The sequence below is a fragment of the Chryseobacterium oryzae genome (assembly GCF_022811665.1).
Classification (GTDB): Bacteria; Bacteroidota; Bacteroidia; order Flavobacteriales; family Weeksellaceae; genus Chryseobacterium; species Chryseobacterium oryzae.
Genome location: NZ_CP094529.1, coordinates 980,418 through 1,038,088 on the forward strand (window position 1 = coordinate 980,418; position 57,671 = coordinate 1,038,088).

The window sequence follows — 57,671 nt, forward strand, 5'->3', positions numbered from 1 at the left end:
AATAATCCATTTATTTCTAAAAAAATAGATTCCAGTTTTTTGTAGATTTCAGGTTGGTCGGTATCTAATTTAAGAATTACATTTCCGGCAAGACCGTGTCTTCTCGTAATTTTACCTAATAAGTAGCATTCTTCTTTTTTCATTGTAAAAATTTAAGTGGTGGTGTACAAATATCAATATTTATGAAACAATAAAGACACGATAAAAACCGTGCCTTTACTTTGTATTTTCTTAAAGATTAAGCCTGAGCCTCTTCAGTTCCTTCTGCCTCAGCAGCTGGAGCATCACCTTCAGCAGCAGTTTCTTCAGCTGGAGCATTCGCAGCCTCTTCAGCAGCTTTTGCATCTGCTTCAGCCTTTGCAGCTGCAGCAATTCTAGCTTCATTTACTTTTTGCTCAGCATCCAAAGCAGCTTTCTTAGCATCTGCTTTAGCTGTTGCTAAACCATCAACTTTACCTTGAACTTTAGCATCTTTAGCTTCTAACCAAGCATTGAATCTTTTTTCTGCTTCAGCCTCATCAAAAGCACCTTTAGAAACACCACCTTGTAAGTGTTTTTTGTAAAGAGCACCTTTGTAAGAAAGAATAGCTCTTGCCGTATCAGTTGGCTGAGCTCCGTTGTTTAACCACTTTACAGCAGCATCAACGTTCAAATCAATAGTAGCAGGGTTAGTAATTGGATTGTAAGTACCCAATTTTTCGATGAATCTACCATCTCTTCTAGCTCTTGAATCTGCAACTACGATGTGAAAGAAAGGCTTACCTTTTTTACCGTGTCTCTGTAATCTGATTTTTACTGACATATTGTTTAATTGTTATGGGAACTCGTCCCGGTTAAATATTTAAGTGTGCAAAGATAAACAAAAAAAATAAATTTTGTATATATTATGAATAATTTGTAAAAATCAGAATTCTTACTATATATAATTGTCTAAATATTTTAAAGTAATTCGGGTTTTAGCTTTGTGTAATATTTAATATATACTTTATATACTTTGATAGAGTCATTGATAAATACTATATTTTCTTCTATATTATGTAATATTGATTTTTATTGAATTAAAAAAAATGATAATCAATCAATTTTATACTTGTTTAAATTATATTGATAATCGAGTTTCCTTTTGAAATTGCTCCATATTATATAGTGTTATATTTTTTGAATTGATATAAAACATATCCAATCTGAATACATTTCTAGCTTTAGAATAAAAAATCAAACAAAGCTTAAAAAAAATCAACTGATATCCATGCTGTTATGGGTTTAGTGTTACGTAATGGTAAATTTTATGTTAAATTAATTTGTTTTGTGTTTGTATGAATATCTATCTTTGCGGCACCGAAAAACGGAAGTTAAGTAGGTAGCGCAGGAGAGTAATTGATAAATAGCTTTAAAAGAGGTAACGAAAAAAACTTTAATTTTTTTTAAAAAAGGGATTGTGGTTTTAAAAATAGTTATTATCTTTGCAGTCCCGATTAGGGGAGAGCAGGAGCGTTATTGATAGGGGTGTTTGGGAGTTAGGGTTAATTAAAAAAAACTTTAAATTTTCTTCAAAAACATTTGGTCATTAAAAAATAAGTTATTACTTTTGCACTCGCAAATACGGAGCGACACTGACAGAGAGATTGCTACGTTAAAAAGCGGAAGAAAAAAAGATCATTGACATACAATATAACAACCAAGTAAGGAAAAACTAAAGCGTTAAAAAACTTTGAGTGAGTCAGACAAACATACAATGGAGAGTTTGATCCTGGCTCAGGATGAACGCTAGCGGGAGGCCTAACACATGCAAGCCGAGCGGTATTGTTTCTTCGGAAATGAGAGAGCGGCGTACGGGTGCGGAACACGTGTGCAACCTGCCTTTATCAGGGGGATAGCCTTTCGAAAGGAAGATTAATACCCCATAATATATTAGATGGCATCATTTGATATTGAAAACTCCGGTGGATAGAGATGGGCACGCGCAAGATTAGATAGTTGGTGAGGTAACGGCTCACCAAGTCGATGATCTTTAGGGGGCCTGAGAGGGTGATCCCCCACACTGGTACTGAGACACGGACCAGACTCCTACGGGAGGCAGCAGTGAGGAATATTGGACAATGGGTGGGAGCCTGATCCAGCCATCCCGCGTGAAGGACGACTGCCCTATGGGTTGTAAACTTCTTTTGTACAGGGATAAACCTATTTACGTGTAAATAGCTGAAGGTACTGTACGAATAAGCACCGGCTAACTCCGTGCCAGCAGCCGCGGTAATACGGAGGGTGCAAGCGTTATCCGGATTTATTGGGTTTAAAGGGTCCGTAGGCGGATCTGTAAGTCAGTGGTGAAATCTCACAGCTTAACTGTGAAACTGCCATTGATACTGCAGGTCTTGAGTAAAGTAGAAGTGGCTGGAATAAGTAGTGTAGCGGTGAAATGCATAGATATTACTTAGAACACCAATTGCGAAGGCAGGTCACTATGTTTTAACTGACGCTGATGGACGAAAGCGTGGGGAGCGAACAGGATTAGATACCCTGGTAGTCCACGCCGTAAACGATGCTAACTCGTTTTTGGGCTTTATGGTTCAGAGACTAAGCGAAAGTGATAAGTTAGCCACCTGGGGAGTACGTTCGCAAGAATGAAACTCAAAGGAATTGACGGGGGCCCGCACAAGCGGTGGATTATGTGGTTTAATTCGATGATACGCGAGGAACCTTACCAAGGCTTAAATGGGAATTGACAGGTTTAGAAATAGACTTTTCTTCGGACAATTTTCAAGGTGCTGCATGGTTGTCGTCAGCTCGTGCCGTGAGGTGTTAGGTTAAGTCCTGCAACGAGCGCAACCCCTGTCACTAGTTGCCATCATTCAGTTGGGGACTCTAGTGAGACTGCCTACGCAAGTAGAGAGGAAGGTGGGGATGACGTCAAATCATCACGGCCCTTACGCCTTGGGCCACACACGTAATACAATGGCCGGTACAGAGGGCAGCTACCAAGTGATTGGATGCGAATCTCGAAAGCCGGTCTCAGTTCGGATTGGAGTCTGCAACTCGACTCTATGAAGCTGGAATCGCTAGTAATCGCGCATCAGCCATGGCGCGGTGAATACGTTCCCGGGCCTTGTACACACCGCCCGTCAAGCCATGGAAGTCTGGGGTACCTGAAGTCGGTGACCGTAAAAGGAGCTGCCTAGGGTAAAACAGGTAACTAGGGCTAAGTCGTAACAAGGTAGCCGTACCGGAAGGTGCGGCTGGAACATCTCATTTTAGAGCGTTGAAGAACGTTAAACAAACAAGTACGCAAGTACAAAAAAAACTTACTTAAAGTTCAAGCTTTAGTTTTTATTTGGTTGTCATATATAAAAGATAAATGATGAAAGATCATTGATTAATAATAGCAGAGATGCTTAATCACTCATCCAACATCGATTATCAATTATAAAATACAAAACCCACTAGAAATTAGTATAGGGAGAGAGACAAAAGATGGTAGATAAAAGAAGATAGACTTAATGGTCTTGTATCTGAAATCTATTATCTCAAATCTAAATGAAGTCTCGTAGCTCAGCTGGTTAGAGCGCTACACTGATAATGTAGAGGTCGGCAGTTCGAGCCTGCCCGAGACTACTAATTGAAAAGACGGGAAGACATCAGATAAGAGACATCAGACAAAAAAGTCTAAAGTCTGTAATCTGACATCTGAAGTCTACTAGCGGGGAATTAGCTCAGCTGGCTAGAGCGCCTGCCTTGCACGCAGGAGGTCAAGGGTTCGACTCCCTTATTCTCCACGGATTGTACGAAGTACGAAAGTACAGAGTATAATGTATGAGGGTAATAAAAGGAAATGTATACTACATAGTGACGGAGCCGTCATTAGAACATTTTACTTGATTATTTAAGTACAAGAAAATAAGATCATTGACATTAACGGTAAAGACATCACAAAGAGAAAACCGAGCACTTATAAGTGCTTGAGTAACCTAAAAATAGGAAAGAAATCGTTAAGGGCGTATGGCGGATGCCTAGGCTTTCAGAGGCGACGAAGGACGTGGTAAGCTGCGAAAAGCTCGGGGGATTGGCACACACGAATAGATCCCGAGATGTCCGAATGGGGCAACCCAATACATTGAAGATGTATTACCTCGTAAGAGGAGCAAACCCGGAGAACTGAAACATCTAAGTACCCGGAGGAAAAGAAATCGAAGAGATTCCGTAAGTAGTGGCGAGCGAAAGCGGATTAGCCCAAAAGTCTTTATATATTTAGAAGAACGTACTGGAAAGTGCGGCCGTAGACGGTGATAGCCCGGTATTCGAAAGGTATATATAGATGATAAATGAGTATGGCGGGACACGTGAAATCCTGTCTGAATATGGGGGGACCATCCTCCAAGGCTAAATACTCCTGAAAGACCGATAGTGAACAAGTACTGTGAAGGAAAGGTGAAAAGCACTTCGAATAGAAGGGTGAAATAGAACCTGAAACCGTACGCCTACAAGCGGTCGGAGCACCAATAGGGTGTGACGGCGTGCCTTTTGCATAATGAGCCTACGAGTTAATTTTACTAGCGAGGTTAAGGACTTCAGGTCCGGAGCCGGAGCGAAAGCGAGTCTGAATAGGGCGCTGAGTTAGTAGGATTAGACGCGAAACCTTGTGATCTACCCATGGGCAGGTTGAAGCTTTGGTAACACAAAGTGGAGGACCGAACCGGTTGACGTTGAAAAGTCTTCGGATGACCTGTGGGTAGGGGTGAAAGGCCAATCAAACTGGGAGATAGCTCGTACTCCCCGAAATGCATTTAGGTGCAGCGTCGCAAATGAGTTTATTAGAGGTAGAGCTACTGATTGGATGCGGGGGTTTCATCGCCTACCAATTCCTGACAAACTCCGAATGCTAATAAATGTTCTGCGGCAGTGAGGGCATGGGTGCTAAGGTCCATGTCCGAGAGGGAAAGAACCCAGACCAACAGCTAAGGTCCCCAAATATATGCTAAGTTGAAGCAACGCGGTTGAACTGCATTGACAGCTAGGATGTTGGCTTGGAAGCAGCCATTCATTTAAAGAGTGCGTAACAGCTCACTAGTCGAGCGGTTCGGCATGGATAATAATCGGGCATAAGCATATTACCGAAGCTATGGATTTATAATTTATTATATCTGGTAGGGGAGCATTCTGTTTGCGCCGAAGCAGTATCGTGAGGTATTGTGGAGCGGACAGAAAAGAAAATGTAGGCATAAGTAACGATAAAGGGGGCGAGAAACCCCCTCACCGAAAGACTAAGGTTTCCTCAGCCATGCTAATCAGCTGAGGGTTAGTCGGGACCTAACGCGCACCCGAAAGGGGAAGTGGATGGACAATGGGTTAATATTCCCATACTTGCTCACACTAAAAAGGGGACGGAGTGCCGTACTTACTGAAGACTGACGGAATAGTCAAGACCTAGCCTTCGGGCGAAGTTGCTGTAGGGAAAGTGCTTCCAAGAAAAGCCGAAGTGAAGCAACCCGTACCAAAACCGACACAGGTAGTCGAGGAGAGAATCCTAAGGTGCTCGAGTGAGTCGTGGCTAAGGAACTAGGCAAAATAGTCTCGTAACTTCGGAAGAAGAGACGCCATCAGCAATGGTGGCCGCAGTGAAGAGGCCCAGGCGACTGTTTATCAAAAACACAGGACTCTGCTAAATCGAAAGATGCTGTATAGGGTCTGACACCTGCCCGGTGCTGGAAGGTTAAGGAAGGGCGTTAGCGTAAGCGAAGCGTTTGACTGAAGCCCCAGTAAACGGCGGCCGTAACTATAACGGTCCTAAGGTAGCGAAATTCCTTGTCGGGTAAGTTCCGACCTGCACGAATGGTGTAACGATCTGGGCACTGTCTCAGCCACGAGCTCGGTGAAATTGTAGTATCGGTGAAGATGCCGATTACCCGCAATGGGACGAAAAGACCCTGTGAACCTTTACTATAACTTCGTATTGACTTTGAGTAAGTAATGTGTAGGATAGGTGGGAGGCTTTGAAGCAGGCACGCTAGTGTTTGTGGAGCCAACGTTGAAATACCACCCTTTACTTACTTGGAGCCTAACTTCTTTTAGAAGGACATTGCGTGGTGGGTAGTTTGACTGGGGTGGTCGCCTCCAAAAGAGTAACGGAGGCTTTCAAAGGTACCCTCAGCACGCTTGGTAACCGTGCGTAGAGTGTAATGGCATAAGGGTGCTTGACTGTGAGACCAACAAGTCGATCAGGTGCGAAAGCAGGACATAGTGATCCGGTGGTTCCGTATGGAAGGGCCATCGCTCATAGGATAAAAGGTACTCCGGGGATAACAGGCTAGTCTCCCCCAAGAGCTCACATCGACGGGGAGGTTCGGCACCTCGATGTCGGCTCGTCACATCCTGGGGCTGGAGAAGGTCCCAAGGGTTGGGCTGTTCGCCCATTAAAGTGGCACGCGAGCTGGGTTCAGAACGTCGTGAGACAGTTCGGTCTCTATCTATTGCGGGCGTTAGATGTTTGAGAGGGCTTGAATCTAGTACGAGAGGACCGATTTGAACAAACCTCTGGTGTATCAGTTGTACCGCCAGGTGCACCGCTGAGTAGCTATGTTTGGAAGAGATAAGCACTGAAAGCATATAAGTGCGAAACTCGCCTCAAGATGAGACATCTTTTAAGGGTCGTGGGAGATGACCACGTTGATAGGCTACAGGTGTAAAGTTGGTAACAGCATAGCCGAGTAGTACTAATTACCCGTAGATTTATAGCCTATAAGTTTACATTAAATCAAGCCTTATAAGTGCGACACTGGTTTTGCCTTTGTGATGAAATTTACCGATAAAAAGATGTCAGATATAAGACATCAGATACAAGACTTTAGTTAGTCTGAAATCTAATATCTAACCTCTGAAATCTATATACCTTATTTAGGGTGGTTTTAGCAGAGGGGCTCACCTGTTCCCATTCCGAACACAGAAGTTAAGCCCTCTAGCGCCGATGGTACTGCGAAAGCGGGAGAGTAGGTCGCCGCCAGTTTTTTTCAAACCTCATACAAAAATGTATGAGGTTTTTTTGTATTCTGTTTTATTTTATCCTGTTTTAATTAAAATCTAAATCCTAATATCAATATCCAAATCCTAATATCAATCCAAATCCTAAAAGAATGCTCTTCAATACATTCAATAAACACTTAAAATATATTGAATTGGCAATTATATCTTTGAATAGTTTAATCTTAATTCCAACTCAAATACATATCTCCATACTTTTTTTGTCTTTAATCAGTTTAAACAATATGGTTTTTCATAATACTTTGGTAAAAAGTTATTAAATATTCTTAAAAATTTCTGTTATCATAAGTGATTGGATATGAACATGAGTTAATTGACATCAAAAATTTTTAATTTGATATAATCATTAGCTATTTATGAAACCTTAAGAAAAGACCTTTATAAACATTATTTATTAAATTTCATTATTACTCAGTGGAATAAAGATTATTTATTTATAGATATAATCAATAATATGACATTAATCTCAATATTCAGTCATTAAAAAAAGAGCCATCAAATGTTTGATAGCTCTTTTATTGTATTTGTAATAGAATTATTTAGTGTTTAACAATTTCTTTAACAATGCCTCCTTGGGGTTCTCTTACGGTATTGGTAAAAATAAAAGCTTTGGGATCTATAGAACGCACGATATTCTGAAGTTTTCTGACCTCTAGCCTCGTAACAATTGTGAAAATAATATCAACGTCTGCACTCTGTTCAAAAGATTCTTTCATAAATCCTCTTTCACCTTTATAAACGGTTATTCCACGGTTTAAGGTTAATACTAAAGCTTTCTTTATTTCCTCACTATTTGCTGATACAATGGTAACACCAGTATATGCTTCTATACCTTCAATTACATATTTTGTGATTTGACTGGCAACGACGTAGGTAAGTATGGCATACAAGGCTGTTTCTTTTTTCAAAAAGAAAGCTGCAATTAAAAAAATAATAATATTCATTCCTAGAATAATTTCCGTAATGCTGAAACTACTCTTTTTAAAGGTCATTAACGCAAGAACTTCCATTCCATCGAAAGTTCCCCCGCCTCTCATGCACAAACCAATACCTATTCCAAGAAAAAAGCCTCCGAAAATTGCCACCAAAAGTTTATCGTGGGTAAGTTCTGGAAAATGAGCGAAATTTAGAATAAGAGCTATTAAAGTAATGGCTACAGAACTCCGAATAGCAAAATGCTTGCTTACTTTAAAGTATGCCAATATGATGAACGGTATATTGAGTAAAATAAGAAGAACACCTAAATTCCAATGCTGAACTTCATGAAACAATAACGAAATACCTGTAACACCTCCATCTAAAAAGTGATTGGGAACTAAAAAGCTTTTTAAAGCGAAACTAGTAGAAATAACTCCTAAAATAAGATATATTACATCTGAAAGTGTAAATAAAGGACCGTGGGATTTATGTGAACTCATTTTTTTTAAGAATTTAATTTAGATTTAATGATTTCTAAATTTTCGTTTTTTTTCTGGTTACGTTTTTGGATGGATGTTTGAGTGAAAAAATGATGGCTTTCCAAAAATTTTTCTTGAAGGAGATTCCAGTCTCTTTCGGAATTAACGATTCCGAACATGGTAAGTTCTTCAAACAATTTATTGCCAATGGTGAAAAAATCGTCCCTTCCTAAATAGTCCAAATCTGCATCTGCCATGATTTCCTCTAAATGATTGGTGGGTGATTGTGGTATTTTTGTGGCCATAATCATTCCTTTTATCTTCTGAATTTGCTCGTCCTTATACCCGTATTTCGGAAGATGTTCTGCTGCAATATCACACGATTTTTCCTCATGATCTTTTGCACCATAAAGAAAGCCCGTATCATGAAATAATGCTGCTGTTTTTAATAGCATTAATTCTTCGCCGGAAATTCCTTCCGCAATAGCAATTTTTTCTACTGCATTAATCACATCTTTAACGTGAACTACACTATGGTAAGAAAGATGCTCCGGAAGATGTTCCTTTAGTTTTTGGAGGATATCTTTTTTAATTTTTTCGTATTCCATATTCAAAAATAAAGAATTTTAGTTGTTTTTTATCTGTAATGCAAAATACATATCCATTGCACCTTTTCCTTTGGTGTCAATTTTTCCTCTGTATTCAAAGTTAAATTGATCTTTAACGAGTTGGTATGTAGATTCTGAAACATTTATTTTGCCTTTTTCACTATTTTGCTCCATTCTTGCTGCCGTGTTTACGGTATCACCCCAAATGTCGTAAGCGAATTTTTTGAGTCCGACAATTCCCGCCACAAGAGATCCTGAATTGATTCCTATTCTGATTTCCAAGGCTTCGGGGTTTGTTTTTCTTCTGTCTTCAATAAATTTAAGGATGTCTAATGCCGCCAAAACTGTTTGATATGCGTGGTTGGGATTTTGGTTGGGCAATCCGCAAACAGAAAGATAAGCATCGCCGATGGTTTTTATCTTTTCAAGTTTATGTTTTTCCATGATTAGATCGAAAGCGGTAAAACATTCATTAAGCTCAATAAGCATTTTTTCGGCTCCCATTTTTTCGGAATTTTCGGTAAAATTTACAAAATCTGTAAATAAAACCGTTACTTCATCATAATGTTTGGCTTCGGAACTTCCATTTTTTTTAAGCTCTTCGGCAACTTCTTGCGGAAGAATATTAAGTAATAGGTTTTCGGTGATTTGTTTTTCTTCCTGAAGTTGAAAAGTTCGTTCTTCAACCTGTTTTTCAAGCAAATCATTCTGATCTTGAAGAATATCCTGCTTTTCCTGTTCCTGCTTCAAATTCACTTCAGAAAGTCGTTTTACTTCATCAATCTGCTTTACAAGACTTAGGTTTGTGGAAGCAAACTGCCACGCCAAATATGCCGAAATTGAAATAGGAAAACTGATGAATATTAAAATAAAACTATATGATATTAAACCGTCACCAAAAGTATCATCTACATCTATTGAAAAAGATTCATTCAGGAACATGGTAATAATTAGAAGAACAATAAAGAAAAAGAATAATAATATGCCGCCTCCAACGATAAATGCCGATTTTTCTTTTCGAATCATTGCTCTTACTATTAAGTAGAAAGATTCAAAAGCAACAAAAAATAAGTATAAGAATACTAAACTGACCGCTATACCTACAGAAAAATAATATATAATTAAGATTAAAAATGCTATCATGAGCATTATTTTAAGTCTCATCTTTTTCTTTCCGAATAGTGTATTCACAAATCCTGTAAGAGAAGTACAAAACAGTAAAAAAGAAAAGAAATAAATAAAAATATATACATTAATATTATTAAAATCTGTCATTTCTCCAAAAAGCAATATGCCATAGCTCATAAAAGAAATTGAAAAATTGTAGGTTGAAAAATATAAATTGTATATGGCTTTCCTATAAAAAATAAATAAAAGCAGATGAATAAAACCCAATGCACCAAATATCCCACATATCAGCATTGTGTAGAAATTCATGTATTCTAAATATTCAGTTTTTTTATTGATGATTGTACTTGCAGAAATCAATTCTACGCTTAGAGGAATAGAATTAAAAGTAATAACTTTTTTCTTTTCACCAATATTTGGCAAAAATTTTATGGCTAAAACATTCACTTTGGTATTATCCAAAGAAAAAAAGGTGGGAATTTTATTTTTGAGTTTATATTCCGTAGTTTCTTCGTTTCCTATTTTCCCTATACTTTCAATTTTTTTTCCGTTAAGATAAATTTCGGATGCTCCTGATTGATTAATGTTGAAACATAAAGGTTTATTAATCTCAGAAGAATCTATTTTAAAGTAATATCGAATCCAGTAAGGATTGTTTTTTTTATAAACATCTTTGGAGTAAAAATTTTCATATTTCCAAGCCGAATCATCAAAATTGGGTAAAGCAAAATTAGGATGATCTTGTTCTGTAAACCTGGCTTTTTCTTCAATTGAAGTACCTTCTTCTATTTCTTTTTCAGTAAAAACTCTAGGTTTTTCAAAAGAGTTTTGAGCATAACAAAAATTTTGCAATGCTAAAAAAATGAAAATAAAGAATGTAAAAAGTATATTTTTTTTCAAAATTCTATCAAATTTAAATTACGATGGGCTTACAAAATACATATCCATTGCACCTTTGCCTTTGGTTTCAATTTTTCCGCGGTACTCAAAAGCGAAATCATCTTTTACCAGTTGGTACGTGGCTTCGGAAATATTCAATTTTCCGGAAGCACTGTTTTGTTCCATTCTTGCAGCGGTATTCACGGTATCTCCCCAAATATCATAGGCAAATTTTTTCACGCCAACAATTCCCGCAATTAAAGGTCCTGAATGAATACCAATCCGGATGTCCAAAGCATTAGGATGCTGTAGTTTACGTTGCTGAATATAAGAAAGAATTTCCAAACTTGCCTTTACGGCATTTTTTGCATGTTCTTTGTTGGAAACAGGTAAACCGCTCACCGCCAAATAGGCATCTCCGATTGTTTTTATTTTCTCCAGACCATGTTTTTCCATAATGCTGTCGAATTCGGTAAAGCAGATATTCAGTTCATTCAAAACTTCCTGTACGCCTATTTTTTCGGAATTTGCAGTAAAATTTACAAAATCTGTAAAGATGACAGAAACTTCGTCAAAATGTTTTGCTCTTGTAGTTCCTTTTTCTTTCAGTTCTTCTGCAACTTCATGAGGAAGGATATTTAATAACAGATTTTCTGATTTTTGCTTTTCTTCTGCGATTTTTTTATTGTCTTTACGCTTTTGGTTGTAAGAATAACCGGCAAAACCAAGCAAAAGAAGCGACAAAGCGGCTCCTATTGCCCACATGTTTTTTTCAGACTTTGAAGTCTCTAACTCTGCTTTGGCAACGGCATCTTTTTTCTCCTGATTTATTTTAGAAATTTCTTTTTCTTTTAAAAACTTCAGATTGGCAGCTTTTTGCTGTTCTTCATATTTTATCTGAATTTCTTTTCGCTTTAAATCTTCCTCCAAAAGCAATCTTCTTCGTTCTTCTTCGGTTTTGGCGGCAGCTTGTTTCTTTTCGTATTCGAATTTCAAAGCTTTGAGCTCTATTTCTTTTTGAAGCTGAAATCTTTTAGTTTGCTCTTGTAATTCTATTTTTGCCTTTTGTTCCTGCAATTCAAAATCTGACTGAGTGTCGGCAAAAGATTTCATTTTTTCTAAGCCATACGTTTCTTCACTTTTTGCATCAAATTTTTTCAGATAAAATAATGCTTTTTCATAATTTCCAAGCTTTTCGTAGGCTTTGTATAACGCCTCATAATTTTGAATGAAGATTTCTGATGCAACAATCGTTTTTTGGTTTTCAAAATAGTCTAAATTTTGAGATTGAAGACGAATGAGATTTTTTAGTTCGTTCTGTTTTTCGAGATTCGTTTTAAAATCGATATTTTCGTCTAATAATCCATTCAGATTAATAAGTCCTTTCTGACATACATAGTAATTATACATCGGATCTTTGTCCGAACTTAATGCTAAAGATTTATTGATTTCGGTTTCAGCTTTTTCATATTTTTTTTGTTTGAAATCTATATCCGAAAGATAATAGTAAATCATTTTTAAGTTGTCGTTCAGTTTGTTTTTTTCAAAATACTGCTTAGAATCTTCCAGGAAACTGCGTGCTTTTTCGTATTGCTTCGTCTCAGAATAAATGTTTCCTATAAACATTTTAGAATTGGCAATTTTAAAGTCGTCTTTACTTTTATTGGCTAGAGTCAAACTTTCGTCAAAATATTTTAATGATTTTCTGAAATCTTTGTTTGAAAGGTAAAATATACCCGCCAAATTATATGCTTGGTATAAATATTCAGGGAAATTTGCTTTGGTGAATTCTATGTAAGTGTTTAAAGACTTGTAACCCTGTACCAGATTTTCTTGTGCAAAATTATTTTGAAATAATCTTTGATAGGCTAAAAGCACCAGTTTTTTATCTTTTATCCTTTTTTGCTGGTCAAGATTTAAAATAAGATTGCAATATTCATTCGCTACTTTAGAATTTTTGTTTATTGAATTTACAGATGCTAGCAAATAGTAATTTAAAGCTCTTTTATCGTAATTTTCAGTTTTATTCAGATATTTTTCGGCTTCAATGAGGTACTTTTCGCTCTCGGATATATTCATTTTTTGGGTGAGAAGATTACCAATGAAAAGATTAGATCTGCCTATTTGTTCGATATTATTTAACTTTTTATAGCTAGATAAACTAATTTTCCCATAGACTAAAGCACTATCTATATTTTTGGTATCAATATAAGTATTGGCTATTTCCTCTGACAGTTTTGCCCGGTCAATATCAATTTTTGCCGCGTTTAATTTGTTTTTTAGACTTGTAATTTCTTTAGAATCCTGAGCATGATAAAAATTGATACCAAAAGAAAAAAGGAATATTAAGAAAAAGAGAGAATATTGCTTCTTCAAGACAGCGGTTTTATTAAGTTTTCACAAAAATAAGAAAAGTTTAACCTCTATAAATAAAAATCCTTCAAAGTTTTAGATTGTGAAGGATTTTTAATCATAAAAAGGTGAAATTTATTAAAAAACAGTTTTAAATTCTAAATAACTAGTATTTTCTTTAATACCGGTTTTTGTAAATTCTTAATGATAATATTCTTCTTTAATTTATTTTTCGTATTTTTAAGATGAAATATTTACCAATTCACCAACATAAAAATAATTATTATGAATAATATAAAATTTGAAATATCTCCTTATCAGGACGAACTGCAACTTTATATAGATGATGAAAAAGTCGGTTTCATGTCAATATCATTGGATGGAAGATTGCTGAATGTGCATTTTACCAAAATAGATGAAAAGTACGAAGGTCATGGTTTTGCCAAACTTCTTTTAGATAAACTGGTAAATTATGCAGAAGAAAAAGATTTATTGATAGATCCGGAGTGCGATTTTGTAAGACAACAGCTGGAAAATCATCCGAAAAGATATAAAGGCATTTGGCACGATTAGTTTTTATTTCCACCAAGCTTCAAATTCATTTTCAGAATTATTTAGATCTAGAATTTCACCAATTTTTGGAGTTAAGATTTTGATGTTTAAACCTTTAGATAAATCGGTTATTTTTTGTAGCGGTTCATTCCAAGGATGTAGAGCCAAAGCAAATTTCCCCGAATGTACAGGAATAATATTTTTTGCATTAATATCTAAACTTGCCTGAACCACATCTTCAGGAAGTGCGTGAATGTATTTCCAAGCTTCATTATACTGCCCATTTTCAAGAATGGCATAATCAAAAGGTCCGAATTTTTCTCCTATATTTTTGAAATGAGCATCATAACCGCTGTCACCGCCCAAAAATATTTTTAAAGATGGAGATTCCAGCACATAAGAAGTCCATAAAGTATTATTTCTGCTGAATTTTCTCCCCGAAAAATGTCTTGCAGGAGTATAAGAAATCCTGAAATTATTTTTAAGTTGAACCGTTGCTCCCCAATCTTCCTCAATAATCTGATTTTCAGAATATCCCCATTTTTCGAAATGAGAACCCACACCAAGAGGTACAATAACTTTATCCACTCTGTTGCGAATTGCCTTTACCGTAGGGTAATCCAAGTGATCGTAATGGTCATGAGTAATCACAAGATAATCAATATTCGGAATGTCTTGTGGTTTAAAAAAATCTGAACCTTCAAAAGCTTTGTTGAATATAGGAAACGGAGAACCATATTTACTCAAAACAGGGTCAATTAAAAAAGAAATACCATCAATTTTCAGAAAATAAGATGAATGTCCTAGCCAAATGAACATATTTTTATCCTGAGGGAGATTTTTAAGATCTGTCTGTATTATTGGAATTGCTTTATTCGGCTTAAGCAAAGGATCTTTCTTTCCGAAAAAAAAATCTTTCATCACTTTCGGCATGGAATAACCTTCGGCAAACTGAGGAGTAAAACTTTGGTTCTGAAATTGTTTATCACGATAGTTTTCAGACTGTAAAATTCTTTCAAGACGTTTACCACTGGGCTTTCCACCAAAAACTTCGGACGAAAGAATGAAATATGCAGAAATTGCTAATACAACTAAAACCGCAAGAAAATAAATCATTTATATTTTTTTTAAAGATAATCAACTTTTTATTCTGACGAATGAATTTCTGTTTTACTTTATTTGAACATCCGAAATGATTAATATTCCATGAATTCGGAATAAGGATTTATAAAACGGAAAGCTATTGTATGTGAAGATAACTTTCAAAATTTAAATAAAGTTTACTACATTCGTTAACAAAAAAACTGACCTTGAAATATTTCTGTATTACGGCTCTCATCCTAATTATGACTTCCTGCAGTTCTGTGAAAAACCATAACGAACAAATGTTGGAAATGATTTCGCCGGAAAATCTCAGAGAAGATGTAGATTTTACCTATTCTAAACTTCAACAGCTTCATCCGAAACTTTATTGGTATATTTCAAAAGAACAACTCGATTTTAAGTTCGACAGTCTTAAAGCTACCATTAATAAACCACTCAATTCTGTTCAGTTTTATTTTAAATTGCAGCCAATCATCGCTCAAATCAAAGAAGGACATCTGTCGCTTAAAATTCCGTCCAGAAGGCTATCAAGAAAAGAAATTAAAACTTTAAAAAACAAAAAAGGTCTTTTTGGGAGATTCGAATACCGAATAGAAAATAATCATCTCTACTTTACGGAGAATAAAGATTCTATTAAAAATATTGTACCCGGAACCGAACTGCTTGAAATAAATAATGAACCTGTATCCAAATATATAAAAAAATACAGTGCACTTATTAATAGTGATGGGGATAATAGGACTTTTCAGCGGTATTTTCTCAGTGATACTTTTTTTAATTTTTATGTAGCCGAAAAAGGGATTTTAGACAGTGCAAAAATAAAAACTCTTTATAATAAAGAAGTAAAACTCATCACATTAAAAAGAGATGTTAAAAATGAAAAAGAACTGGCAAAAGAGAAAATAGATTCTAAAAGAACACCCGAAAAAAAGGTGAACGATTATGTAGCATTCAGCAATTCTTACAATAGAAGTTTCAGATTTTTAGATAAAGACAGCGCAATTGCTTATATCAAGATTAAAAGTTTTTCCGGAACTTATTCTGAGAAATTTTACAAACAGACATTTTCAGAAATAAAAAAAGCACGTTCCTCTTATCTGATTATTGATATCAGAGATAATTATGGAGGTTCTCTATCAGAAATTAACGATTTGTATTCGTATCTTGTTCAACAACCTTTTGTACTCATAAAACCATCTCAACTTACCTCAAGAATGAGTCCTTTCAGAACCAATTATTTCCGAAAAACAAATCCTATTAATTATACTTTCAAGACATTTGCTTATCCCGGATTCTTCTTTCATCATTTATTGAGTGTTTATAAAGGTAAAGATGGAATTTCCTATTATAAAATGAAAGAAAGTAAGCCTACAAAGCCAAAAGAAGATTGTTTTAAGGGAAAAATATATGTTTTGATTAATGGCAGCAGCTTTTCGGCTTCCTCAGTTTTCTCATCAAAACTGAAGAATGACGAAAGGGCTGTTTTGGTAGGAGAGGAAACTGGCGGAGCCAATGACGGAACTGTTGCCGGATTTTATTCTTACCAAAAACTTCCTCATTCTAAGATAGAACTGCCTATCGGTTTGCTTTTAGTACAGCCCAATATAAATTTCGAAGAAAAGCATAGAGGAGTATTCCCGAATTTTCCGGTTATAGAAAGTTTACAGGATATTATTGACAAAAAGGATGTTCAGTTGCAATGGATTTTAAATAAAATTTCTGCGGATAAAAACTAAAACATTATTTAATTCCCTTTGTATTGGTTTCCAAAGTATATACCGAATTTGAAGCCGTAATAAAAAGGATATTGTTTTTTTCTCCTCCGAAAGTTACATTTGCCGTCCATTTTTCGGGAACTTTAATGTGGTGAATTTTTTCTCCTTTACGGTTAAAAACGGTAACGCCATCACCTGTAAGGTAAAGATTTCCTTGTTCATCAAGAGTCATTCCATCTGAGCCCATTTCACAGAAGAGCTTTTTTTCTGAAAGTTTTCCTTCCCCTAAAATATCATAAACGTATGTTTTATTGGCATCAATATCAGAAACATAAAGTTTTTTTAAAATTTGGCTGCCAATAATTCCGTTGGGTTGAACAAATTTTTCAAGCCTTGATATTTTACCGTTTTTATTACGGTAATACAGGTGTTTTTCTGGGATTTCAACTTTGAAATCAGTCCAGTATTCTCGGTTGTACAAAGGATCTGTAAAATACATTCCGCCCAATTCATCAATCCAAAGATCATTGGGACCGTTCAGTCTTTTTCCTTCAAAACCTTTAGATAAAATTTCTACAGATTTATCTTTGCCGATTTTCCATATTTCTCCTTTGTTATCGGAACAGGTAATAAGATTGTCGTTTTTATCGAAAAAAGTACCATTCGCACGACCTGTTTTGTCTAAAAATAATTCGATTTTATCTGTTTTCCAGTCCCAAAAATATATTTTATCGTTGGGCTGATCTGTGAAATAAACGTTTCCCGATTTGTCTGTTGCAGGTCCTTCCGTAAAACTGAACTGGTTTGAAATTAATTTTGGCTCAGCATTTTCTTTAAACATGTTTTTATATTTTGTTGATTGGCAACTGAATAATACCAAAACCAAACCAATAAAAGACAAAACTTTTCCGTTATTCATTTCATAAAATTTAATGCCAGACAATTTACGATTTGTGATGTAGTTTCAAAAATTTTATCTTTGAATTTTCAGGATTTAATGTAATGAAGACAAATTTACCCGACAAACTGTATTATTCTATAGGAGAAGTAGCCAAAGCATTCGATGTAAATACTTCATTAATAAGATATTGGGAGCAGGAGTTTCCTATTATTAAACCTAAGAAAAATAAAAAAGGCAACCGCTATTTTACTCCGGAAGACATTAAAAATTTCAAAATTATTTACCATTTGGTAAAAGAAAAGGGATACACGTTGGATGGAGCAAGAATTGCACTCACTACAAACAGTAAAATTTCTGAAACCGTTACCCTTATAGACCGACTAGAATTTGTAAAGGCAGAACTTCTCAAACTTAAAGATTCTTTGGTAGAGAAAGATCAGGATTAGTATTTTTTCATTAAAATTTTTATTTTTTTTAAATCCGATTCAATTATTTTTTATCTTTAATGTAATAAAAACACACTAAAGATGAGAAATAATTATTACCGTAAAATGGCAATTCTTGGAGTTTCTTTCCTTACTTTGCTTGCTTTTAAAAAATATACGGACGATAAGGAAAGCAAATTTCCTGAAATAAGTTTTGTAGAAGATGCTTCCTCCAATATCATTTTGTCCGAATTCAATCCTAATGATTTAGACTCTGAAGAATGGCAGAAATTGGGATTTTCTGAGAATCAGAGCCGAACAATTTTAAAATATAAAGATATTGTCGGAGGAAATTTTATTTCCAAAGAACAATTCAGGAAATGTTTTGCTGTTTCTAAAGAAAAATATGCTCAGCTTGAACCCTTTTTACTGCTTCCGGAAAGTGGAAAATCTACATCTAATTTCAGTAACAGTTTTGCAGATAAAAAATCTCTTACAATCAGCGGAAAATTCAATCCGGATCATTTTTCCGAAGCCGATTGGCGTAAAATGGGCTTTTCTGAAAAACAGTCTGCTGCAATTATAAAATACAAAGATTATTTGGGTGGAAGTTTTGTAAGCAAAGAAAAATTTAAGGACTGTTTCATTATTAATGATGAAAACTATAAAAAACTGGAGCCTTTTCTTATTCTGCCGGGTAAAACTCCTGCCAATTTTAATTCTTACGCTTCAAAATCTGCATCAAATATTCGTTTAGAGCCATTTAATCCTAATTCTTTGGATGTTAAAGGTTGGATGGGTTTAGGATTTTCCGAAAAACAGGCAACTGTAATTGTTAATTACCGCGACAGAAATCTCAAAGGAAATTTCAGAAGTTTGGATGATATTAAAAACTGCTTTGTGATTTCTAAAGAGAAATTCGATGTGCTGAAAAGTTTTATCAAACTAGATCCTTCAACAATAAATAATAAACCTTTAGCAAAGACAGAACTGAAACAGGAAAAAACAGATTTTTCTAAAACAGATATGAATTCTATCACTTTTAAGCAGCTTTTGGAATTCGGGTTGGATGAAAAAAGTGCAGGTTCTATGATTGGTTTTCGTAAAAAGCTTGGCGGATTCATGACAAAAGAACAAATTCTGGAAACCTATAATATTGATAAAGAACTGGTGCAGAAACTTTTAAGCATCGCTCCTTTGGACAATTCAAAAGTGGAAAGATATACTCTAATAGATGCACCCGAAGATTGGCTGAAAAATCATCCTTACTTTAAATATTCTGCCGACAAAATTATCTATTACCGAATAAGCAATCCCGATGACCGTAAAATTTGGAAGTTATTGAAAACCAAGCCAGAATACGAAGCGAGAATGAAACTTTATCTGAAATAATAGCATTAGGACAGAGTGGTGATGAATTCGGGCGACAAAGCAATAACCCCTTCGGTTAAATTTTCAGGATGAGCAGTAAAACCTTTCAGTTTTGAAGTTTTTCCTTTAATAACCAGATCCATCAACTGTTTTTCTGAAAGCTTTTTTCCGAAAATTTCAAAAGAGATTTTAAAACCACAATTTTTAAAATCGGAACAACCTACCGCTGTTTTGCCTTTCATTAAATGATGATTTTGGCATTTAGGGCATTGGGTTTCTTCCCAAGTTTGCTGTTCTTTTTTTACAGCAGGTTCTCGCTTTTTCTTTTCTTTAGGTTCCGTTTTTTTTTCTTCTAAAGTGATAACTTTGCCTTTACCATCGACTACCTTTTTTGTAAGTTCGGTAACCATTTGGATAAGTTCGTCTTTAAATTGGTTGGCTTCGTATTCTCCTTTTTCTATTTTGCGGAGTTTAAGTTCCCATTCTCCCGTAAGTTCCGGGCTTTTAAGTAACTCATCCTCAATAGTATCAATTAGCTGTATTCCTGTAGGTGTTGCAATGAGAATTTTTCTTTTTTTCTCAATATATTTCCTTTTAAAAAGAGTTTCGATAATATTGGCACGGGTAGAAGGTCTTCCTATTCCGTTATTTTTCATCATTTCACGAAGTTCTTCATCATCCACTTGCTTTCCTGCGGTTTCCATGGCTCTTAGAAGGGTGGCTTCTGTATAAGGTTTTGGTGGAGATGTTTTTCCCTGATGAATGATAGGATCATGCGGTCCTGTTTCTCCTGCTACAAATTCTGGGATGGTCTGTTCTTCTTCCTTATCTTTTTCTGATGTTTCTTCTTTTGGTTCTTTTGCGTAAACTGCTCTCCAACCCGGTTCCAGAATTTGTTTTCCGCTGGTTTTAAAAGGTATAGTTCCTACTTTTGCCTCTACAAGAGTATTAGATATTTTACATTCAGGATAAAAAACCGAAATAAATCTTTTGGCAATTAAATCATAAATCAGTTTTTCTTCTCTGCTTAAATTCTGTGAAGGCGGTATTTCGGTAGGAATAATCGCATGGTGATCGGTAACTTTAGTATCGTCAAAAACCGCTTTAGACTTAGGAATAGGAGCTTGAAGCAAAGGAGCTATCAGTTCCTGATAAAATTTCATGTTCCTTAGAATTCCTTCTATTTTAGGATATAGACTTTCAGATAAATAAGTGGTATCTACACGGGGATAAGTAACGTGTTTCTTTTCGTAAAGGCTTTGGATATAATTTAAAGTATTTTCTGCAGAATATCCGTATTTTTTGTTGGCTTCTACTTGAAGTCCCGTCAAATCGAAAAGTCGGGGATTTTTTTCTTTTCCTTCTTTAATTTCGAACGAAACAATCTCAAAAGGATTTTGTTTTAAATATTCCAGTCCTTTTTCTGCACGATCTAAACTTTTCAGTCTGTCTATTGCGGCGTTAAAAATAACTTCACGGTATTTGGTTTTGAGTTCCCAATATTCCTCAGTAGTAAAAGCATCAATTTCTTTCTGACGCTGAACTAGCATTGCAAGAGTAGGGGTCTGAACTCTTCCAATAGAAAGTACAGCTTTGTTTCCACCAAATTTTTTAGTGAAAAGACGTGTTGCATTTATTCCCAAAAGCCAATCTCCAATAGCCCTTGCATTTCCTGCAAGATATAGATTTTTATAATCTTCGGCGGGTTTTAAACTGGCAAATCCTTCTTTTATAGCTTCTTCCGTAAGAGAAGAAATCCATAATCTTTTTATCGGTTTGTTGCATTTCGATTTCTGTAAAACCCATCTTTGGATGAGTTCTCCTTCTTGTCCGGCATCCCCGCAATTAATAACTTCATCACATTCTGCAACTAATTTTTCGATTACTTTAAATTGGTTTTCTACGCCTTTATTGGAAATAAGCTTAATTCCGAAATTGTTAGGAATGATGGGGAGCAGAAAAAGATTCCAAGATTTGTATTGCGGCCCATAGTCGTGCGGTTCTTTCAAGGTACAGAGATGCCCGAAAGTCCATGTAACACAATATCCGTTTCCTTCCATGTATCCCTGTTTAGGCATGGTAGCTCCTAAAACTTTGGCAATATCTTTGGCAACGCTGGGTTTTTCGGCAATACAAAGTTTCATGAATAATGAGATTATTGGAAGGGCTGCAAAATTCGGGATTTTTTTTGAATTTGAATATCCTTTTTAGATTTTTATATAGTTAAAAAAGAAGTTAATCAGATTTAGAAATACCTCTTCAAATACTTAAATTTTTTGTCTTTTAAACTATTTAATTTATTTTTGCCTAAACTATAAATAATGAAAAAAACAAGATTTCTATTCGTTGCCATCATCACGTTGGCTTTTCAGTTAGTAAGTGCTCAGAAAGAAGCAAAACCCGCAAGAGAGGTTTTCGATCTCTATTTTAATTCTTGGGTTAAAAATGATGCAACAGCACAAAAAGCACTTAACGATTACCAAAGACCCACTGTTGAGGGACAAGATATGTATCAGTTCGATCCCAGCCTAATGTCTGAAAATGATAACGCTATGGTTGATAATTTTTTGTCTATGTTTTCTAAAGCCACTGCATCTGCCAATAAAGCTGAAACAAAAGCTTATTTTGATGCAATGCTGCATAATTTCAGAAATCCAGTGTACAAATTGAAATCTGTAAAGATGGTGGATAATGAATACGTCGAAAACCAAAAAATTGCTCACTATGTTTATGATGTAACTTTCAAAGTTCCGGAGCAATTAAATGATGAAGAAAAAAAACAGTTCGATTTTAAAAATCCAAAAACCGTTAAACCAGAATTATTAAAGAAGCTTTTGGTAACAATGACTGATAAACTAAAAAATGCTTCCCGTACGATTACTACAGAACAAGAGTTTGATCTTTATGCAGGTGAACAAGATGGTAAAACCTATTATTACAATGGAGATCCGTCCGCATTGGTAACGAATCTTACAGACTTTTATTTCGACAATGTTAATATCTCAGGACAGCAATAGTTATTTCTTCATGAAGTTACTAAGATAAAAAAAGCCTTGTACAATTTTGTGCAAGGCTTTTTTATTATTTTAAATTGCTTTTTTATCCGTTAGTTCGGCTTCAAAAACATCGGTAAAATGTTTTTTAATTTTAGTTTTAATGCTTTCCATTTCTTCAGCACTAAGCTCTCTTTCCAATTCTCTTTTTAGAGAAGTTACCTGTTTATCTTTAATTCCACAAGGGATAATGTATTCGAAGTAACGCATATCTGTATTTACATTCAGGGCAAAACCATGTAATGTTACCCAACGGGAAGCTTTTACCCCCATTGCACAGATTTTTCTCGCGTAAGGTTTTCCAACATCCAGCCAAACACCGGTTTCTCCTTCGGATCTTTCTCCTTTCAATCCGAATTCTGCGATGGTACGAATAATAACTTCTTCCAAATTCCTCATATACTTATGGATGTCTGTGAAGAAATTTTCAAGATCCAGAATAGGGTAGCCTACAATTTGTCCGTATCCGTGGTAAGTAATATCTCCGCCTCGGTTTACTTTTACAAATGTTGCATCAATTTCCTTTAGTTTATCTATTCCTGCGAGCATATTTTCTTCGTGTCCACTTTTTCCTAAAGTATAAACATGCGGATGTTCTACCAAAAGAAAATGATTGGGAGTTATGATGTGATCCTCTTCAGGAAGATCGCGGTTTTTTATTTTAAGATCGATAATATTTTTCATCAGCGACTCCTGATAATCCCAGGATGACTGATATTCTCTTGTTCCTAAATCTTCAAATTCTACTATTTTATTTTGATGTGTGTTCATAAGCGATTTCGATAGTACAAATTTAGCGTTTTTTAACCGTTCTTAAATTCATTAATATCATTAAGTAGTATTTATCTAAAGTGTAGATTCTCAAATGTATAATTCATAAATATTTTGATGAATCAATCTAAAAGAAAATTACGGATGATGGTTTTTCCCTGTGGAGTCAGGATGCTTTCCGGGTGAAACTGTACCCCAAAAACAGGATATTCTCTATGCTGAAGTGCCATAATCATCCCATTTTCGTCATCGGCAGTTATTTCCAGCTCTTGGGGGAAATTTTCTCGGTTTACTACCCAACTGTGATATCTTCCGGCTTCAAATTTATCAGGGATATTTCTGAAAAGTTGAGAATCTTTCTTTAAAATATGGGTAGGAGTAGAGACACCGTGAAAAATTTGGCTAAGGTTCATTAAACTTCCACCAAATGCTTCAGCAATTGCCTGTTGACCTAAGCAAACCCCTAAAATACTTTTTTTAGAAGCATATTTTTTTATCAGTTCCAGCAAAATTCCGGCTTCGGAGGGGATTCCGGGACCGGGAGAAAGAATGATTTTATCAAATTCCTCAATTTCCGGGAGTTGTATGGAGTCATTTTTGGCAACCGTAACAGTTTTACCCACAATCTGTTCCACCATCTGAACAAGATTATAGGTAAAGCTGTCGTAATTGTCTAGAACTAAAATTTTCATCGTTCAATTTGGATGCGAATTTATAAAATAGCAATCAATTTTTTATATACTATTTTGCAACGTTATTCTTCTACATTTTTCAGTCCCATCAAAAGGTTATAGGCACCTTTCGTAACAAATTTTTGGTTCATTAGATTAGGATTTAGCATAAAAATTTCTGTTCTTCCATTTTCAGAATTACCAATTTTCACCTCTGTCATTTTGTAAGTTTTTGGCTTAATCTGTTGGAAAATATATTGTTTGCTTTCCCAGGTAATAACTGCATCATCAGGAACGGTATTGCCAGTTTCACTATGGGTTTCTATTTCTGCATTCATGTACGTTCCGGGGATTAGATTTTTATCATAATCTATAAAATGACAATGTATGATAACGCTTCTGTCCGGCTGAAAATCTTTACCGATTAGAATAATTTTAGCAGCGTATTTCTTGTCGGGATTCTGATTGGTGTAGGCATAAACCATTTGTCCTACAGAAATTTTGTTCAGATCTTTCTCAAAAACCGTAAGAGCCAAGTGAACATCGTCGGTATTTACGATTTCGAAAAGTTTATCCGTAGGCGAAACATATTGCCCGATTTTCACGTTTACACTGGAAATATAACCCGAAACCGGCGAAGAAACAGAAATACTTCTTCTGATATTTCCGGCATTTAGATTTTCGGGATTAATGCCCATTGTTCTTAGTTTTTCTGCCATTCCCCGCATCATAATATTCTGGTTTTGAGCTTCTGTTTGAGCTTGCTGCATTACTTTATCGGAGGAAGCTTTACTCTTGTTAAGGTCGCTTTGTCTGCTGTAATCTTTTTTAGCATAGCTCAAATTAGATTTTGCCAAAAGATAATCCTGTTGTAGTTGCACAATTTGTGGATCTTCTAAAATTGCAAGAGTTTGTCCTTTATTTACATGCATTCCGGGCATAAATTTGGTGAATTTTACATAGCCTCCGCTTGGTGAAGAAACACTTGCCAGATTCTGTGGAGGTACATCTACCGTTCCGTTGATGGTAATTTTTGCCGAGATTTCTTCTTTACCTAAAATTCCGGTTTCTATTCCAGCATTTTTCATCTGAGCATCATTTAAAGTAATCTGGTTTTCGGCAGCTACAGTTTCGAATTTTTCTTTTTTTACCTCTTCCTTTCCACAAGAAAAGATGAGAAATAGGGTTGATAATAAGAATATATTTTTCATTGTAATCTTAAATTTTTTTAAAGACAGTTTTATTTTATTCAGTTGCTAATGCATTCAGTTCAATAATTTTATCATTCAGATCTTTCAATCTGTCGATGTATTTGTTTTGAATTTCGAATGACTGATTAACTAAAATTGTCCATTCCAGATAATTAATTTCTCCGTTGTAATATTGGTCATTGGCAGTTTTCAAAATAGTTTCACTGTTCTGAAGTCCTGTTTTTTGATAGTAAGCGATTTCTGTATTGATTTTTTGATATTGTCCGAAAGTTTGTGTATACTGATTTTTAAGATTTATCAAACCGAACTGATAATTGTTTTCTGCTATTTGCTGATTGACTTTTTGTGCTTCAATCACCGATTTCTGTGCAGAATTGAAAATGGGTACTCCAATCCCAATCATTCCCGAATGAAATCTTGCAGAACGTTCGTAGAATTTATTGTCTGCACCATTTCCGTACATGCTCATATTGTTGTAAGCAATGTTGAATGTAGGGCTCAGTTTTGCTTTCTCGGTTCTCAGTTTTGCATTTTGGATGTTTTTTTCCTGTTCAAGCTGTTTTAGAACAATGGGGTTTCCCTGAAAGTCAGAATTCAATAAGTTAAAATTCAAGCTGGAATATTTTAACGGTTCATTTTCATAAAGATTTCCGTCATTAATCAGAAAACTCAGCTTTTGAATAGCAATTTCCCGGTCTTTTTCTAAAGCATTCAACTGTATTTCTGCCTGACTTCTCAAATTTTCGGCGGTAGCTTTTTCCAATACGTTACTTTCTCCCTTTTTTAGGCGTAAATCTGCTCTTTTGAAATATTGCGTAAAAATATTTTCAACTTTTTTAAGGAGTTCTCTTTTTTCTGTAAAATAACTCAGTTCATTATAAACCAATGAAATTTCTCTTTTAAGCTGCCATTTTTGAAGGTCTAAATTAATTACAGAACTTTTCCATTCTTCTAGCAATAAATTTTTCTGTGCATTGTAAAATTTTGGTAGACGGATGCTTTGGCTTACAGAGAATTTGTTATCCATGTAAAATGAATTCATCTGTCCTACTTCCGCCGAAATATTTAGCGGATCAATTACTATGGCAGATTTTTTCATTTTTTCCTGATAAGTAATTTGCAATGTACCGCTTTTAAGATTCAAATTATTCTTGAAAGCCTTATCTATAGCAGTTTCTAATGATACTGGAGTTTGGCAGACTGCGTTTCCGAAGATCAGCAGTATTATTATTTTTAAAAATTTATTGTTCATATTTTAGGTTTTGCTCAAGGCAAAATGTTTTAATTAAGGTTGGAATTTTAAATTTTTGGTTCATTTGTTTCTGCCAGTTTTCTTTTTTTAGCAGGAAAATATCTTTCAAACCAAATGTACATTATGGGTAAAAGGTACAAGGTGAGGAAAGTTGCCAAGAGAAGTCCGCCAATTACCACAGTTGCCAAAGGTCTTTGTACTTCTGCACCTTCACCATTGCTGAGTGCCATTGGTAAAAAACCGAGAGAAGCAACAAAGGCAGTCATTAAAACAGGTCTTAGTCTGGTTTTTCCACCAATTTTTACAACATCGTTCAAATCCGAATGTTTTTCTTTTTGGCGGTTAAATTCTGCAATCAGAACTATTCCGTTAAGCACTGCTACACCGAAAAGAGCAATAAAACCAACTCCGGCAGAAATACTGAAATTCATATCTCTTAACCAAAGAGAAAATATTCCTCCGATTGCCGAAAGCGGAATGGCAGAAAAAATTAATAAACCGTATTTAATGGATCTGAAAGAAAAATACAACATCAGTAAAATTAAAAGTAAACTAACAGGAACGGCTATTGCAAGACGGGATTTAGCTTGCTGAAGATTTTCGAATGTTCCACCATATTTAATAGAATAACCCGCAGGAAGTTTCAGTTCTTTTTCAACACCTTTCTGTAAATCTTCTACGGTAGACTGTATGTCTCTGTTTTTTACATTAAAGCCTACAATAATTCTCCTTTGTGCATTTTCCCTCTGAATTTGATTGACACTTTCTTTAAGCTGAACATCTGCAACACTGCTTAATGGTATTTCTATTCCTGTTGAGGTCGGAATGAGAAGATTATTAACATCTTCAACATTTTTTCTTTGATTTCCGTCTAGCCGAACTACCAAATCAAACTTTTTTTCGCCTTCGAAAACAGAACCTGTGGACTGACCAGCAAATGCAGTATTTACAATATTATTAACATCATTTACGCTTAAACCAAACTGAGACATTGCTTCTCTTTTGTAAGAAATAACAATTTGAGGCAATCCGGAGATAGGTTCTACATAAATATTTTGTGCTCCGTTGATTTTTTTAGATATTGCTCCCAATTTTTCTGCATATATCTTTAACGTATCCAGATTTTCTCCGAAAATTTTGCAGACAACATCTTGTCTTGCTCCTGTCATAAGCTCATTGAAACGCATTGCCACAGGATATTGAAAAGAGTAGGTTACCCCAAGCATATTTTTCTTGAGTTCTGCAGACATTTTTTCTGAAAGTTCATCGTAAGATTTGGCAGAAGTCCATTCGGATCTTGGCTTTAGAATTACCATCATATCGCTTGCATCAATGGGCATAGGATCGGTAGGGATTTCAGAGCTTCCGGTTTTCCCTACTATTTCTTCAATTTCAGGAAATTTTTTAAGCAAAATCTGTTGAGATTTTAATACTGCTTCCGTGGTTGTTTTCAGATTGCTTCCAGGTAAAACCCGTGTTTCTACTGCAAAATCTCCTTCCGGAAGACTTGGGATAAATTCTCCGCCTAATCTAGATATTACGAAAATGGCAATAAAAAATATACCTACTACACTAAAAAAGATAAGATTAGGAATTCTCAGAATTTTATGAAGACTTGCATGGTAGTATGCTTCTGCTTTTTCCATCATCCGGTCTGAAAAATTCTTTTTATGACTGCTTTTTTTCGATAAAAACAGAGAACTCATCATCGGTACGTATGTTAAAGAAAGAATAAATGCTCCTAAAAGCGCAAATATAACGGTCTGAGCCATAGGTTTAAACATCTTTCCTTCAATTCCCTGAAGCGTAAGAATCGGAAGGTAAACAACCAGAATGATGATTTGCCCAAAAACCGCAGAATTCATCATTTTACTTGCCGAATTGTAGACTTCATTATCCATAAAAGATTGAGAAAACTTCTTATTATGAATATTTTTAAGATGATGAAGACGGTGTAATACAGCTTCTACAATAATAACGGCTCCATCCACAATCAATCCGAAATCTAATGCTCCTAAACTCATCAAGTTCCCGGAAACTCCAAAAATATTCATCATGATAATTGCAAACAGCATAGAAAGCGGGATGATGGAAGCAACTAAAATCCCTGCACGGAAGTTTCCAAGAAATAAAACCAGTACGAATACCACGATTAATGCACCCTCAATTAAGTTTTTTTCCACAGTACCAATGGCATTGTTAACCATTTTAGTCCGGTCTAAGAATGCATCTATTTTTACTCCTTCAGGTAAAGTTTGCTGTATTTCGTCTATTTTGGTTTTTACTTTTTTGATGACGTCGTTAGAATTGGCACCCTTCATCATCATTACCACGGCACCGGCAACTTCACCTTTTCCGTTGTATGTCATGGCACCATATCTTATGGCCTTTCCGTATTGTACTTTTGCTAAGTTTTTAATGAGAATAGGGGTTCCGTCTGGTAAATTTTTTACAACAGTATTTTCGATGTCGGGAATTTTCCCCATTAATCCTTCGGTTCTAATAAATAATACACTTGGTCCTTTCTCGATATATGCACCTCCTGTATTTTGATTGTTCTTTTGAAGAGCATCAAAAACCTCCGACATGGTTACGCCCATAGATTTTAGCTGAGCAGGATTAATTGCTACTTCATATTGCTTTAAATCTCCACCAAAACTTGCTACATCGGCAACACCTTCGGTTCCGAGCAGCTGTCGACGCACTATCCAATCTTGTATGGTTCTCAGCTGCATTGAGTTGTAACGGTGTTCATAGCCAGCTTTCGGACGGATCGTATACTGGTAAATTTCTCCCAAACCGGTAGAAATAGGAGCCATAAATGGCGTTCCAAGACTTTGTGGAATGTCTTTGGAAACCTGTTGAAGCCTTTCAGAAACCTGTTGACGGGCTAAGTACAAATCTACATCATCATGAAACACAATGGTAATAACAGATAAACCGAATCTTGAAAAACTTCTCATCTGTTTAATTCCCTGTATGTTGTAGTTTGCCTGTTCTAAAGGAAAAGTAATGAATCTTTCCACGTCTGGAGCTCCTAAGCTTGGGGAAACGGTAATAATCTGAACCTGATTATCTGTAATATCGGGTACTGCATCAATAGGCAGTTTTCTTAAGTCGAAAATTCCATAAACGATTAGTCCTAAAGTCATTAAAATAATAATGAACTTATTTTTTATGGAAAAATGTATGATTTTGTTTAACATTTTTATAAGATTGTGATACGGCACTTTAAAAAAGAATAAATTTTCTTTTTTTAAATGAATTTAAATGGTAAAAAATGTCTTACTGCAAGATTACTGCATCAGAAATATTAAGATAAAAGATGCAGATATCAGCTCAAGTTATTGAAAACCGTTCGGTAATCAATAATTGTAGTTTTAGGCAAATTTTTAATTTAAATAGCCGTGATTATTTTCAATAAGATAAAAGGGATGAAAGATTAGTTGTTTTTCTCTTTCATTAATCCTTTGGCAAAGCGTTCACTTGCAGTCTGATAGTATGAAACCGTCAGATCCTTCAGTGGCTTTTGCTCGGATTTTAACTCTTTAGAAATAGTTTTATTTTCAGGATTATAAATAAACTGCTGCGTTTTTTTACGGTCATTAATCTGCGTGAAAATATTGTTCTTCAGCAATCCTAATGTTCTGTAATTCCCAATCAGTGCACGTTCTTCTTCAGGTTTCATTGCCATGATATTTTTACCATAGGTTGCATTATTGAAGTTCCATCCGAATAAAGAAAATACAGTAGGCATCAAATCAATCTGAGAAACTAATTTACCTACCTCCATTTTTGGAGTTTCAGCATTATAAATAATTGCAGGAATATGATGCTTTTCTGTATTTATTTCCCATTTTCCGGCACTACTTGCACAATGATCTGCTACAATAACGAAAGTGGTATTCTTAAACCATGCTTTTGTTCTGGCTTTTTTCATGAATTCTCCCAAAGCAAAATCGGTATATCTTACTGCTGCTTCGCGGCTTCCCTGTTCCATATTGATTTTGTGATCCGGGAATGTATAGGGTTTATGATTGGAAGTCGTCATAACAAACTGAAAAAAAGGTTTGTTTTTTTTGCTTTCTTTATCGGCCATTTTTATGGACTGATTGTAGATGTCTTCATCACAAATTCCCCAAGCATTTTCGAAAGTTACCTCACTGTCTTCGATGTTGATTCTTTCTGTTTTAATATTATCGGGAAGAGGATTTCCACGATCTCTGTCTACAATGCTAAAACCCTGGCCTCCAAAAAAAGAATTCATATTATCGAAATATCCATCACCACCGTAAATAAATTTAAGATCGTAATTTCTTTTTCTTAAAATGGTTGCAATAGAAAAAAGATGATCGTTATCTGGTCTTCTTACAATGCTGTTTCCCGGAGTTGGAGGAACGCTCAGTGTTAAAGCTTCCATGCCTCGTACCGTTCTTGTTCCTGTAGCAAACATATTGGTAAAGAAAACGCCTTCAGACGCAAGATTTTCGTAATTGGGAGTCAGATTTTGAGTATTTCCGAATTTTTGTAAAAATTCTGCACTGAAACTTTCAATACAAATAAGGATAATGTTTGGGTTTTTGGTGCTGTCGCCTTCAAAATTTCGGGTAATATTATCAAATTTAGAATTGGTATATGTTTGTTTATCCTGTAAAAGTTCTTTTTTCAGTATAGAATAAGCTTCTTTTTCTGGGATGGTATTATAAAACTGAGTGTAATCTAACTGATTTGCCTTGAATGCAGTAAAAAATGAAAATACGCCATTTTTAGACAATTCATTTATGTAAGTATTGTTGCTGAATTCTGCCTGTCTGTTTTTTAACAAACTGAGTAATCCAACTCCGCAAATCACAATAACTGAAGTGTATATCAGCCTTTTTCCGAATCTCATTCGGTCAGAAAAAGTGTAGCTGAAAACTTTCTTTTTTCTGAACAGAAAAAATACACAAACGATGCACGCTGTCATTCCTAAAATAATAACAGGAATAGGATAAGACTCGTTAATATTTTCGAAAACTTCGTAAGTGTAAATAAGATAATCTACCGCAATAAAGTTGAACCTCGTTTTGAATTCATCCCAAAACGGAAATTCTGCTGCAAAGGAGAAAAATGCTATAAAAAGCATAAGGGTTACCAAAAAATAGGTAATAATCTGATCTGCTTTTTTCCCGATCCATCTTGAAGGAAAAAATAAAAGGTAAATAGAGTAGATCATCACAAAGCTTAATCCTACAGAAAGATCGAATAGAAAACCTTTTCCGAAAACGATAAAAAGTTTTAAAAAATTATCTGAAATATTAGTGGCAGAAAGCAGTGTAAGAGATAATCTTACTAAAAATCCTAAAGTAATATATAATAATAGAAATGCAAATAAAGAAGCATATCTGTTTTTAAATTTGTTTTTCATAAAAAGTAAACTTTTAAGTAAAATGAACGAATAATTAATAACTTATCCAATTACTTTAGGTGGATGAAAAATACGAGAATATTCCAAAACAGTAAAATGGTCGGAATAAGAAAAATTCTTCTTGATTTCTGTAAAATTAAAATGAATATCAAAAGAAATTTCTAAAAGTTTTGGAGGAGGTGTACTGAAAAATGAAACTACCGAATGGTCGTGAGTTTTAAAAGGTAAACTCATATCTTGTTGATAATCTGCGTCTTTAACAGTTTCGTCAAGATAATGCATTTTAAGGAAAGAGAAAATTGTAATATTAGAATTTTCATTCTTATGCTTGTAGTAATGCTCTATAAGATTAGGCAATTTAATCATCTGTCTTATTTCACTAAATGAAAAAAGATACGTAACAATACAAAAGTAAATGATAAATCGCTTCAAAAATCAATACTTATTTTGAACTGCAAAAATAAGTAAAAAATAGACTTGCTTATTGTATTTAAATTAAAATTTAGAATGATTTTAAGGAGAGATTTTTTTTTACGTTACTGAAAAAGCTGTATTTTTGAGGCAAATTATTAGAAAAAATGAAAAAAGTTTTAGCAATCGCATTCATCGGAGGTTTATTCGCAGTTAGCTGCTCAAAGAAAGCAGACAAATCTTTGCAAGACAGTAATGTTATGCTCGAAGAACCTGCTGCACCAACCGTTACCGATACTACATCAGCAAAAAAAGATACTGCTCCTGCTGCAACTCCAGCTCCTGCAAAAGTAGATTCTACAGCTAAAAAATAATGAAGTATGTATTTTTAACAGGGATTCTTGCATTTTTATCGGTTTCCTGTTCTAAAAAAGAAAATTCAGAAATTCAGCAAGATTCGGGTAATTTGCCTTCTCCTGTTGTAAAAAATGTGTCAGGACAAACCTTAATGGAATCTTCAGACTGTATGTCTTGTCATAACATCAACGAAAAAATGATAGGCCCTTCTTACCAGGAAATTGCAGCAAAATACACTGATAAAGATATAGAGAAGCTCGCTTCAAAAATTATAGAGGGCGGAAGTGGAGTTTGGGGAGAAATTCCTATGGCGCCACATTCTCAGTTTTCTAAAGATGATGCCAAAAAAATGGTAGAATATATTCTCAGTCTGAAAAAGTAATGAATGCCTGAGGAAAAACTAAATCTGCACCCAAGAAATCTGCACAGAAATTCTTACGATTTTGAGAAACTGATTTCTTGTGTGCCAGATTTAAAACATTATGTTTTCAAAAATTCTTTTGGAAACCTTACCATTAATTTCAGTATTCCCAAAGCTGTAAAATTACTTAATAAAGCGTTGCTGAAGCAATTTTACGGAATTCAAAACTGGGATATTCCAGACGAAAATCTGTGTCCGCCCATTCCCGGTAGAGCAGATTATGTTCATTACATCGCCGATCTTTTGTCCGAAAAAAGAGATGAAATTCCGCAAGGCTCTTCTATAAAAGGGTTAGACATTGGTACAGGAGCCAACCTCGTGTATCCTCTTTTAGCTCATACATCTTACGGATGGAAAATTTGGGGAACCGATATCAGCAGGAAGTCTTTGCAAAATGCACAGGATATTTTAGATGGAAATCCGGAGTTTTCATCTAAAGTTCATCTGAAATTTCAGCCAGATTCGGGGTTTATCTTTAAGAATGTTCTTCGTTCCGAAGATCGGTTTGCGTTCTCCATGTGCAATCCGCCATTTCACGATTCTGAAGAAGCGGCTTTCAAAGGAAATCTCAGAAAAACAAAAAATCTCCACAAAAATAAAATTCACAATCCAAAGCTAAACTTTGCAGGAAACGATTCTGAACTTTGGTGCGAAGGCGGCGAAATTGCTTTTATTTCTAAAATGATTGAAGAAAGTGCAGCTTTTTCATCACAGATTTTATGGTTTACTTGTCTGGTTTCCAAAAAAGAAAATCTGCCCAAGCTTTATTCGCTTTTAAAGAAGGCAAATGCCATCGAAATTAAAACCATAGATATGGCACAAGGTCAGAAAATAAGCAGAATTTTAGCGTGGACTTTCATTCACCAATCAGATAGAAAGAAGTTTTTAGATTAATTTTTTTATTTGGGCAGCTTAGAACTTCGTTCGTAAACTTCTATAAAAGTCTTCGCTTTTTCTCATTTATGCCCTCCGTTCACGCTTTTTTGCTCGTCGTGCCTCCTCGCAAAAAGAGCTCCACTCAGGTCGGGCTGCGGGTGATTCAGTTTTGAAAAATTCCCTTTCTATGCAGGGATAGTGAAAATTTCAAAGAAATTTTTGACGGGGTGGTTTAGTAGATATTCTTTTTTATAAAGCTTAAAAAGAAAACCGCTCAACTTCAATTCAATATGAAACTTTTGCGACTTTTATGCTTTAAATAAAATTCAGGTTTCATAAACGCTTAAAAATCCCTATTTTTGCAAGTCGAAAAAAAATCGAATTTACAAATGCAATTATCAGAACAGGAAATCATTAGAAGAGAAAAGCTGAATAAGCTTGTTGAAATGGGAATCAATGCATTCCCGGCAGAAGAATATGTAATTACAGATACTACAGAATCTATAAAACAGAATTTTTCTGAAAGTAAACAGGTGAAAATTGCGGGAAGATTAATGTCCCGCCGTATTCAGGGGAAAGCTTCTTTTGCTGAGTTGCAGGATTCTACAGGAAGAATTCAGATCTACTTCAACAGAGACGAAATCTGTGCAGGAGAAGATAAAACTTTGTATAATGAAGTTTATAAACATCTTTTAGACATTGGTGACATCATCGGTATTGAAGGTGAGCTTTTTACCACTCAGGTTGGGGAAAAAACTGTTTTAGTGAAGAATTTTACGCTTTTAACCAAAGCTTTGAGACCGCTTCCACAGGCAAAAACCGATGAAAATGGGGTAGTGCATGATGCATTTAATGATGCGGAATTAAGATACAGACAGCGTTACGTAGATTTAACAGTAAATCCTCACGTAAAAGAAATTTTCGTGAAAAGAACAAAGCTGTTTAATGCAATGAGAACTTTCTTTAATGACGCAGGATATTTTGAGGTAGAAACTCCTATTTTACAGTCAATTCCCGGTGGAGCGGCAGCAAGACCGTTTATTACGCATCATAACGCTTTAGATATTCCTTTATATTTAAGAATAGCCAACGAATTGTATCTTAAAAGATTGATTGTTGGTGGTTTTGACGGCGTATATGAATTCTCTAAAAACTTCAGAAATGAAGGGATGGACAGAACCCATAACCCGGAATTTACCGCCATGGAAATCTATGTAGCCTACAAAGATTACAACTGGATGATGGATTTTACCGAAAAATTGCTCGAGTTCTGTGCAACTTCTGTAAACGGTTCTTCAGAATCTGTTTTCGGAGAGCATACCATCAGCTGGAAAGCTCCTTATCCTAGAGTTTCTATGACGGAAGCAATTCTTAAGTACACAGGTTTTGATATCACAGGAAAGTCTGAGCAGGAATTGTTCGACTTCGCTAAATCTATCGGCATTGAAGTGAACGAAACTATGGGGAAAGGCAAACTGATTGATGAGATTTTTGGTGAAAAATGTGAAGGAAACTTCATTCAGCCAACTTTCATTACAGATTATCCGGTTGAAATGTCTCCATTAACCAAAAAGCACAGAAGCAAAGAAGGTTTAACGGAGCGTTTTGAATTGATGGTTTGTGGTAAAGAAATTGCCAATGCCTATTCTGAGTTGAATGATCCTATCGACCAAAGAGAGCGTTTTGAAGAGCAGCTGAAATTATCTGAAAAAGGAGATGATGAAGCTACCGGATTTATTGACGAAGATTTCCTTAGAGCCTTAGAATATGGTATGCCGCCAACTTCTGGTTTAGGAATTGGGATGGATAGATTGATTATGTTCTTAACCAATAATCCTTCCATTCAGGAAGTGTTATTTTTCCCTCAAATGAAGCCGGAAAAAGCAACTCCGCAAATTGAACTGGGTGATGATGAAAAGGTGATTTTAGAAATTCTAGGTTCCCAGGAAGAGCCAATGGAGTTGAATGAAGTGAAAAACCGTTCTCACCTTTCGGGTAAAAAATGGGATAAAGCATCAAAAACTTTAACTAAAGCCGGAATAGCTAAAGTGGAAAAAATTGATGAAGTTCTATGGATGAAAATGGCATAAGCCTTTAAAAAATATATAGAAAAACTGTTTTATAATTATAAAGCAGTTTTTTTTGTTTTATAGCAATTTACATTGTGTTTATGAATTTATAGGATATTCATAACGACAGAAAATTTTTAATTAAAATATCTTTACTTATATTTACAAGACAATAAATACAACGTGAAAAAATACCCGTGGTGGAAAGCTTTAATTGATTTTGGACTAAGCTCTGCAGCCATTATTTTTTTGTTACCACTGTTTCTGATTCTTCTACTTGTTTCATCTTTCGATACTGGTTTTCCGGGAATTTTTACTCAAAAAAGGGTTGGAAGATACGGGAAATTGTTTGTAATTTATAAATTCCGAACTTATCATTCTGAAACATCACAAAAATCATCTGTAGGCAACTGGATGCGTAAAACAAAATTAGACGAACTTCCACAATTATTCAATGTTCTGAAGGGCGATATGTCTTTTGTAGGTCCGAGACCCGATTTGCCAGGTTATTATGATATATTGGAAGGAGAAAATCGCCTGATTTTAGAATTAAAACCTGGACTTACGAGTGAAGCTGGAATTAAATTCCGGAATGAAGAAAAATTGCTTGAAGAGCAGGAAGATCCTTTATCTTACAATGATAATATTCTCTTTCCCGAAAAAGTAAAAATGAATCTGGATTACTATTATCACCTATCGTTCAAAAAAGATGCACAAATTTTGCTTAAAACCTTTTTCGTATTAAGCAAATAATTTTATGTTAGTTTATAAACAGATTTTCAGATATTTAACATTTAAAGTTTTAATAGTAGCGGTTTCATTTTGTTTTTTGTGGTGTTCTGCTCAAACTGAAGTTAAAATTAATGCTCCATTTATTCCAATAGGGATTTTTAATGGTGCAGTAGAAAAAGCAGTAACTGAGAAAATATCGGTTCAGGCTGAAGTTTTTGTTTCCCCCTGGAAATCATTTGCTGGAAAAAATCTTCAGATATATATGGGGACATTGGAAGGCCGGTACTATTTTGATGAAGTGATGAAGAAATGGTATGTTGGAGCCTACGGATCAATAGCGTTATTTAATCTTCAAAAATGGAATTATTATAATGCCTCTACGGTTCCGGATGAAAATGGAAATCCACAACGATTACCAGATGGAAGTATTAGAATGACGGAGAGATTTCAAAAAGGTGTGTCCTTTATATTTGGGATAAGTGGTGGTTATCATTTTGAGATTAATTCAAAGCTAGGATTAGATGTTTTTGCAGGAATTGGAACATCACAATCGATTTATAAAGGATATCTTAAAGATAATCATGAGAGATATGATGGCGCAAAAAAATGGAATAAAAGCGGAGAAATGATACCAACACGAGTGGGAGTAATGTTTACCTATAAATTATAAACCTAAAAAATAAATTATTCTATATATACTTGCTTTTTTGTTCTTTTACTGATAAAAAATGTACTTCAAAACCGACTTTTAACAAAATATAGATACTCAAAAACTCCCTTTTTAACTAAATAATAGATATATTTGCAATCGTTTACAAAAATATAATTAATCCAAAAAATGGATCATAATAGCAAGAAGGAAATCAATATAAAGGAACTTTTATCACCATATTTAAGAAACTGGAAGTATTTCGTTGCGACTGTTTTTTTAGCTTTAGTTGGTGCTGTTTTTTACATAAAATCTAAGTCTCCTGTTTTTAAAGTTCAGACCTCAGTTCTTATAAAAGATGCGAAAAAAATGTCTGCCGCATCGGGAGATGTGGGTGTTTTGCAAAGTCTCGGAGGATTTGGTGGAATGGGAACCAACAGTATTGAAAATGAAGTAGGTGTATTTGCATCCAAAACTATTGTAGAGGATGTTTTGAAAGAACTTAATTTTCAAACTGTTTTTTATGCAAAGCAGACTCTGAAAGATATCGAACTGTACGGAGAAACAAATCCATATATAGTAAATGTAGTTCAGGAAAAAGAAAATGTTCTCCTTCCGAAAAAGCCTATTTCCATTAAAACAAAAGGAAATATAATAACATTATCTTCGGAAGAGTTCGACAAAGACATTGTTACTTCTTTTAATAAAACCACAAGTCTGCCATTTGGAATAATTATCATCTCAAAAAATCCTAAATATAAAGCTCCTTTTAAAGTAGATATGTCGGATATTATATTCTACTACACGAGTTTTGATGGTGCTGTAGACGGTTATCAACGCGCTTTAAAAGTAGATTTGCTGGATAAAGACGGAACTATAATTACATTATCTGTAGATTTCGAAAATACAGCGAAAGCAAAAGATTTTCTTGATCGTTTGGTAAGACAATATAATGTGTATGCAATTAATGATAAAAATATAGAATCTAAGAAGACAAAAGATTTTATAGATCAAAGAATTGTTTTAATATCTAAAGAACTTGGAGATGTTGAATCTCAAAAACAAGACTTTAAATCCGGAAATAATATTGTAGATCTTCCTACAGAAGCCAGAATCAACCTTCAGACGAAGGAACAGAGTAAAGTTCAGATGCTGGAACTGGCAACCCAAATGGAGTTGAGTAAATTCCTAAGAAGTTCCCTGAATAAAAAGGGTACGGGTGATGTATTACCGCTTAATATAGGATTGGAGAATGAAGCAGCTTTAAATGCTATTCAGCAATATAATGCACTGGTGGTTCAGCGCAACAAATATTTGCAGGAAGCAACTCCAAATAACCCTATTGTAAAAGATATGAATGAGCAGATAGATCAGATGAAATCTTCTCTTTCTGAATCTTTGCAAAGAAATGTTACCAGCCTGGAATTAGCGAGAAGAAAAGTAGAAACTCAGTTAGGCGGATCCGAATCTATGATTAGTAAAATTCCTTTTCAGGAAAAATTATTCAGAAGCATAGAACGTCAGCAACAGATTAAGGAAAATCTTTATCTTTTATTACTTCAGAAACGTGAAGAAGCTGCAATTAGTTTGGAAATTACAGCAGACAAAGCAAGAGTTATAGATAAAGCATTTGTATTCAGCAATCCTGTAGCTCCTAAAAAACCATTAATATTAGCAGTTTGCCTTGTTTTTGCGGTTTTTATTCCTTTTTTAATAATTTATTTAAAGAATATTTTAACCACTACGATTTCCAGAAGATCAGATATTACAAAACTTACAGATGTACCTGTTTTGGCCGAAATACCTATTTTGAAGAAATCTGAAAATGCGTTACTTTCCTTTAACGATGTTTCGCCTATGGCAGAGGCATTTAGGATTTTTGTAACGAATCTGAAATTCCTTTTACCTGTAAAAGATGCACAGAAAATTATTATGGTAACTTCTTCTGTAAAAGGAGAAGGAAAGACATTTATCTCATCCAACCTATCGTTAATTTTAGCGTCTTCAAGAGATAAGGTTTTGGTTATTGGAGCCGATATCAGAAACCCGCAGTTGCAGAGATATAATCCATCGATGAGAACTGCTAAAGGGCTAACCGAATTTTTGGCAGGTGATGATTCTGCAACCCTTGAAAATATCATACATCCAAGTGGATATAATGAAAACTGCGATTTTATATATTCAGGGTCTATACCGCCTAATCCGACAGAACTTTTGCAGAATGGAAGATTAGACGAATTGTTTTCTCAACTTAAAAATCAGAATAAATATAAATTTATTGTTTTAGATACCGCTCCATTAATGCTTGTAACAGATTCTATTCTTATTGCCAATAAATCTGACGTTATTGTTTACGTTACAAGAGCTGGTGTTACAGAAAAAGATTATTTGGAATTCTTGAAAAATACTGTTGAAGATAAAAAAATCGCTAATGTAGGAATTGTACTGAATGGGGTTGAAGAATCTAATTTCGGATATGGAAATAAATTCGGATATGGCTATCAAGCTACAAAAACCAGCTGGTGGAAGAGAAAATAACAGTTGAAAATTAGCGGATATACAAATGAGCGGCAATAAAAATTTATTGAAAAGTGTAACTTCTTTAGGAGTTGTTCAGATTGCAAATTACATTTTTCCATTTGTTACCATCCCGATAGTTTCCCGTATTTTGGGTCCTGAAAAAATTGGGATTATAAACTATGCAGCATCTTTTGCATTATATTTTGTACTAATTGTATCTTACTCTTTCGAATTAACCGGAGTTCGCAGAGCAGTTCATCTTAATAATGATAAAGATGCTATTAACAGCCTTTTCTCGAAGATTTTTTTCTCACAGTTTTTTTTGTTGGTTATATCTTTTATTATTTTTATTCCTTGTTTACTATTCATTCCTTTTTTGAAGCAAGACTACTTTATATCTTTTATAAGTTTTGCATTCTGTATTCAGTCTTTGTTTTCGCAAAATTGGTTATTTCAGGCTAAACAGGAATTGAAATTTATTGCAGGATATAATTTTGCTGCACGATCTCTTATAATGGTAGGTGTACTTGTTTTTATAAGGCGAGAAGAAGATTATATAATTTATGCCTGCATTTTTAATCTCGTACCAGTATTGGTTTCTTTCGTGTTATTTATTATTGCTTTCAGAAAATTCGATTTAAAACTGAAAATCCCTAAGTTTAAGGAGGTATTAAATTTAATTAATGAAGATAAAATTATTTTCTTTTCGAATTTAATTATTTCTCTTTATTCTACGACGAGTACTGTTATTTTAGGGTTTTATCATTCTAGTAGTGTTGTTGGGTTTTACACTTCTGCACAGAAGGTTGTGGATATCGCAAGAAATGTTGTAATGAGACCATTATTACAAGGTTTATTTCCTTTCATTGGAGCAGCATTTACGCAAGGTTTTGATGCCGGAACAAAGCTTATTCAAAAGATATTGCCATTATTTCTTCTTCTCACCATCACTGTAGTTTTATCAATATCAATTTTCGGTCCATTCATAGTTAATGTTTTTTTTGGAGATAAATTTCAGGACAGTGTAATCTTACTTGAAGTATTGAGTATTGGTCTCTTTGCGATCTTTTTTAATATGTTTTTTGGCTCTTTGGTGATGTTAAATTTAAAAATGGATAAGTATTTTCTTTCCATTTCTATTTTTGCGGCAGTTTTCAGTTTGATATTAAACTTTATTTTTGTCCCTAAATACGGAGCTTTGGCGACATCTACCATTTGGACGTGTACAGAATTTATTATTGTGGCAATTCAGGTTTTTATCATCAGGAAAAATAATGTTAATATATTTAGCAGAGAACAGTTTTCAATAAGTGTTATTGTTAAGAATATTAAAAATATGAGATCGCTAAAATCATAAGTCAGAATTATATCATGAAAGTTTCATTTTTATCTGTTTTTGCTTTTGATGCAAATGTTTCTCTTATAAATTCTTTAAAAAAGAAATCGGAAATTTCTTTTTTTACCGAAGCTTTACATAAGATATACAATTATATTGACAGAGAAAAGCTTACCGATTTCATCACCATTGGAAATAGGGTAGAGCAGATCAAAAGGTTTTCAGAATTAATTCCTCTAGATACAACTTTTGTTATAAAAGGTACAAGAGCATCTCATATTATAAAGAAAATTTACAATTCTTATAAAATTGATAAGGTCTTAAAAAAAATAAATCCTGATGTAATTATTATAGACAATATTACCCTCACCTATTTTTGTTCAGCTATTAGACTTAGAAATAAAGCACTTCTTATTGTACATGATCCTTTTCTGCATTCGGGTGAAGGAAATATTCTGGATAAAATTTTAAGAAAATTATTTTTTAGACTGATTAAGAACAAAATTTTACTGAATAACAATCAAAAAAATGAGTTTTTAGTAAAAAATGGTCAAAACGAAATGAATGTTCATTCATCTTTTTTAAGTGTTTATGAATATCTGACCTATTATGCACAGGAAAATGAAATAAGTGCGACTTCAAATAATAAAGAAAAAGAGTTTAACATATTGTTTTTTGGTAGAATTTCGCCGTATAAAGGAATAAAATTTTTATTAGATACTTATTCAGAATTGTGTTCTGATGGGAAATTTCCTAATATTACGTTAACTATAGCGGGAAATGGAGATTTCGATTTTGATATTAATGCATATAAAGTTTTACCCAATCTTAAGATTGTAAATAAATTTATTGAGCCAGAGGAACTTTCGGAGTTGATATTAAAATCTTCAGTAGTTGTATGTCCTTATACAGACGCTACCCAAAGTGGAGTGATTATGTCTGCATTTGCATTTAAAAAACCGGTTATAGCAACCAATGTAGGTGGTTTGCCGGAAATGGTTACCCACATGGAAACAGGAATTATCATTGAGAAAAATAATCAAGATGAATTAAAAAATGCTTTTCTTATGTTGTATAATAATCCTAAATTGTTGGAGGATATGAGTGAAGCTATCAATAAAGAATATTTTGAAGGAATAAAAAGCTGGAAACATTCTGGCGAATTATTTTTTAATGCAATAGAATCTATTTATAACCAAAACAATAAAGTTGGGAAAAGCCTTAGTTGAGAAAATAATATGATCTATCTATTTGTATTTTTTGTTTCATTAATATTTTTTAAATTATCAGATTTTTTCTTGGATAAAAAAAAAGTATTGGGGATTTTATTTCTGATTATAGCGATTCTTATACCCAGTATTTTTGCAGGTTGCAGAGATTTGAATATTGGTACCGATACAAGCTCATACGTTAGGGACTATTTCAGAGAAGCAAGACAGGCAAAATCCTTTTTCAGATATAATGAAGATGTGAGTACCGATGTGGGTTATTCTTATTTTAATTATATTATTACAAAAATCTTCAACGATTTTTCTTTTTTACTCTTTTTTATTCAGGCTTTTATTGTTACGTTTATAGCATTAGCGATACTTCAGCTGAAAAAAACTAATCTTCTGACTTGGGCTTTTTTAGTTTATTTTCTGCTTTATTTTTCAAATTCATTGAATATGACCAGACAGATGATGGCGTTGGCTGTATGTCTCTATTCATTCTCGAATTTAATAACAGGAAACAGGATTAAAGCATTAATTTTAGTTGGATTAGCAAGTACATTTCACTTTAGCGCATTTATCTTTTTTGCAATTTTTCCTATATACTTTTATACATCAAAATTTATTAAAAACTTTTGGTTGTTTCAATTCATTGTTGGAGTTTCCTTTATTTTGGTGGTTTTTCTATTAGATTATATTATTATTGGGATTGTAGGTCTAGGAGCGGTAAAAGAAGGTTTTGAAAACTATAAATCTGGAGGACTTTATGGGTCTAATCTTCCATTGTCCGATTTATTTTTATGTATAGTCTTTTTTTCTCTATTAATCACCTTTAGAAAATTTTCGCAGCTCGAAACTTCTCAAAAAAATCTTTTTCAGACAGTTTTTCTCATTTCTATAATTTTATGTTTTGCGGCTATACAGTCTACCTTTGCTATTAGAGGAATGTATTACTTTTCTTATCTTTCGATTATCATTATTCCTTTATTGATTAATTCGATAGAAGATAAAAAAATACAGTTGGTAACGGGGTTTATCTGTGCTGCTTTATTTATTCTGTATTGGGGACTTACAATACCTTACGCAAATCTTGGAGAAACATATCCATATCAATCTAAAATCCTTAATTTATGAGACCATTGATCTCGATTGTTGTTCCGGTTTATAATATGGAGAAATATCTTCATAAATGTGTATATAGCTTACTGAATCAGAGCTATAATCAGTTAGAAATTATTTTGGTAAATGATGGTTCTACGGATCATTCAGCAAAGATATGTGACGAGTTTGCAGAAAAAGATTCCAGAATAAAAGTTGTTCACCGAACCAATGGAGGCTTGTCTGAAGCAAGAAATTCTGGTTTGTCAATATTTAAAGGAGAGTATGTTACTTTTGTAGATAGCGACGATTATGTAAGAGCAGATTATATACAGACTTTACTGGATTTAGTGTTGAACCATAATGTGAAAATTGCAGTTTCTCAATTTCAATATGTTTCTAATGAACATATTGAAAAGGATGATAACGATAATGAAAAAGACTTTTTTTTGCCAACTCTTGAGGCATTAGAGAATATGTTTTATCAAGATTATTTCGATCATAATGCGACTGCAAAATTATTTCACAGAAGCCTTTTTGATAGTTTAAAATTTCCCGTAGATTTGCTTTATGAAGATATGTTCACCACATACAAAATTTTGCTTTCATCAGATTCCGGCGTGGCAGTTTCCAATAAAAAGACATATTATTACTTAATTAGAACTGATAGTATAGAAGGAGCTCCTTTTTCTGCAAAAAAAATGAACAGTATGCGTTTTATTGTAGACGATTTCGAGAATACAAAGAAGCAATATCCTGTTTTGGCTAAAGGTATTAATTGCAGATTGCTCAGTTTTATTTTTCATCTTTTGGTAGAAACGAAAGTGAAAAGTTCAGAAGAAAAAGAATTATTTCTATTAGCACAAAAATATCGCAAAGAAGTTTTAGTAGATAATAAAGCTAGAAAAAAAGCTAGATTAGCCGCATTTGTTTCGTATTTTGGGACAGATGTACTTAGGTTTTTCTATAGATTTGGAAAATCAAGAGTTTAAATTAAAAAGGTTTTATAGAAAGTGAAAACTGTAAATAAAACTGTTTAAAAAAATAGATACGGAATTGAGTATTATATGGGAATTGTGGTTAAAAATTCAGTACTTTGTATATTAGCAATATCAATTAAATACAATTATTTTGGTTGAGAAAAAAATAAAAATAGTACACATTGCTGAAGCCTTCAGTACAGGGATTTATACTTATCTCAAAGATTTGACGTCTTATATGATAGGATTGCCTAATTCTGATGATTTTGAAACTGTTATTATTTATAGTAAAAGAGATGTTTTAGATGAATCTAAGATTGCAAATGATTTCTCACAAAATGTAAGATTCATAAAAGTTCAGATGACTCGTAACATAAGCCCTAAAAGTGATTTTAAGTCTTTGTTAAAGCTTAGAGGTATATTGAAAATGGAGCGTCCTGATATTCTACATTTGCATTCTTCAAAAGCTGGCGTTTTGGGGAGAATTGCTGCCACAGGAATCGTTAAAAAAAGTCATATTTTCTATTCGCCTCATGGCTATGCATTTCTTCGTCAGGATATATCTCCAACTGCACAAAAAATATACCAGTTAATAGAGAAGTATGTTCAGTTTTTCTTCGGTGGAACTACAATAGGCTCTGGCGAAACAGAATTAGAATTTGCAAGAAAAATTGGTAAAACCTATTTTGTACGAAATGGTATCGATTTTAAAAATCAAAAATTCATTGAAGATAGTATTTTAAAAAATAATTTTACTGTTGGGACAATTGGGGTTTTGCACGCTCAAAAAAATCCGTCTGGTTTTAATGAAATTGCTCAAAAATTGCCGGAAGTCAATTTTATTTGGATTGGTGACGGAGAATTGAGGAATCAGATTACGGCACCCAATGTAAAAATTACTGGATGGATCGGATCAAGAGAAGAATTGTTATCCATCACATCAACATTTGATGTTTATTTACAAGTTTCTTTATGGGAGGGACTTTCTATTGCGATTCTTGAAGCAATGGCTCTTGGTAAACCAATTGTAGCTAGTAATATTGTTGGCAACAAAGATTCTGTTGTAGACAGTAAAACTGGATTTTTGGTCAATAGTATGGACGAGGCTGTGTTAGCAATTAAAAAATTACAGGATAATTCCCTTAGAGCTCAAATGGGAAAAGCCTCCTATAAACATTGCAAAGAGTTTTTTGATAAAGACAAAAATTTTGATGAATTAGTAAAAATTTATAAACGAGCATAATTTTAGGCATAAATATGAATTATTTAATATTTGGTGGCTCAGGTTTTATAGGAACCCATTTAATAGAGCATTTGGATGGTATTGATGCTGCATCCAAGATTTATAATCTCGATATAGTTGAAAATAATCATCAGGGAAAATCTGAGTTTATTTATTGTGATGTAAGATCAACAATAGAACTGAATATTCCTGTAAATAATGATTTCGTTATATTTAATTTTGCGGCTGTTCATACTACACCGGGACATCCAGATCACGAATATTTCGAAACCAATATGAAAGGTGCAGAAAACGTAACGGCTTTTGCCGAAAAGTTTAGCATTGAAAAATTGATATTTACTTCCTCCATCGCACCATATGGAGCGTCAGAAGATTTGAAGGATGAAGAAATACTTCCGATGCCAAATACTCCTTACGGGATTTCTAAACTGGTAGCAGAGAAAATTCATATCAATTGGCAGGTTAAAGAAAGAAATAAAAGACAACTAACGATTTTAAGGCCAGGTGTTGTTTTTGGAAAGGGAGAAAACGGAAATTTTACAAGACTCTATTGGGGAATTAAGAAAAACAGATTTTTCTATCCGGGAAGAAAGGATACGGTTAAAGCCAGTATCTATGTAAAAGAACTGATACGTTTTATGCTCTTTAGATTATCTATTTCAGAACCACGGTACGAAATTTTCAACTGTACTTACGAACCTGCTTTCACAATAGAAAATATAGCAGAAGAAATGATGAAAACCATTCAGGTACAGCGTAAAATTTACATGATTCCGGGTGGTTTGCTTCAGTTTGCAGCTTCAATAATTGGAATGATGGGCGGTAAATCTATTGGAATTCATCCCGACAGAGTAAAAAAACTAATGACTTCTACCAACGTCAGCGGAAAAAAAATGCATAATAGTGGATACCAGTTTCATTATACATTCAGCGAAGCTCTGAAAGATTGGTATAACGATAATAATAATTTGCATTTAGAATAATAACCAATATAAAATTCTAAGGATAAATTTTCAAAAATATTTGCTTTAAAACGATTACGAAACTCCATGAAAATAATTGAAACACCTTTAAAAGACTGTTACATCATAGAACCAACAATATTTGAAGATGAAAGAGGATATTTTTTTGAAAAATTCAATGAAAAAAAGTTTGAAGAATTAACCGGCATGAATGGTCATTTCGTTCAGGATAACATTTCAAAATCATCTTATGGCGTTTTAAGGGGTCTGCATTTGCAAAAAGGAGATAGTGCTCAGGCGAAATTGGTTTCTTGTATTGAGGGAAATGTTTTGGATGTTGCGGTAGATGTAAGAGAAAATTCTGCAACCTTTGGTCAGTGGTTTTCGATTGAATTATCTAGAGAAAATAAACGTCAATTATATATTCCAAGAGGATTTGCTCACGGATTTGCTGTGCTCAGCAAGACTGCTGTTTTTGCGTATAAGTGTGATAATTTTTATGACAAATCTTCTGAAGGAGGTATTTTATGGAATGATAAAGACTTAAATGTAGATTGGCAGCTTCCTGTAGAAGATATTATTCTTTCTGATAAAGATAAAGTTTTAGAAACTTTTGCTTTAAGAAATTTTTAATATATTTAGAAAATGAAATTATTAAGATTTCTCCTATAACCATGTTAATTTTAGGTAGCATATTAGATAGATTTATAAATGACTGTGGAACGTATGCTGGTATATCTTATTAAACATTTGTCGAGGTTTTTTAGGATAGTAGATTATTTTACTATCAATTTTGTTTTTTTTATTGGTAAATATTATTTTTTTGAAGCAGACCAGAATTATTTTTACCAAGATTACAAAGCTCAATTTGTACTTCTGAATCTTTCTTGGTTTATTGCTACTGTTATCACAAAGCCTTATACAAACATTAAAATAAAAGAATCTTCACTTCATTTTAATGCTCTTCTTAAAGCTTATTCTTTATTAGTTGTCTTCACAGCTATTTATTTAAGCCAGATTTTATCCATTAAAATTAATTATGAGAATGTATTAAGATATTTTCTTGTAATTGGAATTATTATGACCTTGGTAAGATTTACACTGTTTCTTTACCGAAAAAAGAACAGAGTAAGATTGGGCAGAAAGCTGTACAATTACAATACGGTACTAATTGGCGAAAATAAATTGTCGGGCTATCTTTTATCCAACAAAAGTTTAAAAAGACTTATGGGAATAAGAGGAGTCTATTCCTGTGGAGAAAAAATTACCTGTAATAAATATTTAGGAGATGTTCATCAAATGCTGAAGGATTTTGATAATACCAAAATCAGCAGCATTATTTTTTGTGATGATAAAATTGATCTTGAACAATATAAAAATATTGTAGAGGCGGCAGAGCAAAAAATGATTAGAATTTATATGGTTCCAGAATTTAAGTATGCGAAATTAGGTTCTTACTATGTTGAAATGGTTCAGGATATTCCGTTTTTAAAATTAATGAAAGAACCACTTTCGGATCCAAAAAAACAAATTTTAAAAAGAACTTTTGATATTGTATTTTCTCTATTGGTTATTGTTTTTTTATTGTCATGGCTCATTCCTTTGGTAGCCATAATTATCAAAATAGAAAGTAATGAATCTGTGTTTTTTCTTCAAAAAAGGTCAGGATACAAAAATATACCTTTTAATTGCATTAAATTCAGAAGTATGGCTTCCAATAAGCAGGCAGATTTTCAGACAGCTAAAAGAAATGATGCCAGAGTTACCAAGTTTGGTGCATTCATGAGGAAAACGAGTATTGATGAATTACCCCAGTTTATTAATGTTTTTTTTGGCGATATGTCGGTGGTGGGACCAAGACCACACATGCTTTCTCAAACAGATATGTATTCAAAAATTACCAAAAAATATATGACGAGGCATATGGTGAAGCCGGGTATTACAGGCTGGGCTCAGGTTATGGGTGCGAGAGGAGAAATATTCACGGATAAAGATATGGAAAGAAGAATAGAAAAAGATATTTGGTATATCCAGAATTGGTCTTTCTTTTTAGATATGAAAATTATTTTTCTTACTTTATATAATATAGTTAGGGGAGATGAACAAGCGTATTAATCTTCTTAATTGATATTAATAAATTTATTTGCAAATAAAAAGAATCGAATCCTTTCGGTTCTTTTTTTTATTCCTAAATTTGCACCCACAAAAATTGCTGATTACTAATTACTTATTATTCTATATAAAATGCGCACAAAATCTGTAGGAAAGAAAAAAATAAATATCGTAACATTGGGTTGCTCCAAAAATGTCTATGATTCTGAGGTACTGATGAGCCAGCTGAAAGCCAATGGAAAAGAAGTTGTGCATGAAGATAAAGGAGATATTGTAGTCATCAATACCTGTGGTTTTATAGATAATGCTAAAGAAGAATCTATTAATACCATTTTAGATTATGTTGAAGCAAAAAATAGGGGAGAAGTAGAGAAAGTTTTCGTTACAGGATGTCTTTCAGAAAGATATAAGCCGGATTTGGTAAAAGAAATTCCAGATGTAGACCAATATTTCGGGACTAGAGATTTGCCTATTTTATTAAAGCATTTGGGAGCAGATTATAAGCACGAATTAGTTGGAGAAAGGCTTACTACAACACCAAAGCATTATGCCTACCTTAAAATTTCTGAAGGATGCGACAGACCATGTTCTTTTTGCGCAATACCTTTAATGAGAGGCGGTCATGTTTCTACATCTATTGAAAAACTGGTTCTGGAAGCACAGAAGTTAGCCAAAGTTGGGGTAAAAGAACTTATTCTTATTGCACAAGATCTTACTTATTACGGACTGGATATTTACAAAAAAAGAGCTTTGGCAGACCTTCTTAAGGAGTTGGTAAAAGTAGAAGGAATTGAGTGGATTCGTCTGCATTATGCATTTCCGAGCGGTTTTCCGGAAGATGTATTAGATATTATTCGCGAAGAACCAAAGGTTTGTAATTATATTGATATTCCTTTGCAACACATCAATTCAGATTTGTTGAAATCGATGAAAAGAGGAACTACTCACGAAAAAACAGATGCTCTTTTGGGTAAATTCAGAGAAAAAGTTCCGGATATGGCGATCAGAACTACTTTAATTGTTGGTTATCCTGGAGAAACTGAAGAAATATTTCAGGAACTGAAAGATTGGGTAAAAGAACAGAAATTTGACAGATTAGGTTGCTTCACGTATTCTCACGAAGAAAATACAACAGCGTATGTGTTGGAAGATAATATTCCGCAGGAAGTAAAAGAAGCCAGAGTAGAAGAGATTATGGAGTTGCAGTCGCAGATTTCATGGGAAAAGAATCAAGCAAAGATTGGTGAGATTTACAGATGTATTTTCGATCGTAAAGAAGGTAACTATTTCGTAGGACGCACCGAATACGATTCTCCGGATGTAGATAATACCGTACTTATTTCTGCCGAAAATACTTATATTTCTATTGGCGAATTTGCCAACGTGAAGATTACTTCTGCAGAGGAATTCGACCTTTACGGAGAATTGGTTTAAAAAAAGAGTAACTCAATAAATGAAGCCAAAATCGCAAGATTTTGGCTTTTTTCATAAATATGGTATTATAAAAATGGCTTCATTTCGTCTTCAATCTGAGTTCTCAGTTCCATGAGGCGAATGGCGTATTTTTCTTTCTGTTTTTCCTCTTCGGTTTCAGGAATCCATTTTGGAACAGGAAGTTTCTTTCCATTTTCATCTACTGCGACAAAAACGATAATGCAATGTGTTTTTTTATCGAAATTAGGCTGTTTCAGGTTTCTGGAAAATACATTAATCGATATATGCATACTCGAAGATCCTGTATAAATTACCTGAGCTTCAACTTTAACGATTTCTCCAATTTTTATAGGATCGTAAAAGCGTATTCCGCCAACATAAACGGTTACAGAATAATTTCCGCTCCATGTTGTTGCACAGGCGTAACCTGCCTGATCAATCCATTTCATTACACTTCCGCCATGTACATTTCCTCCATAATTTACATCTGAAGGTTCTGAGATAAACTGAAAGGTAACCGGTTTGTTTTCCATTATTTTAAAATTTGAATAAAGGTATTTATAATTTTTAAAAGTTTAGATTAAATCTTAATTTTGAAGATTGAAATAGGCAATTAAACGTCTAAGCTATAATGAAAAAAGTATTTTATCTGAATACCTGTGATACCTGCAGGAAAATTTTAACCCAATTTGATCTTACAGACTGGGAACTTCGGGAAATTAAGAAACAGCCAATTACCGTTGAAGAATTGGAAGAAATGTACAAGCAAACAAAATCTTATGAGGCTTTGTTCAGCAAAAAATCTACACAGATTAAATTAAGAGGTTTGAATGTAAAAGCGTTAACTGAAAATGATTTTAAAGATTTGCTATTGGATCACTATACTTTTTTAAAACGTCCGGTTTTTATTACTGATAACGCAATTTTTCTAGGAAATGACAAGAAGAATGTAGAAGCTTTGAAAGTATTGTTATCTTATCACTAGAAACTAATTGATGCAAATTACGTACGTAGGAAGTCCCAAACAGATTGGGGAAAATAAAATACAATTGCAGGAAGTCCCAAACAGTTATTAGGGAAACAAACTGTAGTTGCGGGAGGGGCTAAACCTAACAGGTTTCTGAAACCCGTTAGGTTTTCTTGGTTTAGCCCGGATAGAAACGGCATCCTTTTTTGTTTTTTTTTGATGAAAATTGATATTGAATACAAAAAATAACTAAAAACAAAAAAGATATAGTGTATAGCCGGATTAAGCTCCTAAAAAAATAAAACCTGCAACGGTGCAGGTTTTAAAAGTGTATTCTTAATTCATCAAACTGAATAAATCTGATGAGTATTTTGCAATATTTACACGAAAGGAGCTTTTACCACTTTTGCAGGGATATTTTTATTTCTTACCTGAATAAAAATTTCGGAACCTAGTTTAAAGTGAGGTTTATCTACGTAAGCCAATCCTAAACCTACTTTTTTCATTGGAGATTGAGTTCCTGAAGTTACTTTTCCTATAACCTTTCCTTCTGCATCTACAACAGGATAATCGTGTCTAGGAACTCCTTTATCGGTAAGTTCGAATCCCACTAATTTTCTTGTTACACCTTCTTCTTTTTGCTTAGCGAAAGTTTCTTTAGAGACGAAATCTTTATCGAATTTGGTAATCCATCCCAAACCTGCTTCTATTGGAGAAGTAATATCGTCGATGTCGTTTCCGTAAAGGCAAAATCCTTTCTCCAATCTCAAAGTATCTCTTGCAGCAAGTCCGCAAGGGATAATTCCTTCTTCTTTTCCTGCTTCAATAATAGCATCCCAAAGTTTTTCTGCAGATTCGTTTTTGAAATAAATTTCAAAACCTCCACTTCCTGTATAACCGGTATTAGAAATAATGATATCGTTTACACCCGCCACAGAACCGACTGTAAAGTGATAATAAGGGATTTCTGAAAGATTTGTTTCGGTTAATTTCTGAAGAATTTCGGTAGCTTTTGGTCCCTGAACAGCCAATAAAGACATCTCGTCTGATGCATTGGTCATTTTTGCTCCGAAAGTGTTGTATTTTGAGATATGATCCCAGTCTTTCTCGATGTTAGAAGCATTTACGACCACGAAATATTTTTCGTCTGCCATTTTGTAAACGATAAGATCGTCTACAATACCTCCATTTTCGTTCGGAAGACAAGAATACTGAGCTTTTCCGTTTTCCAAAGTATCTACATTATTGGTAGTTACATATTGCAAAAGATCTTTTGCACCAGCTCCTTCAATAAAGAACTGTCCCATGTGAGAAACATCAAACAACCCTGCCTTTTCTCTTACTGCAAAATGCTCTTCTGTTACTCCGGAATATTGTACAGGCATTTCAAATCCTGCAAATGGTACTATTTTCGCTCCCAAAGAAACGTGCTTGTCATATAAAGCTGTTTTTTTCATATATGGATATTTATTTTGAATTATTTATTTCTATTTTCTACTGAAATTTTAATAGTCGTTTATTTTTTTTATTTTGAAACTGTCGAAAGATTCTTTAAACAACTTCATATAGTTTCCGTTCCAGTGTTTTTGCTGGCAATTGATGGTTAGAAGGAATAAATCCGTATTCTTTTGATATACTTTCGTGAACCAGAATAGTTTTTCTTTCTCATCAAAATATTCGTATTGATATTCTGAAAATCCTTTTTTACTTCCTGTATTTTTTACTTTTTTTTCATCATCCGAAGAATGATAAAGGGCAAGAATAAAATTTTTAACTTCACTTTTAGGAAGATCCAGATGATGATATTCTGAAATGGTAATGGCACCAATTTGATTGGTCGGGAAAATGTTTACAATTCCTTGATCATTGGTTACCTTCCAGGTATCTGGTGTTTCTATAGAATAATTTTCGGTTTCATAGATTTCGGTGCGTAATTGTTGCGAAAATGTACAGACGCTCCATAATACAGTGAAAATAAAAAGATATTTTTTCATTTGTGTTTAAAATGATGTTTGTATTCTTCAAGAATAATTTTGAACCATTCTGTAAAATGTTCAGGATTTTCGGATATTTCTCGATCTAAATTTTTAGGAGAAATAAACCGAACTTCTTCTACTTCCTCGGTATTAAGGTTAAATTCAGAATCGTAAATTCCGGTAAAAACATAATCCAGTTCGTGTTCCCATAAACCATTTCCAACATCTGCCTTGTAAATAAAATGAAATTTCTCCGAAATATCGGCATTTATTCCCAACTCTTCTCTAAGTCTTCTCTGTGCTCCTTCCAGATAAGTTTCTCCCGATTTTGGATGAGAACATACGGCATTGGTCCATTTTAACGGAGAATGATATTTTCCTGAAGCACGCTTCTGCAAAAGCATATCGCCTTTTTCGTTGAATAAAAATACCGAAAAAGCACGATGAAGCAAGCCATTGAGATGTGCCTGTTGTTTTTCCATTAAACCTAAAATTTCATCATTAGGATTTACCAGTACTACCATTTCTTCCATTCCTACAAATTTAAGTTTATTACACGATTTTGTAAAATAAATGTTTAGTTTTTTTATTCTTAATGGAAATTTATAAATTATAGAAGTGGAAATTTTTAATGAAAATTGCGAAAAATATAAAGGTTACTTGTATTTTGTTAACTTTAAAATGAATTTTTCGTTAAAAAATTAACATAAACTACTTTTACTACCTATGTTTTCCTGATAAAGCGTAACTTTGCACTTTAAAAATTTTAACGATGGAACTGGAATATATTGAGCATATCAGTCCGATTCTCAAGGACGGAACTAAAAATTATCTTATAGATATAGACGGTACAATTACGGATGATGTTCCCAATGAAGAACCTGAAAGAATGGTCACTTGCGAACCTTATCCAGATGCATTGGCAACCATTAATAAATGGTATGATGAAGGTCACCAGATTTGCTTTTTTACTTCTCGCACAGAAAATTTAAAGCAGATTACGATCGACTGGCTCGATAAGCATGGCTTCAAATACCATAGTGTATTATGCGGAAAACCAAGAGGAGGAAATTATCACTGGATAGATAACCACCTTGTAAGAGCTACCAGATACAAAGGAAAATTTACAGATTTGGTAGAAAAACAAGTAACCATTGAAGTTTTTAAAGATTAAAATCTAATAGAAAAGATTTAAAAGTTAAGAATGCTAAGTTTATCGCTCAGTTTTTTAATTTTTAAATCTTTCAATTTTTAAATAGTATTACGTTTATGAAAGTTTTAGCGAATGATGGTTTAGACCAGTCAGGAATTGATGCATTAACAGAAAAAGGATTTGAAGTAATTACCACAAAAGTACCTCAGGAAGAGCTTTTGGATTATATTAATGAGCATAAAATCCGTACTTTGTTGGTGAGAAGTGCAACACAGGTAAGAAAAGATATTATAGATAATTGCCCGTCTTTGGAAATTATCGGTAGAGGAGGAGTTGGTATGGATAATATTGATGTTGATTATGCAAGAGAAAAAGGCATTCATGTCATCAATACCCCTTCTGCGTCTTCCGAGTCGGTAGCCGAATTGGTTTTTGCACATTTGTTTTCGGGAGCCAGATTCTTACAGGATTCTAATAGAAAAATGCCTATATCTGGTGATACAGATTTCGCTGGTCTTAAAAAAGCATACGCTGCAGGAATTGAACTTAAAGGAAAAACCATCGGTATAGTCGGAATGGGAAGAATCGGTCAGGAAGTTGCAAAAATAGCTTTAGGACTGGGTATGAGAGTTATTGCAGCGGATAACATGATTGGGAAAGCGAGTATAAAAGTAACCTTTTACAATAATCAGTTTATCAATGTAGATATTGAAACAGAACCATTACACGATGTTTTAAAACATGCAGATTTTATTACTTTACACGTTCCGGCTCAAAAAAGTGGTTACATGATTTCTACTAATGAGTTTGATATGATGAAAGACGGTGTGGCAATCGTAAACTGTTCAAGAGGTGGAGTTATAGACGAAAATGCATTAATTGCAGCTTTAAATTCTGGTAAAGTAAGATTTGCAGGGCTGGATGTTTTTGTGGGAGAACCTACGCCTTCAAAAGAAATTTTGCAGCATTCCAAAATCTCTTTAACGCCGCATACGGGTGCATCTACACTAGAAGCTCAGGACAGAATTGGTCTTTCTTTGGCAGAACAGATTTCAAGTATTTTGCAAATTCATTAATATTTTTATTTCAGAATAAAAAATCCGCTTCAGAAAAAACTGTAGCGGATTTATTTTTTGTTGATACAAAATACTTATTTTTTCTTCAATTCATCACGAATTTCAGCAAGTAATTGTTCTGTTGCAGTTGGAGCCGGAGCTGGTGCTTCTGCAACTTCTGCTTTTTTCATTTTATTGATGGTTTTTACAAGCATAAATACAACCAATGCCAACAATAAAAAGTTGATCGCAACAGTTATAAAATTTCCGTAAGCAAAAATAGCTGCATCAGGAGCAATTTCTTTAGCTTTTGCAAGTGTTGCACCTGCAGGAATATTTTCTGCACCTTTTCCCATTGCAAAATAAATGCTGCTGAAGTCTGGTTTTCCTACAATTGCAGCAACAATTGGCATGATTAAATCATCGATAATACTGGTTACAATTTTACCAAATGCACCTCCGATGATAACACCCACTGCTAAATCAAAAGCATTGCCTTTGATTGCAAATTCCTTAAACTCTTTTACAATTCCCATAATTTATATTTTTAAATGTTTTGTGCAAAAATATTATTATAAAAATAAAAAACTGTATTTTTTATCTGTTTTTTCATCTAAATCCTTAGTTATGCATAATAATTATGTTTAAATTTATTGAAAATCAATATCTATGAAAATTTTTTCAGCAGAATTAATCAGAAAAGCAGACTTATTCACTATAGAAAACGAACCCATTTCATCAGTTAATTTAATGGAAAGGGCAGCAATAAGCTGTGCAGAATGGATTTCTATCAATTTTAAGCTGAATACAAAATTTGCAATATTTTGTGGCAATGGTAATAATGGAGGCGATGGCTTTGCTATTGCAAGATTACTTTACTCTAAAGGTTTTAATGTTCAGGTTTATGCAGATGAGAAAACAAATAATTTTTCTGACGATGCTTTAGTAAATTTAAAGAGGCTGAAAAATATTAATGAAATTCAACTCAAAGATTTTGATGAATTTGAAAAAATGACGTTAGAAAGTAATGTTATTATTATAGATGCCCTTTTCGGAACAGGTTTGTCGAGAAAACTTGAAGGGAAATATCAGAAACTGGTTGAAGATTTAAACAAGATAAAAAACACTAAGATATCAATAGATATTCCCTCCGGAATGTTTGCGGATATAATGAATGAAGAAAATGATGTGATTTTTAAATCTGATGTTACTTTAAGTTTTCAGTTTTGGAAAAAAGCATTTTTACATCCCGAATCGGGCAATTTTGCTGGAAAAGTTATTGTTTTGGACATCCAATTAAGCGAAGATTTCATCTTTAAAACTCCAAGTGATGATTTTGTAATAGATGACGAGTTAATCAATGGTATATTCAAGCCAAGAAAAGAATTTTCTCATAAAGGTACGTATGGAAAATCTATTCTGATTGGCGGAAGTTACGGTAAAATAGGAGCTATTTCTCTCGCTGTAAAATCGGCTTTAAAAGCTGGTTCAGGTCTTACTTTTGCTCTTGCTCCGAAATGTGGAGTTGAAATTTTACAGACTCTTGCTCCAGAAGCAATGTTTATAGAAGGAGGAGAGAAAAATGTTACCGAAATAAATATTGTTGATGATGCAATCTATGGAATAGGCCCTGGTCTTGATACCGATTTGTTAACAGCTAAAGCATTGATTCAGTTTCTGAAAAATTATTCTAAACCTTTAATTTTAGATGCAGATGGATTAAATATTCTGGCTCAAAACCCTGAAAATCTTCAAAATATTCCTTCAAGATCTATTATTACGCCGCATCCCAAAGAATTTGAGAGGCTTTTTGGGAAAACTCAAAATTCTTTTGAGAGGTTAGATTTGGCAAAAAATAAAGCCGAAGAACTAGATATTTATATTGTGCTCAAAGATCATCATACTCAGGTAATAACACCAGAAAAAAAGGTTTTTTATAATATTACAGGAAATTCCGGATTGGCAAAGGGAGGCAGTGGAGATATTTTAACGGGCATTATCACTTCACTTTTAGCACAAAAATATTCTGAGGAAGAAGCAGGCATTTTAGGAGTCTGGCTTCATGGAAAAGCAGCCGATTTTGCTGCTGAAAAGTATTCTAAAGAATCTACGCAGCCAACCGATGTAATTTCGGAATTGGGAAATGTTTTTCTGGAACTCAATAAAAAAGCCACAACTTGGTTGTGACTTTAAATATTTTCTATGAAAAAAACATTAATGCTTATTCGGGTTTAGCATTTTCTGCTTCTGTAATTTTCATTTTTTTAGAGTAAATCATGATGA

General features: G+C 33.9%; 47 protein-coding genes, 2 tRNA genes and 3 rRNA genes (2 of these 52 cut by a window edge). 30 read left to right on the forward strand and 22 right to left on the reverse strand.

Annotated features, from left to right (window positions below; translation table 11 throughout):
* Both rimM and MTP08_RS04555 read right to left on the reverse strand, forming a co-directional pair.
* Positions 1–143, reverse strand: partial view of a ribosome maturation factor RimM gene (gene rimM, locus MTP08_RS04550; protein WP_243577231.1) — the 5' end (the start) only. The gene continues 400 nt to the left of window position 1, outside the view; the window shows 143 of its 543 coding nt (coding positions 1–143); it begins with the start codon at positions 141–143; its stop codon lies beyond the left edge, outside the window.
* A 95-nt stretch (positions 144–238) separates the two neighbouring features.
* Positions 239–802, reverse strand: coding sequence for a 30S ribosomal protein S16 (locus tag MTP08_RS04555; protein WP_243577232.1), 564 nt, complete (start codon positions 800–802; stop codon positions 239–241).
* Positions 803–1,732: 930 nt separating this feature from the next.
* Between MTP08_RS04555 and MTP08_RS04560 the strand changes: the two genes are divergently transcribed.
* From MTP08_RS04560 to rrf, 5 genes are all read left to right on the forward strand, one after another.
* Positions 1,733–3,249, forward strand: a 16S ribosomal RNA gene (locus MTP08_RS04560).
* 286 nt (positions 3,250–3,535) lie between these two features.
* Positions 3,536–3,609, forward strand: a tRNA-Ile gene (locus tag MTP08_RS04565).
* 87 nt (positions 3,610–3,696) lie between these two features.
* Positions 3,697–3,770, forward strand: a tRNA-Ala gene (locus MTP08_RS04570).
* Positions 3,771–3,973: 203 nt separating this feature from the next.
* A 23S ribosomal RNA gene (locus MTP08_RS04575) occupies positions 3,974–6,728 on the forward strand.
* A gap of 158 nt (positions 6,729–6,886) precedes the next feature.
* Positions 6,887–6,994 (forward strand): 5S ribosomal RNA (gene rrf, locus MTP08_RS04580).
* Together the 16S, 23S and 5S rRNA genes with 2 tRNA genes alongside form the textbook arrangement of a ribosomal RNA operon.
* 574 nt (positions 6,995–7,568) lie before the next feature.
* On the opposite strand, the gene MTP08_RS04585 is transcribed toward rrf, so the two are convergent.
* The 4 genes from MTP08_RS04585 to MTP08_RS04600 are packed head-to-tail and all read right to left on the reverse strand — an operon-like array spanning position 7,569 to position 13,417.
* Positions 7,569–8,447 (reverse strand): YitT family protein, encoded by an 879-nt coding sequence (locus MTP08_RS04585; protein ID WP_243577233.1) that lies wholly within the window; start codon positions 8,445–8,447, stop codon positions 7,569–7,571.
* A 5-nt stretch (positions 8,448–8,452) separates the two neighbouring features.
* Positions 8,453–9,034 (reverse strand): HD domain-containing protein, encoded by a 582-nt coding sequence (locus MTP08_RS04590; protein WP_243577234.1) that lies wholly within the window; start codon positions 9,032–9,034, stop codon positions 8,453–8,455.
* Positions 9,035–9,052: 18 nt separating this feature from the next.
* Entirely contained in the window at positions 9,053–11,062 is a 2,010-nt protein-coding gene (locus MTP08_RS04595) for an adenylate/guanylate cyclase domain-containing protein (protein ID WP_243577235.1), read from the reverse strand.
* An 18-nt stretch (positions 11,063–11,080) separates the two neighbouring features.
* Positions 11,081–13,417: an adenylate/guanylate cyclase domain-containing protein gene (locus tag MTP08_RS04600; RefSeq protein WP_243577236.1), complete on the reverse strand. Its 2,337-nt coding sequence runs from the start codon at positions 13,415–13,417 to the stop codon at positions 11,081–11,083.
* Positions 13,418–13,678: 261 nt separating this feature from the next.
* Between MTP08_RS04600 and MTP08_RS04605 the strand changes: the two genes are divergently transcribed.
* Entirely contained in the window at positions 13,679–13,966 is a 288-nt protein-coding gene (locus tag MTP08_RS04605) for a GNAT family N-acetyltransferase (protein ID WP_243577237.1), read from the forward strand.
* 3 nt (positions 13,967–13,969) lie between these two features.
* On the opposite strand, the gene MTP08_RS04610 is transcribed toward MTP08_RS04605, so the two are convergent.
* Positions 13,970–15,061: an MBL fold metallo-hydrolase gene (locus MTP08_RS04610; RefSeq protein WP_243577238.1), complete on the reverse strand. Its 1,092-nt coding sequence runs from the start codon at positions 15,059–15,061 to the stop codon at positions 13,970–13,972.
* Between the two features lie 230 nt (positions 15,062–15,291).
* Between MTP08_RS04610 and MTP08_RS04615 the strand changes: the two genes are divergently transcribed.
* Positions 15,292–16,785: a S41 family peptidase gene (locus MTP08_RS04615; RefSeq protein ID WP_243577239.1), complete on the forward strand. Its 1,494-nt coding sequence runs from the start codon at positions 15,292–15,294 to the stop codon at positions 16,783–16,785.
* Positions 16,786–16,789: 4 nt separating this feature from the next.
* Here MTP08_RS04615 and MTP08_RS04620 read toward each other — a convergent pair whose 3' ends face one another.
* Positions 16,790–17,683 (reverse strand): SMP-30/gluconolactonase/LRE family protein, encoded by an 894-nt coding sequence (locus MTP08_RS04620; protein ID WP_243577240.1) that lies wholly within the window; start codon positions 17,681–17,683, stop codon positions 16,790–16,792.
* 83 nt (positions 17,684–17,766) lie between these two features.
* Here MTP08_RS04620 and MTP08_RS04625 point away from each other — a divergent pair, with 83 nt between their 5' ends.
* Both MTP08_RS04625 and MTP08_RS04630 read left to right on the forward strand, forming a co-directional pair.
* Positions 17,767–18,111, forward strand: a complete 345-nt coding sequence (locus MTP08_RS04625) for a MerR family transcriptional regulator (RefSeq protein ID WP_243577241.1) — start codon at positions 17,767–17,769, stop codon at positions 18,109–18,111.
* Between the two features lie 81 nt (positions 18,112–18,192).
* Positions 18,193–19,482, forward strand: coding sequence for a hypothetical protein (locus MTP08_RS04630; protein ID WP_243577242.1), 1,290 nt, complete (start codon positions 18,193–18,195; stop codon positions 19,480–19,482).
* Between the two features lie 5 nt (positions 19,483–19,487).
* Here the strand turns inward: MTP08_RS04630 and MTP08_RS04635 are convergent, their stop codons facing one another.
* On the reverse strand, positions 19,488–21,605 hold the full coding sequence (locus MTP08_RS04635; RefSeq protein WP_243577243.1) for a type IA DNA topoisomerase: 2,118 nt from the start codon (positions 21,603–21,605) through the stop codon (positions 19,488–19,490).
* Positions 21,606–21,782: 177 nt separating this feature from the next.
* Between MTP08_RS04635 and MTP08_RS04640 the strand changes: the two genes are divergently transcribed.
* Entirely contained in the window at positions 21,783–22,478 is a 696-nt protein-coding gene (locus MTP08_RS04640) for a hypothetical protein (protein WP_243577244.1), read from the forward strand.
* A gap of 69 nt (positions 22,479–22,547) precedes the next feature.
* Here MTP08_RS04640 and lipB read toward each other — a convergent pair whose 3' ends face one another.
* The 7 genes from lipB to MTP08_RS04675 all read right to left on the reverse strand — a co-directional run bounded on the left by lipB (position 22,548) and on the right by MTP08_RS04675 (position 32,192).
* The gene (lipB, locus tag MTP08_RS04645) at positions 22,548–23,285 is read right to left on the reverse strand and encodes a lipoyl(octanoyl) transferase LipB (RefSeq protein WP_209389684.1); all 738 of its coding nucleotides are present in this window, start codon (positions 23,283–23,285) and stop codon (positions 22,548–22,550) included.
* A 122-nt stretch (positions 23,286–23,407) separates the two neighbouring features.
* Positions 23,408–23,977, reverse strand: a complete 570-nt coding sequence (locus MTP08_RS04650) for an anthranilate synthase component II (protein ID WP_243577245.1) — start codon at positions 23,975–23,977, stop codon at positions 23,408–23,410.
* Positions 23,978–24,039: 62 nt separating this feature from the next.
* Positions 24,040–25,167 (reverse strand): efflux RND transporter periplasmic adaptor subunit, encoded by a 1,128-nt coding sequence (locus MTP08_RS04655; RefSeq protein ID WP_243577246.1) that lies wholly within the window; start codon positions 25,165–25,167, stop codon positions 24,040–24,042.
* A gap of 34 nt (positions 25,168–25,201) precedes the next feature.
* Positions 25,202–26,419, reverse strand: a complete 1,218-nt coding sequence (locus MTP08_RS04660; RefSeq protein WP_243577247.1) for a TolC family protein — start codon at positions 26,417–26,419, stop codon at positions 25,202–25,204.
* A 47-nt stretch (positions 26,420–26,466) separates the two neighbouring features.
* Positions 26,467–29,571, reverse strand: a complete 3,105-nt coding sequence (locus tag MTP08_RS04665) for an efflux RND transporter permease subunit (RefSeq protein ID WP_394803749.1) — start codon at positions 29,569–29,571, stop codon at positions 26,467–26,469.
* A 290-nt stretch (positions 29,572–29,861) separates the two neighbouring features.
* Complete coding sequence (locus tag MTP08_RS04670) at positions 29,862–31,826, reverse strand: LTA synthase family protein (RefSeq protein WP_243577249.1); 1,965 nt, start codon at positions 31,824–31,826, stop codon at positions 29,862–29,864.
* 42 nt (positions 31,827–31,868) lie between these two features.
* Positions 31,869–32,192 (reverse strand): hypothetical protein, encoded by a 324-nt coding sequence (locus MTP08_RS04675; protein WP_209389689.1) that lies wholly within the window; start codon positions 32,190–32,192, stop codon positions 31,869–31,871.
* A gap of 212 nt (positions 32,193–32,404) precedes the next feature.
* Here MTP08_RS04675 and MTP08_RS04680 point away from each other — a divergent pair, with 212 nt between their 5' ends.
* From MTP08_RS04680 to rimO, 16 genes are all read left to right on the forward strand, one after another.
* Positions 32,405–32,611, forward strand: coding sequence for a hypothetical protein (locus MTP08_RS04680; RefSeq protein WP_243577250.1), 207 nt, complete (start codon positions 32,405–32,407; stop codon positions 32,609–32,611).
* Positions 32,611–32,976, forward strand: a complete 366-nt coding sequence (locus MTP08_RS04685; RefSeq protein ID WP_243577251.1) for a c-type cytochrome — start codon at positions 32,611–32,613, stop codon at positions 32,974–32,976. Before MTP08_RS04680 ends, MTP08_RS04685 begins: the two co-directional genes overlap by 1 nt.
* A 3-nt stretch (positions 32,977–32,979) precedes the next feature.
* Positions 32,980–33,909: a 23S rRNA (adenine(1618)-N(6))-methyltransferase RlmF gene (gene rlmF, locus MTP08_RS04690; RefSeq protein WP_243577252.1), complete on the forward strand. Its 930-nt coding sequence runs from the start codon at positions 32,980–32,982 to the stop codon at positions 33,907–33,909.
* Between the two features lie 371 nt (positions 33,910–34,280).
* Positions 34,281–35,981 carry a lysine--tRNA ligase gene (gene lysS, locus MTP08_RS04695; RefSeq protein ID WP_243577253.1) on the forward strand — a complete coding sequence of 567 codons (1,701 nt, stop codon included), beginning with the start codon at positions 34,281–34,283 and terminating at the stop codon, positions 35,979–35,981.
* Between the two features lie 162 nt (positions 35,982–36,143).
* Complete coding sequence (locus tag MTP08_RS04700) at positions 36,144–36,713, forward strand: sugar transferase (protein WP_243577254.1); 570 nt, start codon at positions 36,144–36,146, stop codon at positions 36,711–36,713.
* 4 nt (positions 36,714–36,717) lie between these two features.
* Positions 36,718–37,362 (forward strand): DUF3575 domain-containing protein, encoded by a 645-nt coding sequence (locus tag MTP08_RS04705; RefSeq protein ID WP_243577255.1) that lies wholly within the window; start codon positions 36,718–36,720, stop codon positions 37,360–37,362.
* A gap of 168 nt (positions 37,363–37,530) precedes the next feature.
* Positions 37,531–39,879 carry a GumC family protein gene (locus MTP08_RS04710; RefSeq protein ID WP_243577256.1) on the forward strand — a complete coding sequence of 783 codons (2,349 nt, stop codon included), beginning with the start codon at positions 37,531–37,533 and terminating at the stop codon, positions 39,877–39,879.
* A gap of 25 nt (positions 39,880–39,904) precedes the next feature.
* On the forward strand, positions 39,905–41,218 hold the full coding sequence (locus MTP08_RS04715; RefSeq protein WP_243577257.1) for a flippase: 1,314 nt from the start codon (positions 39,905–39,907) through the stop codon (positions 41,216–41,218).
* Positions 41,219–41,232: 14 nt separating this feature from the next.
* Positions 41,233–42,426 carry a glycosyltransferase family 4 protein gene (locus tag MTP08_RS04720; RefSeq protein ID WP_243577258.1) on the forward strand — a complete coding sequence of 398 codons (1,194 nt, stop codon included), beginning with the start codon at positions 41,233–41,235 and terminating at the stop codon, positions 42,424–42,426.
* Between the two features lie 69 nt (positions 42,427–42,495).
* Positions 42,496–43,542, forward strand: coding sequence for an EpsG family protein (locus MTP08_RS04725; RefSeq protein ID WP_243577259.1), 1,047 nt, complete (start codon positions 42,496–42,498; stop codon positions 43,540–43,542).
* Positions 43,539–44,498: a glycosyltransferase family 2 protein gene (locus MTP08_RS04730; protein WP_243577260.1), complete on the forward strand. Its 960-nt coding sequence runs from the start codon at positions 43,539–43,541 to the stop codon at positions 44,496–44,498. The genes MTP08_RS04725 and MTP08_RS04730 overlap by 4 nt, the downstream gene beginning before the upstream one ends.
* A 139-nt stretch (positions 44,499–44,637) precedes the next feature.
* Positions 44,638–45,729 carry a glycosyltransferase gene (locus MTP08_RS04735; protein WP_243577261.1) on the forward strand — a complete coding sequence of 364 codons (1,092 nt, stop codon included), beginning with the start codon at positions 44,638–44,640 and terminating at the stop codon, positions 45,727–45,729.
* A gap of 14 nt (positions 45,730–45,743) precedes the next feature.
* Entirely contained in the window at positions 45,744–46,712 is a 969-nt protein-coding gene (locus tag MTP08_RS04740; protein WP_243577262.1) for an NAD-dependent epimerase/dehydratase family protein, read from the forward strand.
* Positions 46,713–46,778: 66 nt separating this feature from the next.
* Complete coding sequence (gene rfbC, locus MTP08_RS04745; RefSeq protein WP_243577263.1) at positions 46,779–47,324, forward strand: dTDP-4-dehydrorhamnose 3,5-epimerase; 546 nt, start codon at positions 46,779–46,781, stop codon at positions 47,322–47,324.
* A gap of 78 nt (positions 47,325–47,402) precedes the next feature.
* Positions 47,403–48,806: an exopolysaccharide biosynthesis polyprenyl glycosylphosphotransferase gene (locus MTP08_RS04750; protein WP_243577264.1), complete on the forward strand. Its 1,404-nt coding sequence runs from the start codon at positions 47,403–47,405 to the stop codon at positions 48,804–48,806.
* 129 nt (positions 48,807–48,935) lie between these two features.
* The gene (rimO, locus tag MTP08_RS04755; RefSeq protein WP_243577265.1) at positions 48,936–50,237 is read left to right on the forward strand and encodes a 30S ribosomal protein S12 methylthiotransferase RimO; all 1,302 of its coding nucleotides are present in this window, start codon (positions 48,936–48,938) and stop codon (positions 50,235–50,237) included.
* Between the two features lie 65 nt (positions 50,238–50,302).
* Here the strand turns inward: rimO and MTP08_RS04760 are convergent, their stop codons facing one another.
* Positions 50,303–50,770, reverse strand: a complete 468-nt coding sequence (locus MTP08_RS04760) for an acyl-CoA thioesterase (protein ID WP_243577266.1) — start codon at positions 50,768–50,770, stop codon at positions 50,303–50,305.
* A gap of 98 nt (positions 50,771–50,868) precedes the next feature.
* Here MTP08_RS04760 and MTP08_RS04765 point away from each other — a divergent pair, with 98 nt between their 5' ends.
* On the forward strand, positions 50,869–51,222 hold the full coding sequence (locus MTP08_RS04765) for an arsenate reductase family protein (RefSeq protein WP_243577267.1): 354 nt from the start codon (positions 50,869–50,871) through the stop codon (positions 51,220–51,222).
* Between the two features lie 362 nt (positions 51,223–51,584).
* Here the strand turns inward: MTP08_RS04765 and gcvT are convergent, their stop codons facing one another.
* From gcvT to idi, 3 genes are read right to left on the reverse strand one after another with little or no spacing between them, the layout of a single operon-like run.
* Positions 51,585–52,661, reverse strand: coding sequence for a glycine cleavage system aminomethyltransferase GcvT (gcvT, locus tag MTP08_RS04770; protein WP_243577268.1), 1,077 nt, complete (start codon positions 52,659–52,661; stop codon positions 51,585–51,587).
* A 48-nt stretch (positions 52,662–52,709) separates the two neighbouring features.
* Positions 52,710–53,198: a hypothetical protein gene (locus tag MTP08_RS04775; protein ID WP_243577269.1), complete on the reverse strand. Its 489-nt coding sequence runs from the start codon at positions 53,196–53,198 to the stop codon at positions 52,710–52,712.
* Entirely contained in the window at positions 53,195–53,713 is a 519-nt protein-coding gene (gene idi, locus MTP08_RS04780; RefSeq protein WP_243577270.1) for an isopentenyl-diphosphate Delta-isomerase, read from the reverse strand. Before idi ends, MTP08_RS04775 begins: the two co-directional genes overlap by 4 nt.
* 239 nt (positions 53,714–53,952) lie before the next feature.
* Between idi and MTP08_RS04785 the strand changes: the two genes are divergently transcribed.
* Together MTP08_RS04785 and MTP08_RS04790 are read left to right on the forward strand one after the other, a co-directional pair.
* Entirely contained in the window at positions 53,953–54,354 is a 402-nt protein-coding gene (locus MTP08_RS04785; RefSeq protein WP_209389709.1) for an LNS2 domain-containing protein, read from the forward strand.
* Positions 54,355–54,449: 95 nt separating this feature from the next.
* Positions 54,450–55,409: a D-2-hydroxyacid dehydrogenase gene (locus MTP08_RS04790; RefSeq protein WP_209389710.1), complete on the forward strand. Its 960-nt coding sequence runs from the start codon at positions 54,450–54,452 to the stop codon at positions 55,407–55,409.
* Positions 55,410–55,483: 74 nt separating this feature from the next.
* Here MTP08_RS04790 and mscL read toward each other — a convergent pair whose 3' ends face one another.
* On the reverse strand, positions 55,484–55,924 hold the full coding sequence (mscL, locus tag MTP08_RS04795; RefSeq protein ID WP_209389711.1) for a large conductance mechanosensitive channel protein MscL: 441 nt from the start codon (positions 55,922–55,924) through the stop codon (positions 55,484–55,486).
* Between the two features lie 133 nt (positions 55,925–56,057).
* On the opposite strand from mscL, the gene MTP08_RS04800 reads away from it, so the two are divergent.
* Entirely contained in the window at positions 56,058–57,575 is a 1,518-nt protein-coding gene (locus MTP08_RS04800; RefSeq protein WP_243577271.1) for an NAD(P)H-hydrate dehydratase, read from the forward strand.
* Between the two features lie 34 nt (positions 57,576–57,609).
* Here MTP08_RS04800 and lgt read toward each other — a convergent pair whose 3' ends face one another.
* Positions 57,610–57,671, reverse strand: the 3' end of a protein-coding gene (gene lgt, locus MTP08_RS04805) for a prolipoprotein diacylglyceryl transferase (protein ID WP_394803770.1). 811 nt of this gene lie beyond the right edge of the window; the window shows 62 of its 873 coding nt (coding positions 812–873); its start codon lies beyond the right edge, outside the window; it ends in the stop codon at positions 57,610–57,612.

Excerpts from the sequence above, each read along its gene's own strand:
- MTP08_RS04555 (WP_243577232.1), bottom strand. The coding sequence starts at position 802 with ATGTCAGTAAAAATCAGATTACAGAGACACGGTAAAAAAGGTAAGCCT.
- MTP08_RS04585 (WP_243577233.1), bottom strand. The coding sequence starts at position 8,447 with ATGAGTTCACATAAATCCCACGGTCCTTTATTTACACTTTCAGATGTA.
- MTP08_RS04590 (WP_243577234.1), bottom strand. The coding sequence starts at position 9,034 with ATGGAATACGAAAAAATTAAAAAAGATATCCTCCAAAAACTAAAGGAA.
- MTP08_RS04605 (WP_243577237.1), top strand. The coding sequence starts at position 13,679 with ATGAATAATATAAAATTTGAAATATCTCCTTATCAGGACGAACTGCAA.
- MTP08_RS04610 (WP_243577238.1), bottom strand. The coding sequence starts at position 15,061 with ATGATTTATTTTCTTGCGGTTTTAGTTGTATTAGCAATTTCTGCATAT.
- MTP08_RS04615 (WP_243577239.1), top strand. The coding sequence starts at position 15,292 with ATGACTTCCTGCAGTTCTGTGAAAAACCATAACGAACAAATGTTGGAA.
- MTP08_RS04620 (WP_243577240.1), bottom strand. The coding sequence starts at position 17,683 with ATGAATAACGGAAAAGTTTTGTCTTTTATTGGTTTGGTTTTGGTATTA.
- MTP08_RS04625 (WP_243577241.1), top strand. The coding sequence starts at position 17,767 with ATGAAGACAAATTTACCCGACAAACTGTATTATTCTATAGGAGAAGTA.
- MTP08_RS04630 (WP_243577242.1), top strand. The coding sequence starts at position 18,193 with ATGAGAAATAATTATTACCGTAAAATGGCAATTCTTGGAGTTTCTTTC.
- MTP08_RS04635 (WP_243577243.1), bottom strand. The coding sequence starts at position 21,605 with ATGAAACTTTGTATTGCCGAAAAACCCAGCGTTGCCAAAGATATTGCC.
- MTP08_RS04640 (WP_243577244.1), top strand. The coding sequence starts at position 21,783 with ATGAAAAAAACAAGATTTCTATTCGTTGCCATCATCACGTTGGCTTTT.
- lipB (WP_209389684.1), bottom strand. The coding sequence starts at position 23,285 with ATGAACACACATCAAAATAAAATAGTAGAATTTGAAGATTTAGGAACA.
- MTP08_RS04650 (WP_243577245.1), bottom strand. The coding sequence starts at position 23,977 with ATGAAAATTTTAGTTCTAGACAATTACGACAGCTTTACCTATAATCTT.
- MTP08_RS04655 (WP_243577246.1), bottom strand. The coding sequence starts at position 25,167 with ATGAAAAATATATTCTTATTATCAACCCTATTTCTCATCTTTTCTTGT.
- MTP08_RS04660 (WP_243577247.1), bottom strand. The coding sequence starts at position 26,419 with ATGAACAATAAATTTTTAAAAATAATAATACTGCTGATCTTCGGAAAC.
- MTP08_RS04665 (WP_394803749.1), bottom strand. The coding sequence starts at position 29,571 with ATGACTTTAGGACTAATCGTTTATGGAATTTTCGACTTAAGAAAACTG.
- MTP08_RS04670 (WP_243577249.1), bottom strand. The coding sequence starts at position 31,826 with ATGAAAAACAAATTTAAAAACAGATATGCTTCTTTATTTGCATTTCTA.
- MTP08_RS04675 (WP_209389689.1), bottom strand. The coding sequence starts at position 32,192 with ATGATTAAATTGCCTAATCTTATAGAGCATTACTACAAGCATAAGAAT.
- MTP08_RS04680 (WP_243577250.1), top strand. The coding sequence starts at position 32,405 with ATGAAAAAAGTTTTAGCAATCGCATTCATCGGAGGTTTATTCGCAGTT.
- MTP08_RS04685 (WP_243577251.1), top strand. The coding sequence starts at position 32,611 with ATGAAGTATGTATTTTTAACAGGGATTCTTGCATTTTTATCGGTTTCC.
- rlmF (WP_243577252.1), top strand. The coding sequence starts at position 32,980 with ATGCCTGAGGAAAAACTAAATCTGCACCCAAGAAATCTGCACAGAAAT.
- lysS (WP_243577253.1), top strand. The coding sequence starts at position 34,281 with ATGCAATTATCAGAACAGGAAATCATTAGAAGAGAAAAGCTGAATAAG.
- MTP08_RS04705 (WP_243577255.1), top strand. The coding sequence starts at position 36,718 with ATGTTAGTTTATAAACAGATTTTCAGATATTTAACATTTAAAGTTTTA.
- MTP08_RS04710 (WP_243577256.1), top strand. The coding sequence starts at position 37,531 with ATGGATCATAATAGCAAGAAGGAAATCAATATAAAGGAACTTTTATCA.
- MTP08_RS04715 (WP_243577257.1), top strand. The coding sequence starts at position 39,905 with ATGAGCGGCAATAAAAATTTATTGAAAAGTGTAACTTCTTTAGGAGTT.
- MTP08_RS04720 (WP_243577258.1), top strand. The coding sequence starts at position 41,233 with ATGAAAGTTTCATTTTTATCTGTTTTTGCTTTTGATGCAAATGTTTCT.
- MTP08_RS04730 (WP_243577260.1), top strand. The coding sequence starts at position 43,539 with ATGAGACCATTGATCTCGATTGTTGTTCCGGTTTATAATATGGAGAAA.
- MTP08_RS04740 (WP_243577262.1), top strand. The coding sequence starts at position 45,744 with ATGAATTATTTAATATTTGGTGGCTCAGGTTTTATAGGAACCCATTTA.
- rfbC (WP_243577263.1), top strand. The coding sequence starts at position 46,779 with ATGAAAATAATTGAAACACCTTTAAAAGACTGTTACATCATAGAACCA.
- MTP08_RS04750 (WP_243577264.1), top strand. The coding sequence starts at position 47,403 with ATGACTGTGGAACGTATGCTGGTATATCTTATTAAACATTTGTCGAGG.
- rimO (WP_243577265.1), top strand. The coding sequence starts at position 48,936 with ATGCGCACAAAATCTGTAGGAAAGAAAAAAATAAATATCGTAACATTG.
- MTP08_RS04760 (WP_243577266.1), bottom strand. The coding sequence starts at position 50,770 with ATGGAAAACAAACCGGTTACCTTTCAGTTTATCTCAGAACCTTCAGAT.
- MTP08_RS04765 (WP_243577267.1), top strand. The coding sequence starts at position 50,869 with ATGAAAAAAGTATTTTATCTGAATACCTGTGATACCTGCAGGAAAATT.
- gcvT (WP_243577268.1), bottom strand. The coding sequence starts at position 52,661 with ATGAAAAAAACAGCTTTATATGACAAGCACGTTTCTTTGGGAGCGAAA.
- MTP08_RS04775 (WP_243577269.1), bottom strand. The coding sequence starts at position 53,198 with ATGAAAAAATATCTTTTTATTTTCACTGTATTATGGAGCGTCTGTACA.
- idi (WP_243577270.1), bottom strand. The coding sequence starts at position 53,713 with ATGGAAGAAATGGTAGTACTGGTAAATCCTAATGATGAAATTTTAGGT.
- MTP08_RS04785 (WP_209389709.1), top strand. The coding sequence starts at position 53,953 with ATGGAACTGGAATATATTGAGCATATCAGTCCGATTCTCAAGGACGGA.
- MTP08_RS04790 (WP_209389710.1), top strand. The coding sequence starts at position 54,450 with ATGAAAGTTTTAGCGAATGATGGTTTAGACCAGTCAGGAATTGATGCA.
- mscL (WP_209389711.1), bottom strand. The coding sequence starts at position 55,924 with ATGGGAATTGTAAAAGAGTTTAAGGAATTTGCAATCAAAGGCAATGCT.
- MTP08_RS04800 (WP_243577271.1), top strand. The coding sequence starts at position 56,058 with ATGAAAATTTTTTCAGCAGAATTAATCAGAAAAGCAGACTTATTCACT.